General features: G+C 65.0%; 29 protein-coding genes, 2 tRNA genes and 1 pseudogene. 18 read left to right on the top strand and 14 right to left on the bottom strand.

The window, feature by feature from the left end:
* The 4 genes from QZW52_RS06235 to QZW52_RS06220 form a co-directional block, all read left to right on the top strand.
* Window positions 1-312: HAD family hydrolase (locus tag QZW52_RS06235; protein ID WP_293996406.1), on the top strand; the 312-nt coding region annotated here is incomplete at its 5' end.
* A gap of 39 nt (window positions 313-351) precedes the next feature.
* Complete coding sequence (gene pepN, locus QZW52_RS06230; RefSeq protein ID WP_293996404.1) at window positions 352-3,006, top strand: aminopeptidase N; 2,655 nt, start codon at window positions 352-354, stop codon at window positions 3,004-3,006.
* Window positions 3,007-3,073: 67 nt separating this feature from the next.
* Complete coding sequence (locus tag QZW52_RS06225; RefSeq protein WP_293996402.1) at window positions 3,074-4,105, top strand: class 1 fructose-bisphosphatase; 1,032 nt, start codon at window positions 3,074-3,076, stop codon at window positions 4,103-4,105.
* Between the two features lie 28 nt (window positions 4,106-4,133).
* Window positions 4,134-4,209 (top strand) — tRNA-Thr (locus QZW52_RS06220).
* Between the two features lie 174 nt (window positions 4,210-4,383).
* Here the strand turns inward: QZW52_RS06220 and QZW52_RS06215 are convergent.
* A complete protein-coding gene (locus QZW52_RS06215; RefSeq protein WP_363226234.1) occupies window positions 4,384-5,115 on the bottom strand; it encodes a type IIL restriction-modification enzyme MmeI in 732 nt (243 codons plus the stop codon).
* 97 nt (window positions 5,116-5,212) lie between these two features.
* Between QZW52_RS06215 and QZW52_RS06210 the strand changes: the two genes are divergently transcribed.
* On the top strand, window positions 5,213-6,505 hold the full coding sequence (locus QZW52_RS06210) for an efflux RND transporter periplasmic adaptor subunit (RefSeq protein ID WP_293996398.1): 1,293 nt from the start codon (window positions 5,213-5,215) through the stop codon (window positions 6,503-6,505).
* Window positions 6,502-9,594, top strand: a complete 3,093-nt coding sequence (locus tag QZW52_RS06205; protein WP_293996396.1) for an efflux RND transporter permease subunit — start codon at window positions 6,502-6,504, stop codon at window positions 9,592-9,594. Before QZW52_RS06210 ends, QZW52_RS06205 begins: the two co-directional genes overlap by 4 nt.
* A gap of 18 nt (window positions 9,595-9,612) precedes the next feature.
* On the opposite strand, the gene recD is transcribed toward QZW52_RS06205, so the two are convergent.
* The 5 genes and pseudogenes from recD to QZW52_RS06180 form a co-directional block, all read right to left on the bottom strand.
* The gene (gene recD / locus QZW52_RS06200) at window positions 9,613-11,691 is read right to left on the bottom strand and encodes an exodeoxyribonuclease V subunit alpha (protein WP_293996395.1); all 2,079 of its coding nucleotides are present in this window, start codon (window positions 11,689-11,691) and stop codon (window positions 9,613-9,615) included.
* Window positions 11,691-15,152 carry an exodeoxyribonuclease V subunit beta gene (gene recB / locus QZW52_RS06195; protein ID WP_434738282.1) on the bottom strand — a complete coding sequence of 1,154 codons (3,462 nt, stop codon included), beginning with the start codon at window positions 15,150-15,152 and terminating at the stop codon, window positions 11,691-11,693. The genes recD and recB overlap by 1 nt, the downstream gene beginning before the upstream one ends.
* Window positions 15,153-15,213: 61 nt before the next feature.
* Window positions 15,214-15,675: pseudogene (locus QZW52_RS06190) on the bottom strand (UvrD-helicase domain-containing protein); the annotation flags it as partial.
* The gene (recC, locus tag QZW52_RS06185) at window positions 15,668-19,294 is read right to left on the bottom strand and encodes an exodeoxyribonuclease V subunit gamma (RefSeq protein ID WP_293996393.1); all 3,627 of its coding nucleotides are present in this window, start codon (window positions 19,292-19,294) and stop codon (window positions 15,668-15,670) included. The gene recC and the pseudogene QZW52_RS06190, both read right to left, overlap by 8 nt.
* Before the next feature lie 41 nt (window positions 19,295-19,335).
* Entirely contained in the window at window positions 19,336-20,067 is a 732-nt protein-coding gene (locus QZW52_RS06180) for a helix-turn-helix transcriptional regulator (RefSeq protein WP_293996391.1), read from the bottom strand.
* Window positions 20,068-20,416: 349 nt separating this feature from the next.
* Here QZW52_RS06180 and QZW52_RS06175 point away from each other — a divergent pair, with 349 nt between their 5' ends.
* Window positions 20,417-22,411 carry a S8 family peptidase gene (locus tag QZW52_RS06175; RefSeq protein ID WP_293996389.1) on the top strand — a complete coding sequence of 665 codons (1,995 nt, stop codon included), beginning with the start codon at window positions 20,417-20,419 and terminating at the stop codon, window positions 22,409-22,411.
* On the opposite strand, the gene QZW52_RS06170 is transcribed toward QZW52_RS06175, so the two are convergent.
* The gene (locus QZW52_RS06170) at window positions 22,405-23,142 is read right to left on the bottom strand and encodes a SapC family protein (RefSeq protein WP_293996387.1); all 738 of its coding nucleotides are present in this window, start codon (window positions 23,140-23,142) and stop codon (window positions 22,405-22,407) included. The genes QZW52_RS06175 and QZW52_RS06170 overlap by 7 nt on opposite strands.
* On the bottom strand, window positions 23,139-24,443 hold the full coding sequence (locus QZW52_RS06165) for a hemolysin family protein (protein ID WP_293996385.1): 1,305 nt from the start codon (window positions 24,441-24,443) through the stop codon (window positions 23,139-23,141). Before QZW52_RS06165 ends, QZW52_RS06170 begins: the two co-directional genes overlap by 4 nt.
* Before the next feature lie 64 nt (window positions 24,444-24,507).
* Here QZW52_RS06165 and QZW52_RS06160 point away from each other — a divergent pair, with 64 nt between their 5' ends.
* From QZW52_RS06160 to QZW52_RS06110, 11 genes are all read left to right on the top strand, one after another.
* Window positions 24,508-25,329, top strand: a complete 822-nt coding sequence (locus QZW52_RS06160) for a symmetrical bis(5'-nucleosyl)-tetraphosphatase (RefSeq protein WP_293996383.1) — start codon at window positions 24,508-24,510, stop codon at window positions 25,327-25,329.
* A gap of 26 nt (window positions 25,330-25,355) precedes the next feature.
* A tRNA-Ser gene (locus tag QZW52_RS06155) sits at window positions 25,356-25,443 on the top strand.
* 574 nt (window positions 25,444-26,017) lie between these two features.
* Window positions 26,018-27,004, top strand: coding sequence for an EpsD family peptidyl-prolyl cis-trans isomerase (locus QZW52_RS06150; protein ID WP_293996381.1), 987 nt, complete (start codon window positions 26,018-26,020; stop codon window positions 27,002-27,004).
* 3 nt (window positions 27,005-27,007) lie between these two features.
* Window positions 27,008-27,853: a polysaccharide export protein EpsE gene (epsE, locus tag QZW52_RS06145; protein WP_293996379.1), complete on the top strand. Its 846-nt coding sequence runs from the start codon at window positions 27,008-27,010 to the stop codon at window positions 27,851-27,853.
* A 133-nt stretch (window positions 27,854-27,986) separates the two neighbouring features.
* On the top strand, window positions 27,987-29,390 hold the full coding sequence (epsF, locus tag QZW52_RS06140) for a chain length determinant protein EpsF (RefSeq protein WP_293996377.1): 1,404 nt from the start codon (window positions 27,987-27,989) through the stop codon (window positions 29,388-29,390).
* 39 nt (window positions 29,391-29,429) lie between these two features.
* The gene (locus tag QZW52_RS06135; protein WP_293996375.1) at window positions 29,430-30,641 is read left to right on the top strand and encodes an EpsG family protein; all 1,212 of its coding nucleotides are present in this window, start codon (window positions 29,430-29,432) and stop codon (window positions 30,639-30,641) included.
* A gap of 43 nt (window positions 30,642-30,684) precedes the next feature.
* Window positions 30,685-31,599 (top strand): polysaccharide biosynthesis tyrosine autokinase, encoded by a 915-nt coding sequence (locus QZW52_RS06130; protein WP_293996373.1) that lies wholly within the window; start codon window positions 30,685-30,687, stop codon window positions 31,597-31,599.
* A gap of 152 nt (window positions 31,600-31,751) precedes the next feature.
* Window positions 31,752-32,567 (top strand): exosortase B, encoded by an 816-nt coding sequence (gene xrtB / locus QZW52_RS06125; RefSeq protein WP_434738281.1) that lies wholly within the window; start codon window positions 31,752-31,754, stop codon window positions 32,565-32,567.
* Complete coding sequence (gene epsI, locus QZW52_RS06120) at window positions 32,564-33,247, top strand: exosortase-associated protein EpsI, B-type (protein WP_293996369.1); 684 nt, start codon at window positions 32,564-32,566, stop codon at window positions 33,245-33,247. Before xrtB ends, epsI begins: the two co-directional genes overlap by 4 nt.
* Window positions 33,248-33,255: 8 nt before the next feature.
* The gene (locus tag QZW52_RS06115) at window positions 33,256-34,527 is read left to right on the top strand and encodes a lipopolysaccharide biosynthesis protein (protein ID WP_293996367.1); all 1,272 of its coding nucleotides are present in this window, start codon (window positions 33,256-33,258) and stop codon (window positions 34,525-34,527) included.
* Between the two features lie 115 nt (window positions 34,528-34,642).
* Entirely contained in the window at window positions 34,643-35,572 is a 930-nt protein-coding gene (locus tag QZW52_RS06110) for a glycosyltransferase family 2 protein (RefSeq protein WP_293996365.1), read from the top strand.
* A 39-nt stretch (window positions 35,573-35,611) separates the two neighbouring features.
* On the opposite strand, the gene QZW52_RS06105 is transcribed toward QZW52_RS06110, so the two are convergent.
* From QZW52_RS06105 to fdhF, 6 genes are all read right to left on the bottom strand, one after another.
* Window positions 35,612-36,694: an NAD-dependent epimerase/dehydratase family protein gene (locus tag QZW52_RS06105; RefSeq protein WP_293996363.1), complete on the bottom strand. Its 1,083-nt coding sequence runs from the start codon at window positions 36,692-36,694 to the stop codon at window positions 35,612-35,614.
* 119 nt (window positions 36,695-36,813) lie between these two features.
* Complete coding sequence (locus QZW52_RS06100; protein ID WP_293996361.1) at window positions 36,814-37,926, bottom strand: DegT/DnrJ/EryC1/StrS family aminotransferase; 1,113 nt, start codon at window positions 37,924-37,926, stop codon at window positions 36,814-36,816.
* Window positions 37,927-37,989: 63 nt separating this feature from the next.
* A complete protein-coding gene (locus QZW52_RS06095) occupies window positions 37,990-38,781 on the bottom strand; it encodes a WecB/TagA/CpsF family glycosyltransferase (RefSeq protein ID WP_293996360.1) in 792 nt (263 codons plus the stop codon).
* Window positions 38,782-38,784: 3 nt separating this feature from the next.
* Window positions 38,785-39,639 (bottom strand): WecB/TagA/CpsF family glycosyltransferase, encoded by an 855-nt coding sequence (locus tag QZW52_RS06090; RefSeq protein ID WP_293996359.1) that lies wholly within the window; start codon window positions 39,637-39,639, stop codon window positions 38,785-38,787.
* Window positions 39,640-39,771: 132 nt separating this feature from the next.
* Window positions 39,772-40,029 (bottom strand): formate dehydrogenase subunit delta, encoded by a 258-nt coding sequence (locus tag QZW52_RS06085; RefSeq protein WP_293996357.1) that lies wholly within the window; start codon window positions 40,027-40,029, stop codon window positions 39,772-39,774.
* Window positions 40,026-42,899 (bottom strand): formate dehydrogenase subunit alpha, encoded by a 2,874-nt coding sequence (fdhF, locus tag QZW52_RS06080; protein ID WP_434738283.1) that lies wholly within the window; start codon window positions 42,897-42,899, stop codon window positions 40,026-40,028. Before fdhF ends, QZW52_RS06085 begins: the two co-directional genes overlap by 4 nt.
* Between the last annotated feature and the right edge of the window lie 46 nt (window positions 42,900-42,945).

The following is a 42,945-nucleotide window of genomic DNA, read 5'->3' as shown; positions in this document are numbered from 1 at the left end:
AACATCGCCATCGCTTTCGCCCGCTTCGGCCTGGGCACGCTGGTCGATGCCGTCACCAGCCCGGCGGACGGCCTGCGCGGCAAACCACACCCGGACATCTTCCTGGAAGCGGCACGCCGCATGGGCGTCGATCCCGCGCAGTGCCTCGTGTTCGAGGACGCGCCGCTGGGCATCGAGGCCGCCCGCAACGGTGGGATGGCCGCGGTCGTGCTGACCACCACGCTGCCAGCGGATGCCTTCTCGGGCTACGACAACGTGCGCCAGTCGATCGCCGATTTCACCGACTACACCCTGCCGCCCAGCCTGGGCTGAGCACCTCGCAACAACGCGACAAGAGACAAGAGACCAGCCATGCGCGAAGGTACCGCCACCCTGACCCGGCGCGAAGACTACGTGGCGCCCAGCCACTGGATTCGCACTGTCGATCTGACCTTCGAGCTGGAGCCGGCCAAGACGCTGGTGATCAGCCGGATGCAGGTCGAACCCAACCCCGAGCGCCCCGGTCAGCCGCTGCGCCTGGACGGCGAGGACATCACGCTGACCCGCGTGCTGGTCAACGGCGCGAGCGTGTCGTTCCACTTCAGCGACGGTCAGTTGGTGCTCGACAAGCTGCCGACCGAGCCGTTCGCGCTGGAGATCCGCAACACCTGTGCGCCGGAAAAGAACACCCAGCTCTCGGGTCTCTACACCTCGGGCGGCGGTTTCTTCACGCAGTGCGAGGCGCAGGGCTTCCGCCGCATCACCTACTTCACCGACCGGCCGGACGTGATGGCGGTGTTCCGCGTCACGCTGCGGGCGGATGCGAAGAAGTTCCCGATGCTGCTGTCCAACGGCAACCTCGTCGAGTCCGGCACGCTGCCCAAGGGACGCCACTTCGCCGTCTGGAGCGACCCGCACCCGAAACCAAGCTACCTGTTCGCGCTGGTGGCCGCCGACCTCGTGTGCCGCGAGCAGAAGATCCGCACCCGCTCGGGCCAGGACCACACGCTGCAGGTCTACGTCCGTGCCGGGGATCTCGACAAGACCGAACACGCGATGAATTCGCTGATCGCGTCGATCGCGTGGGACGAGGCGCGCTTCGGTCTGAAGCTGGACCTGGAACGCTTCATGATCGTGGCCGTCAGCGACTTCAACATGGGCGCGATGGAAAACAAGGGCCTGAACATCTTCAACACGAAGTTCGTCCTGGCCAGCCCCGCGACCGCCACCGACATCGACTTCGGCAACATCGAAAGCGTCGTCGGCCACGAGTATTTCCACAACTGGACCGGCAACCGCATCACCTGCCGCGACTGGTTCCAGTTGAGCCTGAAGGAAGGGCTGACCGTCTACCGCGACCAGGAGTTCAGCCAGGACATGGCGGGCGAGGCGTCGGCGCGCGCGGTCAAGCGCATCGAGGATGTGCGCCAGTTGCGCCAGAGCCAGTACCCGGAGGACGCCGGCCCGATGGCCCACCCGGTGCGGCCCGACCAGTACCAGGCGATCGACAACTTCTACACCGCCACCGTCTACGACAAGGGCGCGGAGGTCGTGCGCATGATGGCCACGCTGGTCGGCCGCGCCGGGTTCCGCCAGGGCATGGACCTGTACTTCGCGCGCCACGACGGCCAGGCCGTGACCTGCGACGACTTCGCGCAGGCGATTGCCGATGCCAACCCCGGCAGTGCGCTGGCGGAGCGGCTCGACACCTTCAAACGCTGGTACGCCCAGGCCGGTACACCGCGCCTGCAAGCCGCCGGCCAGTTCGACACCGACACCGGCCGCTACACGCTCACCCTGCGTCAGCACACGCCCGCCACGCCGGGGCAGCCGGTCAAGCAGCCGTTCGTGCTGCCGGTGGCGATGGGCTTGCTGGACACCGCTGGGCAGCCGATCACCGGCACCGACCGCGTGCTGGTGCTCGACAGCGCAGAACAGTCGTGGACCTTCGAGGGCCTGAGCGCCGCGCCGGTGCCATCGCTGCTGCGCGGGTTCTCCGCACCGGTGCTGCTCGACTGGGCGGCCAGCGAGACCGAGCTGTTCACGCTGCTCGGCCATGACACGGACGCCTTCAACCGCTGGGAAGCCGGTCAGCGGCTGGCAGTGCAGCGGCTGCTCGGCGCGGTACGCCAGGGCGGTGCGCTGGTGCTCGATGACGCCTACGTCTCGGCGATGCGGGCGGTGCTGAACGATCCGGCGCTGGACGCGGCGTTCAAGGAACTCGTGCTGACGCTGCCCAGCGAGGGCTATCTGGCCGAGCGCATGGCCGAAGCCGGCGAGCCGATCGACCCGCAGGCGATCCACACGGCCCGCGAATCGATGCGCCTGCAGCTCGCCCGTGCGCTGCACGGTGACTGGGGACATGCCTGGGAACAGCACAGCCAGACCGGTGGCTACCGGCCCGATCCGGTGTCGTGCGGCAAGCGGGCGCTGGCGAATCTGGCGCTGTCGATGCTCGTGCTGGATGCCGTCGCCCAGGGCGAGACGCTGTGGCAAGGCAAGGCGCTGCAACGCTTCAAGGACGCCGGCAACATGACCGACCGCCTCGGCGCACTCACCGCGCTGGTCCACGGCCGCTCGTCCCTGGCCGCCGCGGCGCTGGAAAAGTTTCACGCTGGTTTCAGCGGTGAGGCGCTGGTCATCGACAAGTGGTTCGCCCTGCAGGCCGCCGCACCCGAGCACGACGGCCAGGTCTTCGCACACCTCCAGACCCTGTCCCGCCACCCCGATTTCTCGCTGCGCAACCCCAACCGCGCCCGCAGCCTGCTGATGGCACTGACGCAGCTCAATCCGGGGGCATTCCACCGGGCGGATGGCGCTGGCTATGCGTTCTGGGCCGAAAAGGTGCAGGAAGTGGACGGTTTCAACCCGCAACTGGCCTCCCGGCTGGCACGGGCGCTGGACCGCTGGCGTGTACTGGCCGAGCCGTACCGGGCGGCGGCACGGGCAGCGATCGAGCGGGTGGCGCAACAGCCTGCACTCTCCGCCGACACCCGCGAAATCATCACGCGGGCCTTGGCGGAGTGAAATCTGGAGGCGGTAGGATCGGGGGAATCCCTTGAAACGCTTCTGTAACTCCTGATCCGCCGCTTCCATGACCAAACGCATCAGCCTCACCCAGTACCTCGTCGAGCAGCAACGCGAGCACGGCCACATCCCCGGCCAGCTCCGCCTGCTGATCGAAGTCGTCGCCCGCGCCTGCAAGCGCATCGCCATCGCCGTCAACAAGGGCGCGCTCGGGGAAGTCCTCGGCTCGGCCGGCAGCGAGAACGTCCAGGGCGAAGTCCAGAAAAAGCTCGACATCATCTCCAACGAGGTGCTGATCGAGGCCAACGAGTGGGGCGGCCACCTCGCAGCGATGGCGTCGGAGGAAATGGACGACATCCACGTCGTGCCGAACCGCTACCCGCAGGGCGAGTACATGCTGCTGTTCGACCCGCTCGACGGCTCCAGCAACATCGACGTGAACGTCTCGATCGGCACCATCTTCTCGGTGCTGCGCAAGGTCGGCCACAACCGCGGCGTCAGCGAAGAGGATTTCCTGCAGCCGGGCAAGTTCCAGGCCGCGGCCGGCTACTGCGTCTACGGCCCGCAGACCACGCTGGTGCTGACGGTCGGCGACGGGGTGGCGATGTTCACGCTCGACCGCGAGACCGGCTCGTGGGTGCTGACCAGCGAGAACGTGCAGATCCCGGCCGACACGAAGGAATTCGCGATCAACATGTCGAACATGCGCCACTGGGACACGCCGGTGAAACGCTACATCGACGAATGTCTGGAAGGCAAGGACGGCACGCGCGGCAAGGACTTCAACATGCGATGGATCGCATCGATGGTCGCGGACGTGCATCGCATCCTGACCCGTGGCGGCGTGTTCCTGTACCCCTGGGACAAGCGCGAACCGGCCAAGCCCGGCAAGCTGCGCCTGATGTACGAGGCCAACCCGATGGCGTTTCTGGTGGAGCAGGCCGGTGGTCTGGCCACCAACGGCCACCAGCGCATCATGGACCTGCAGCCCACCAAGCTGCACGAGCGGGTCAGCGTGATCCTCGGCTCGAAGAACGAAGTGCAGCGCGTCACCAGCTACCACCTCGAAAAAGGTGCCGAAACCCCTTCCCAAGACTAAAGGAATCCCACTACAATAGTGGTCTTTCGCCGGTGTAGCTCAGTTGGTAGAGCAGCTCATTCGTAATGAGAAGGTCGAGGGTTCGACTCCTTTCTCCGGCACCAATGAAATCAACGGGTTAGCACTCACAAGGTGCTGACCCGTTGTGCTTTGTGGCGGCGGCGCAGGCCCATGGTAGCCGTGGTGCAAGCACTTTTCGGCGAGGCAGGCGGTGGCACGACAACGGTTTCAGGTCGGCGCTTGTCATTTGTGTATCCCACACACAGGACAATGCTGGATCAAGCGCCACCCGGTTGGCCTATCACGCCTTCTTGCCACTCGCCTCGCTGTCCACCAGTTGCTGAACCCAGATCGCTGCCATCCTCGGCCGAGTTCAGCAGCAGGCGATGGACCTGGGTGTGTTCCCCGAAGATCCCGGTGTCATCGCCGAAGAAGCAGAAGATCAGCCGGGTGAGCAACACCTCCAGATCCCGCCCGCCGTAACCATCGGCCGTCAGTGCGCCGGGCAGATCGGCCACGGCACGGGCCGCCTTGATGTCAACGCCGGGTTGTTCGAGGAAGCCAACGCTGTCTTCCGCGGGCAGCAGGAACTTGAACAGCTCCGCCTTCTCGGGCAGTTCGTCGATGCCGCATTCATGCACCACCGTGCGCGCCAGATTGCTGAAGTCGTACAGCCGCAACCGCTGGAAATTGCACAGCACGGCGTAACGCGGCTGCTCGCTGGGCGGCAGCAGACCGTAGTAGCCCTGCAGTTGCTCGACGGCCGAACCCAGATCAATGTGGCTGCCCTTGTGCTCGACGATCAGCTTGCCGGGGATGAAGGCATCGACGTAGTTGTTCTTCTTGCCGAGCTTCAGCCGGTGCTCGAAGGCTTTCTTCAACACCGGCTCGCCAACGTCGAAGCAGCGCAGCAAGGCGTTCCAGTAAGGCTGGGCCTGGCCGCGCTCGTAGTTGGCATCGCGGTAGACGCCGACGAACCCCGCGTGTTCGCCCTGTACAGCAGGTGCCAGTCAGTAGAACCGTTGACACGACATTAACAAGCCAGTGATAGATTGCACGACGCCCCGCGCCCCTCCCCTGCGCGCCGCTCCCCTGGCTGGAAGAGACATGAAACCCCAAACGATCGCCACCCTCCTGTTTGTCGCTGGTGCAGCCGGCGGCACGTACTGGTGGATGCACAAACCCGTCGCCGCCACGTCGGCCGATGCCCCCATGGCCGCAGGATCCGCCGCCGCTGGTGCTTCCGCTCCCGCCTCTGCCGCAGGGGGACGTGGTGGTCCCCAGACCGTGGGGGTGGCACTGGCGCAACAGCGCGATGTGCCGGTCTCGATCGAGGCGGCCGGCAGCGTGGTGGCACTGGACAGCGTCGAGCTGCGCCCGCTGACCACCGGCGTCGTCACCGAGGTGTCCGTCACCGAGGGCCAACCGGTCAAGCGTGGCACGGTGCTGTTCAAGCTCGATGACCGGGCGGAGCGCGCCAACCTCGACAAGGCCAAGGCCCAGCTCGCCAAGGACAAGGCCACCCAGGCCGACCTCGAACGCCAGCTCGCCCGCGCCAAGGAGCTGTTCGAGCAGAACTTCATCGCCCGCAACGCCGTGGACACGCTGACGACCCAGCTCGACGCCCAGCTCGCCGCCGTGCGCGCCAGCCAGGCGGGCATCCAGTCCAGCGAGATCGCCTTGGGCAACAACGTGCTCAAGGCGCCGATGAGCGGCCGGGCCGGTGCGGTCAACGTCGTCAAGGGCAGCCTCGTGCAGCCGGGCGGGGCGGCGATGGTCACGCTGACGCAGATGGACCCGATCGGCGTGAGCTTCACCTTGCCCGAGAACCAGCTCGGCCCGCTGCGCAAGGCCGACAAGGAACTCGCCAAGGAAGGGGGTGTGCCGCTGACCGTGCAACTGCCGGGCGAGCGGCGTGGCCAGCCGGCGGTGGCGCTGCCAGGCAACGTGAGCTTCATCGACAGCGGCGTGGACGCCACCACGGGCACGATCCGCATCAAGGGCAAGCTGGTCAACGAGGGCCGCCAGCTCTGGCCGGGCCAGTACGTGACCACCAAGCTGACGCTGCGCACCATCAAGGACGCCGTCGTCATCCCGCAGGCCGCCGTGATCGTGCGGGGCAACGAGCGGTCGGTCTACGTGGTCGATGCCGAGGGCAAGGCGCAGATGAAGACCGTGCAGTTGCGCCAGCCGCTGGGCGAGCAGGTCGTGGTCGAAGGGGTTGCGGCGGGCGAGAAGATCGTCGTCGAGGGCAAGCAGAACCTGCGCCCCGGCACACCGGTCAAGGAAGCGGCGATGGGCGGTGGCAAGGGGGCCAGCGCGGCCGGGGCCGCTTCCGGTGCAGCGTCCGGTGCAGCGCCAGCCGCCGCGTCGGCCGCTGCCAGCGGAGCCTCGCAATGAAGCTGACCGAACAGTTCATCCGCCGTCCGGTGATGACGGTGCTGCTCAACCTCGCCATCGTGCTGGGTGGGCTGGTGGCGCTGGGCAAGATCCCGGTCGCCGCGCTGCCAAGCTACAACACGCCGGTGATCCAGGTCTCGGCGGACCTGCCCGGCGCCAGTCCGGACACGATGGCGAGTTCCGTCGCACTGCCGCTGGAAAAGCAGTTCTCGACCATCGCCGGACTCGCCACGATCAGCTCGACCAACACGCTCGGCCGCACCTCGATCACGCTGGAGTTCGAGACCAGCCGCAACATCGACGCGGCGGCGGTGGACGTGCAGGCCGCGCTGTTCCGTGCGCAGCGGACCTTGCCGGCCGACATGACCTCGCCGCCGTCGTACCGCAAGGTCAACCCGGCCGACGCCCCGGTGCTGCTGCTGGCCATGACCTCGCCGTCGATGTCGATGTCGGACCTCAACGAGTTCGCCGAGAACCTGATCGCGCCAAGCCTGTCCACCATCAACGGCGTGGCGCAGGTGTCGATCTTCGGCCAGAAGCGGTTTGCGGTGCGCATCCGCGTCAAGCCGGAGACGCTGACGCAACGTGGCCTGACGCTGGACGAGCTGCGCGCCGCACTCGCCGGTGCGAATGCCAACTCCCCCGTCGGCACGCTCGACGGCCCGCGCCAGACCCTCACCATCGTCGCCAACCGCCAGCTCGCCAGCGCCCGCGAGTTCGGCAACCTGATCGTCGCCACCCGCAACGGCGCGCCGATCCGGCTGCGCGAAGTGGCCGAGGTACAGGACAGCGTGGAGACGGCCAAGACCTTCGCCAGCTTCAACGGCGAGCCGTCGATCACGCTGGCCGTGCAGCGCCAGCCGGACGCGAACACCGTCGAGGTAGTGGATCGCGTGAAGGCGATGCTGCCGCGTTTCGAGACGCAGTTGCCGGCCTCGATCCGCCTGACACCTGCCAACGACCGCTCGGTCTCGATCCGCGAGGCGCTGCACGACGTGAACCTCACGCTCGCGCTGACGGTGGTGCTGGTGGTGCTGGTGATCTTCATGTTCCTGCGCCGCGTGGCCGCCACGGTGATCCCGGCGCTGTCCTTGCCAGTGTCGCTGATCGGTGCGCTGTCGCTGCTCTACGCGGGCGGCTACAGCCTGGACAACGTCTCGCTGCTGGGCATCACGCTGGCGGTCGGCCTGGTGGTGGACGACGCGATCGTGATGCTGGAGAACATCGTCCGCCACATCGAGGATGGCATGGCCCCCTTCGAGGCCGCCATCAAGGGCGCCCGCGAGATGGCCTTCACCATCGTGTCGATCTCGATCTCGCTGGTGGCGGTGCTGATCCCGATCTTCTTCATGCCGGGGGTGATCGGGCTGCTGTTCCACGAGTTCGCGGTCGTCGTCGGGCTGTCGATCCTGGTGTCGGCGGTCGTGTCGCTGACGCTGGTGCCGATGCTGGCCAGCCGCTTCCTGCGCCACCACGAACCCAAAGAGGAAAACTGGCTCGGCCGCACCTTCGAGCGCGGTTTCAGCGCCGTGCTGCGGGGCTATGGCCGCACGCTCGACTGGGCGCTGCGGTTCCGCTGGGTGGTGCTGCTGTTCGCGCTGGGCACTTTCGTGGCGACCGCGGTGCTGTTCATCCAGATCCCCAAGGGCTTCTTTCCCGAGGAAGACATCGGGCAGATGCAGGTGACGATCGAGGCGTCCGAGGACATCTCCTTCGACGCCCTGCTCAAGATCCAGACCCGTGTGGCGGACATCTTCCAGAAGGAGCCGGCCATCCGCGCCGTCAGCTCGTTCACGGGCGGTGGTGGCGGCTCAACGCAGAACACCGGCCGCCTGTTCGTGACGCTGCACCCGCGCGACCAGCGCCCGCCGATGGCCCAGGTGATCGACACCCTGCGCAAGAAGACCCGCGGCATCCCCGGCGTGCAGGTCTTCATGCGCCCGGTGCAGAACCTGCAGCTCGGTGGCCGCCAGAGCAAGAGCCGCTACCAGTACACCTTGCAGAGCGTGAGCGCCGACTCGCTCAACGAATGGGCCGGCAAGCTCCAGGCCAAGCTGCGCGACGACACCCTGTTCCGCGACATCACCAGCGATTCGCAGCAACGCGGTCTGCAAGCCAGCCTCCAGATCGACCGCGACAAGGCCGCCCTGCTCGGCGTGTCGATGGCCGACCTGCGCAGCGCCCTCTACAGCGCCTACGGCGAGCGGCAGGTCTCCACGATCTACGCCCCCAGCAACACCTACCAGGTGCTGATGGAAGCAGCGGAAAACGACAAGCAGTTCGAGGACGCCTTCAACAAGATCTCGCTGCGCAGCAAGTCCGGCGCGCTGGTGCCGCTGAGCGCGTTTGCCACCGTGCAGCGCACCATCGGCCCGACGGCGGTGAACCACCAGGGGCAGTTGCAGGCGGTGACGCTGAGCTTCAACCTCGCGCCCGATGTCCCGCTGGGCACCGCGACCGCGAAACTCGACGGCTACGTGCGCGAACTGCAGATGCCCGCCACGCTGATCGGCACCTACGGCGGCGACGCGGCGGTGTTCCAGGATTCGCAGTCCGGCCAGCTCGCGCTGCTGGGGCTGGCGATCCTGGTGATCTACCTGCTGCTGGGGGTGCTGTACGAGAGCTACATCCACCCGCTGACCATCCTGGCGGGATTGCCGTCGGCGGCGGTGGGGGCGCTGCTGACGCTGACGCTGTTCGGGATGGACCTGACGCTGATCGCCACGATCGGCCTGCTGATGCTGATCGGCATCGTCAAGAAGAACGCGATCATGATGATCGACTTCGCCCTGGAGGCGCAGCGCCACCAGGGCATGACCCCGACCGAGGCGATCCGCCAAGCCTGCCTGTTGCGGCTGCGGCCGATCGTGATGACGACGCTGGCGGCGCTGATGGGGGCGTTGCCGATCGCGCTCGGGCTGGGTGCGGGGGCCGAGCTGCGTCAGCCGCTCGGCTTGGCGGTGGTCGGCGGGCTGGTGGTGTCGCAGTTCGTGACGCTCTACATCACGCCGGTGATCTACGTGACGCTGGACCGCTGGAGCGGACGCGGCCCCATCGTCGATCCGGAAGTCGGCGACCAGCCCGTCTGACGCGCCACCCCGCCCAGCCTAGCGGCGCCCGGACAGCAACAGTCCGGGCAGCCCGCTCACCCGCCGCGTTCGCCGCTGCAGCGCCTGGCTCCACACCGCGGGATCCGGCGCCACCAGGGTGAACGCGGCTTTTGCGCGCGTGATGCCGGTGTAGACCAGCTCGCGGGTCAGCACCGGGGTCAGGTGCGGCGGCAGCACCAGCGCGACGTGCTCGAACTCCGAGCCTTGCGACTTGTGGACCGTCATCGCGAACGCGGTCTCGATCGCTGCCAGCCGGCTCGCCATCACCGAGCGCGGCGGCTGGCCCTCCCCGTCGAGCAGCCACACCCGCAGGCCCGTGCCGCCATCGATCCCCGGCAGTGCCACGCCCACGTCGCCGTTGTAGACACCGAGGGCGGCGTCGTTGCGCGTGACCATCACGGGCCGGCCGGCGTACCACTCGCCATGGCGCGCAATGGCACCGCGGCTGCGCAGGTGGGATTCGATGCGCGCATTCAGCCCGGTCACGCCCCATTCCCCTTCCCGCAGTGCGCACAGCAGCCGCACCCGCTCGAACGCCCGCACGACCCGCACGACCCAGGACTGGTGCGCAGCGGCGTCGCCCGCGGGCGGTCGTTGCTGGAGTTCGGCCAGGTAGAGGTCGTAGCCGATCGGCGCACCCGTGCGTCCCTGCAGCGCCAGCCCCAGCACCGCCGGCAACGCCTGTGCCTCGGTCAGCGTCAGCCGCTGCACGGCGACATCCGGCGCGCGGAGCACGGTATCCGCGCCACGCACATCCCCCGCATTGACCGCCTTGGCCAGCGCCCCGATGGCGCCCTGAAACCGCCGGCTCTCGCGCAGCATCACCGTCTGCTGCGCCAGCGCGGGCAGCGGCGTGCCGGGGCGGTGGCGCAGCGCGGGCGGCACCGCCCCGCCGGTGCAGGCCGCGACCCAGGCCACGCTGTCGGCGTCGTACTGCCCGCGTTCCGCCTGTCCGCACAGGTCGCCCAGCACCGCGCCCGCCTCCACCGACGCCAACTGGTCCTTGTCCCCCAGCAGCACCAGCCGCGCCCGCTCCGGCAGCGCGGCCAGCAGGGCGGCCATCATCTCCAGATGCACCATCGAGGCTTCGTCCACCACCAGCAGATCGACATCCAGCGGGTGGCGCGCGTCGTGGCGCAGCGCGCGGGTGTCGGGGCGGGCGCCGAGCAGACGGTGCAGCGTCAGCGCCTCCTTCAGGCGCTTGGCCAGCAGCGCCCAGTCCAGCGCGTCGGGCAGCGCGGCGCCGAGCTGGCCGAGGGCCTGGTCGATCGACTGCTTCAGCCGCGCCGCCGCCTTGCCAGTCGGGGCGGCGAGTGCGATGCGCAGCGTCTCGGGCGCGGGGTGCAGCGCGAACAGCAAGGCCAGCAGGCGGGCGACGGTGTAGGTCTTGCCCGTGCCGGGGCCACCCGTGATGAGCGCCAGCCGACCACGCAGGGCCATGGCGCAGGCGGTGCGCTGCCAGTCGGGGGCCACGGACGCTGGGTCGCTGGCGGGGCCGAACAAGCGGTCCAGCCAACCCCGCACGACGGCCGCATCGGGAACCACTTCGCCGGGATGCGGCCCCACGGCGCGCGACAACACCGCCCGTGCCACCGCCTGCTCGTCGCGCCAGTGGCGGCGCAGGTACAGGCGTGTGCCGTCGGGAGTGTGTTCCAGGACCAGGGGCGCCTGTCCGCTGGCGGCGTCGATGCCCTCGTCCACGGCGTCGCTGCCTTGCAGGCCGTTCAGCCAGTCGCCACGGTCAGGCGACAGGCGCTGCAGAGTGGCCGCCAGCGCAGCGCGCGCAGCACCTGGGCCGTCGAGCCAGGCGTCGTCGTCCGGGCGGACCACCGCGTCCGGGCGGCGCTGGGCCAGCAACTCGTCCAGCGCGATGCAGGTGTGGCCGCGGCTTTCGCGCTGCGCCAGCAAGGCGGCGGACAGAAGCAGCTCGGGTGCAGCGTCCGGCAACTCGGCGGCCAGCCAGCGCGCCAGCGCCACGTCCAGCCGGCGCAGCCAGCCGGCGTCGCACCAGCGGTCGAGTTCGGCAAGCAGCTCGGCGGCGGTCAGCGGCCCGGTGGGGTCCAGGGTCGGCAGCATCAGGCACTCACCATCGGGTCAAGGTCGGGTTCGGGTTGGGATTCGGGTCCAGGGGTCGGGTCGTTCAGACAGGCGTCCAGTGCATCCAGCAGCGCCAGCGGTGCCGGCACCACCACGCAACCCGCCTGCGGACCCTGCACACCACGCAGGAAGAGGTACACCGCGCCACCCAGATGCAAGTCGGGGTCGTAACCCTCGCCCAGCCGCTGGCGCAGCAGGCGGTGCAACGCCAGCAGGTAGAGCGCCGCTTGCAGGTCGTAGCGGTGCGCGAGCATGGCGGTGTCGAGGGCGGCGGCATGGTAGTCCGCATCGCCATCGCCGAGGTGGTTGGACTTGTAGTCCAGCACCCACCAGCGCCCGCCGTGTTCGAACACCAGATCGGCGAAGCCCATCAGCAGGCCCTGCAACACCCGCGGCACCAGCGCCGGCCGCGCCTGACCGGGCAACAGGCGCTCGCGGCAGACGCGGTCGAGGGCGGCACTGTGCAGCGCCACGCTCGGCATCCAGAACTCCATCTCCGGCAGCACCGCGCCGATCGCTGACAACGCCGCGCCCCCCAGCACCGGCAACGGCGTGGTCAGCACCGCGCCCATCCACGCCACCACCTCGTCGGCACGGTCGGTGTGGCCGCTGCGCTCGCAGCGGCGGCGGATGAACGCCTGCACCGCCGGGGTGTTCCAGCGGTCGAAGCCCTCTTCGGCCAGCCATTGCAGCAACTCGTGCAGAAAATTGCCGGCCAGAGCACCCTTGGGGAAGCGGTGCCAGGCGGCATCGGCCAGCACGGGCATGGGCATAGGCACCGGTGCGGGCACGTCCATGGCCAGTCCCGTGGTGTCCAGATCCGCCAGCCACTCCTCGCGCAACTGCTCGTTGCGCGCCGGATCGACCGCCCACGACGACGCGGGCACCAACCGGTCGCCCTCCACCTCGCGCCCGCTGCGCAGATCGCGCACCAGCGCGGAGAAGCTGCCCACGGTCCAGCGGCGGTCGAACGCCGCCTGGTAGCGCGGCGCCTCGGCCAGCGCGACCGGTGTCACCGCGCGCCGCAGCCGGGTGTAGCCGGGGCGCGCCGGCAGCGTCTCGACGGACACGCTGCCGGGCGTGGCCTCGCCATCGTGCGGCACCGCCCAGTCGTTCAGCCGCTCCAGCGCCAGCGCGGGCGACAGCTCGCCCTGCCCGCCCCCGAGCAGATAGCCCAGTGCGCTGCGGTCCAGCTTGTTGCCGCCCGACTTGCTGCCCTTGTTCTTGAGAAACCCGACGCCCAGCCACAGCGCATGCCGTGCCCGCGTCAGCGCGACGTAGAGCAGCCGCAAGTCCTCGCGCAGCCGCTCGCGATCGGCCGACGCCATGGCGTCGTCGCTGAGCGTGAAGTCGAGCACGCGTGTACCGTCGCCATCCACCCAAGGAATGAAGCGGCGCCCGCGCCGGTCCACCTCGCGGCAGGACGACGCAAACGGCATGAACACCACCGGGTACTCCAGCCCCTTGGACTTGTGGACCGTGACCACCTGCACCAGCTCCGCGTCGCTTTCCAGCCGCACCACCCGCTCGTCGCCTGCGCCACCGAAGCCGTGGATCTGCTCGGCCAGCCAGCGGATCTGTGCCTGTTCGCCGTCGAGCTGGGCCGCGGCGGCCTGCAGCAGCTCCCCCAGGTGCAGCAGATTGGTCAGCCGGCGCTCGCCGTCGGGAGGCGCATCGGCTGCACCGAGCCAGCGTGCTGGCAGGTCCAGCGCGTGCAGCGTCTGCCGCACCAGCGTCAGCACACCCTGGCGCTGCCACACCCCGCGCAGGCGCTGCAACTGCGCGAGCCGCACGTCCCAGGCCAGCTCGTCCGTCACCAGCCGCGCCAGCGCCTCCAGATCCAGCCCGACCGTCGCCGTGGCGTAGGCGGCACGGGCCAGCGGCGCGTTCAGCGGATCGGCCACCGCCTGCAGCCAGCGCAGCAGGTCCGCCGCTTCGGCAGAGGCGAACACCGAATCCTGGTCCGACAGGTAGACCGAACTGACCCCACGCCGCCGCAGCGCCAGCCGCACGGCGTCCGCCTCGCGCCGGCTGCGCACCAGCACGGCGACATGCCCCGGCGCCAGCCGCTGCCACGCACCATCCGGGGCGCGAAAACCCACCGTCGCGTCGTTCAGCCAGTCCACCAACTGCTCCGCGGCGTGCTGCGCGAGCGCGTCGGTGAGCGCGCGCTGGGGCATCGCGGCATCGAGCGCGCGGGCCGTCAACGCGGGCAGCAGCGCCTCTCCGCGGACCAGCACTTCGCTGCGGCCCCGCGCCTCGACCGGCTCGAATGGCAACGCCAGCGGCCCACCCTTCGCGAAGGCAAAGGCGCCGCCCGACCAGCGGCGCTCCGCCTGCGCGAACACCGTGTTGACAGCGCCGATCAGCGCGCGGGTCGAGCGGAAGTTGGTGCCGAGCACGTGGTGGCGGCCCTCGGTCGCCTGACGGACTTGCAGGTAGCTGTAGATGTCGGCGCCACGGAAGCCGTAGATCGACTGCTTCGGGTCGCCGATCAGCAGCAGCGCGGTGGCCGGGTCGTGGTCGGCGACGCGGTAGAGGCGGTCGAACAGGCGGTATTGCAGCGGCGAGGTGTCCTGGAACTCGTCGATCAGCGCGACCGGGTATTGCGCCAGGATGCTCTGGCGCAGGCGCTCGCCGGCCTCCCCCGCCTCGGGCGAGAGCGCCTGGTCCAGCCGCGCCTGCAGGTCGGCGAAACCGAAGCGGGCGCTGCGGCGCTTGAGCTGGTCGAGCCGGCGGGCCACGCGGTGCGTGAGGTGGCGCAGCAGGCGGGGCGCCAGCGGCTCCAGCATGTCGAGGGCCTGCTGCAGCGCCTCGAACTCGGCGAACTCGGGCAGCAGCGGTGGCGGTCGGTGGCCTTTCTTGTACGCCTTGACGATGCCGTCCGGCGTCAGGCGGGTCCGGCCAGTGTCGGGCGACAGCACCAGCAGGTCCGCATCCGGGTCGTCCGCCCAGGCGACGATCTGTTCGATCCAGGCATCGAGCGAACTGGCGCGCAGCAGGTTGCCGTTGAAGGGGTTCACACCGCCCTGCCCTTGCTGCTGCGCGTTGATCCAGCCGGCGATGCGCCGCGCCTTGTCCGCCCAGCCGGTCTTGAGCTGCGCCACCGCCATGTGGCGCTCGTCCACCCAGGCGGGCAGCCAGTCCGCCAGCGTGGCGCGGGGCTGGGTGTCGGCGCCCAGCAATTCGGTCTGGTGGAGCAGCGGCTGCACCTGCTGCTGCATCACCGCCACCGACGGCCACACCCCGAGCAATGCCGCCAGCGGCGCAGTCTCCAGCGGGTAGACCTCGCGCCGCCAGACATCGTGCATCGCCTGCGCCAGCAACTCGGCTTCGTCGGCGACCAGTTCCTCGTTGAAGAGGTTGCCGCTGTCGAAGGCGTGCTCGCGCAGCATGCGCTGGCACCAGGCGTCGATGGTGTGGACCGCCGCTTCGTCCATCGCTTCGGCGGCCAGCGCCAGTCGGTAGGCGGCCTGCGAGCGGATGTCGGTTGCCGCTGTCGAAGGCGTGCTCGCGCAGCATGCGCTGGCACCAGGCGTCGATGGTGTGGACCGCCGCTTCGTCCATCGCTTCGGCGGCCAGCGCCAGTCGGTAGGCGGCCTGCGAGCGGATGTCCTCTTCCGGGTCGTCCCCGTGGTCGGCGATCAGATCGTGCAGAAAAGTGTCGTGCGGCGCGGGCTGGGCGGCACCGCGGAAACACTGCGCCGCCTCGATCAGCCGGGCGCGGATGCGGTCGGACAGCTCGCGGGTGGCGGCGCGGGTGAAGGTCATCACCAGGATCTGCGACGGGCCGAGCGGGCGGGCCTCGCGTCCGGCGGCACACCCGTGGTCGCCGTGGCCCAGCACCAACCGCAGGTAGAGCGCGGCAATGGTCCAGGTCTTGCCGGTGCCGGCGCTGGCCTCGATCAGGCGGCTGCCGGACAGGGGCAGGGTCAGGGTCAGGGGGTCCAGCAGCTCAGTCATCGCGGGCGTCCTCGTCGTCCTCGTCGGCGCCGGGATGGGCATCGGGCAGGGGCAGCACGGCCACATGGGCGGGGTCGGCGGCCCATTGGCGCAGGGGTTCGTACAGCCGTTCGGCCCACTCCGCGAAGGCGGGATCGGCGCTCAGCGTGTCCCAGTCCGGGAACAGGCGGGCGAGCGCGGCGTCCTGCACTTCGCCGCGGCTGGTGTGGCTGCCTTCGTAGCAGGTGCGGGCGGCGTCGTCGGCCTTGTCGGGCTGGTCGGGGAACTTCTCGCGGGCGGCGAGCCAGACCAGCGCGGTGCGGCAGGCCACCGCCAGCGGGCGCACCATGCCTTGCTCCCAGACATCGAGCAGGTCGTCCAGCACCGCCTGCGCCACGACAGCGCGTGGCGGCGTGAGCACCAGCAGGGCATCCCGCGCCACGATGCGCGCCTCCAGGTCGATGCCACAGGCACCCGCCACCAGCATCCGCAGCCACGGCCGCACCAGCTTGTGCGCCACTGGCCGCAGCACCTGGGCTTTCTTGTCGAACACGCACAGCCGGCGCGCATCCAGCGTCAGCCAGATGGGCTGGTCGGTGCCGGGTACTTGGCGCAGCTCGTCGAGCCAATCGTCCAGCCCGATGCCGTCGAGATCGACCGTGATCTGCCGCGGCTTGGCCAGCGCGGAGAGTTCGCGGCGCCAGACGTTCCACTGCAGGGCCATCGGCGCACTCTGCTGCACGAACTGCCCGCGCCAACGCTGCCCCAGCCCGCCCACCGGCAGATCGCCGCGGCGCACCAGCCGCTCGGTGCGGACGTGCAGCGCCGCGTGGCAGGCGGCGAGTGCGGTGGGTGCCTCGGCGTCGGGCGACTCCAGCAGCTCGCGCAGCAGCAGGGTTTCGTCCAGCGCGTTCAGGTCGAAGGGCTCGTCGTCCGCCACGGCCAGATCCAGCGGCTGGAACACGACGCCGAGGCGCTCGCGGAAGTGGTCCTTGACGGGGTTGAGCAGGAAGTGGTCGAGGCGGCGCAGGGTCAGCGGGAGCATGGCGGTGCGCTCGGAAGCGGAAAGCTTGCCTTGCGCCCTGCCGGTGTTCGCCACAGCGGCCACGGGATCGCTCGCTTCATGCGCCTCGCGCCACTCGCGGGCGTAGGTGAACAGCGCAGAGTCGCCCTCACCCGCCGTGGTCGCCTCGAAATACCGCCGGCTGAAGGGCTGCAGCGGATGCTCGGTCGTCAGCCGTTCCACGACCGCCTTGCCCCAGCCGGCCGCGAGGTGGTCACGCAACTGCGACACCAGCACCGACGGCGGCTGCGCGGTGTTGTCGCGCACGCTGCGGCCTGCCCAACTGATGGACAGCACCCGGCGCGCCGCCAGCAGCGCCTCCAGCATCAGCATCCGGTCGTCGTCGCGGCGGGCGCGGTCGCCGGGGCGGTGCTGGCCGGGCAGCGCCATGAGGTCGAAGTCGCTGCGCGGCGCGCGGCGCGGGTAGTCGCCGTCGTTCATGCCCAGCAGGCAGACCACCTCGAACGGGATCGCCCGCATCGGCATCAGCGTGCAGAACACCACCCCGCCACCGAGGAAACGGCTGTTCAGGCTCGGTTCGTCCACGCCCGACAACCAGCCCTCGCGCAGCACGGGCAGCGTCACCGGCGCGTCGAAGCCAGCGTCCTCGCAGTCGTCGAGCCAGCGGCCGAGCGCGTCATCCAGCGCGGCGAGCATGAGGCGGTCGTCCTCGTCGGCCGGGTCGAGGAAGGTCGCCAGCAGGGCCTGGCCGCGGGCGTGCCACTGCGCGGGCGGCACCGGCTCGCTCGCCTGCAGCCACCAGCCGCGCAGCGCGTCGATCAATCCGGCCAGCGCGCCGGCGATCGCCGCATCCAGCCCGCCAATCTCGTCGTAGGGTTCGATCGCGCGCCACGGTGCATCGGCGCCCGCAGTGTCCGAGCGCCCGCAGGCATAGCCCAGCAGCATCCGCCGCAGCCCGAACAAGCCCGTGTTCTGCTCGCCGCACGCACCCAGCCCGAGACCGCCACGCTGTGCCGCGTCCAGCCCCCAGCGCACACCCGCGCCAGCCAGCCAGCGGGCGGCGGTCGCGCGGTCCTCGTCGTGCAGCCCGAAGCGCCGCGCCAGCGCCGGCACGTCGAGCAGGTCGCGCAGCTCGCTGGCCGTGCAGCGTTGTTCGGTCACGCGCAGCAGCCACTCCACCGCCATCAGCAGCGGCTGGCGCCCGCGCTGGCGCAGGTCGGCGATCTCATAGGGAATGTGGCGCGGATCGTGCTGGGCGTGCTGGCCAAAGACGGCGTGGAGGATCGGCGCATACGGCTCGATGTCCGGCACCATGACCACGATGTCGCGCGGCGCCAGCGGGGTGTCGCCGGGGTGGGCCAGCAGGTGCAGCAACTGGTCGTGCAGCACCTCGACCTCGCGCATCGCGCTGTGGGCGACGTGGAAGACGATGGAGCGGTCGGTGTCGGGCAGCGGCGCGGTGTCCTGGCCGGGGCGCACGCGCGCGACCAGCTCGTCCATCGGCAGCCCATCGCGGATGGCGCCCTGCACCTGGGCCAGCAGCGTGTCGCCGTCGCCGTCGTCGAACAGGTCGATGCGCGGGATCTGGAACCGCTGGCGGGAGGTTTCCGCGTCGTCAAAGGCGTCCAGCAGGCGGATGAAGTCGCGGCCCTGGCGACCCCAGGCGGCGAGCAGCGGGTGCGCCTGTCCATGGGCCTGGTCGAGCGGCAGCGCGCCCAGGTCGCGGCCCTGGCGGTGCCCGTGGCGCTGGCGGGGCGCACGCAGCAATTCACGGCCATCGATGATGTCGGCCCAGTGGAACTGACAGGGGTTCGGTACCGCCAGCAACACCTGCGCCCGCTGCGCCAATGCGGCCAGCGCCTGCAAGGTCTGCCACGGCAAATGGCTGTGCCCGAACAGCACGACGCGGCGCGGCAGCGGCTGGCGCGGCGCCTCGCCCGCGTCCACCGCCGCGACAAAGCGCCGGTGGACATCGCTGCGCACCGCCCGCTGGCCGGAGGCGTCCAGGCCCTCGACCAGCCGGCGCCACAGCCGCGCCTGCCAGCGTTGGTCGTCGGGCAGCGGCTCGGTGACACCGTTGGCGCGGATGAGCACCTCGCGGCCACGGGCCCAGGCGTCGAGCCAGTCGGCGCGGTAGAGCTGGTATTGGTCGAACAGGTCGGCCAGCCGCTCGGCGAGCTGCAGGCGGCGGCCGAGGTCGTGCGTGCCATCGGCCGCGGGCGAGGTACCCAGGAACTGCGCCAGCGGCTCGAAACCGGGTGTGTCGATCCACGCGGGCAGCGCCTGCATGAGCCGCCAGGTCAGCGGCGCCTTGTCGAGCGGCGAGCGGGCCGGGGCACCGTCGCGGCCCAGCATGGCGCGGTACAGGCGCCAGAGGAAACGTGCCGGCAGCTCCACGCGGGTCGCCGCGCAGATGCCGCTGCGCCGCGCCAGCGACATCTTCATCCACTCGGCGATGCCGTTGCTCTGCACGAGCAGCACGTCCTGCTCCAGCGGATCGAGCGGGTGGCGCTCCAGCCAGGCGAAGACCGCCTCCTGCAGCAGCTCCAGCCGGTTGCCGTGCAGCACCAGCAGGCCAGGCGTGATCGGGGAACGGTTTCTTTCAATCTCGGGCATGGACGCCAGTATCGCCCACGCCCGGCGCCCGCCAGGACGGCTCAGGCGCGCTGCAAGGCGGTATCGAGTTCGGCCTCGATCACGCGCATGGCGACTTCCTTGGCACGCGCCTCCAGCGTCTGCACCGACCGCACGCTGGGCAACGCGATGCGGCACAGCGCCTCGTGGTCATGGTCCCAACTGTCGAGGAACCAGACGCCCTCTTCGTGGACCAGCCGCATCGGCGAGACCACGCGGTCACGGTCACGGTCGCACCCGCCCGGCTCACCTTCGACCGTCAGCCGCAGACGCCGACGCTCCAGCACCGCGCTGGCCAGCCGCTCGAAATGCCGCCCGCGCACCGGTCGATGCACCGGCGCCACCACGCGCACGCGCCGGGTCAGCTCGCGCGCCTCGCTCTCGCTGGTGCCCAGCATGCCGGTGAGCTTGTCGAGCAGGGGTTGCAGGTGGCGCCCCATGCTGCCGTTGACGCCCAGGCCGTCGAGCAACTGGTGCATGGTCAGCAGCGCATGGATCTCCCGCTCGTTGAACCAGACGCCCGGTGACTCGGCGGTGAAACTGCGCCGGCCGTTGCGGTCCACCGTCTCGAAGCGGTAGCCGTTGCGGTCGCGGTCGTAGACGATCGCGGCATCCATGCGCGTGCGCAGGTGGTCCAGATCGCGCTTGAGCGTGGCACGCGAAACCGCCAGCTCGGTCATCAGATCGGCGAAGCTCACGCAGCCACGGCTGCGGATGAGCATCTCGATCTTGCAGAAACGTTCCGTGCGTTCCATGGTGTGAATATCCCCTTGTAAGCGGGTGGTGGCACCCGCCAAAACGCCAGATTCATGCGCAACACAAGGTGCTGGCTCACGAATCGAGCCTGATGGTAGCCACGGTGTCACGCGGTAGCTGGGCCACCGAACCCCGTGTTCAGGGGACAGACTCGCCTGCCGGCACGGCAGTTGCGCACTACGCACCCCCAGCGAGCAGGGGCTGGACGTGCCGCGGCCCGATTCAGAAGCGGGCAACACGGCCGATCACAGGGCAACCTACACTTGCGCGACGTTCACGAGCGCACCCCCTGCCATGCCACGTCAGCTTCACCCACTCTTGTCGATGCGTCGGCTGCCCCCAGTCCTGATGGCGCTGACTCTCCTGTGCGGCCCTGGCGCGTTCTCCGCCGCAGCAGGCGCGGACACACCCACGGCGACGAATACGGCTGCGGCTGCGGATGTGGACGGGGTCATCGTCAAGTTCAAGACCACGCGGCCAGCCAGCGCACTGTCGGTCAGCACCACCCGCACCGCCGCCACCGCCACCGCCGCGGACACCCGCCCCCAGCGCGCCCAGGCCCTGGGCGAGCGCACCGGCCTGCGCCTGAGCGACGGCGCGGTGGTCTCGTCCGACACCCAGGTCATCCACGGCCAGGGCCAGACCACCGCCGCACTGATGAAGACTCTGGCCGCGGACCCGCAGGTCGAGTACGTCGTCGAGAACCGCCGCCGCCACGCCCACGCCACCGTGAACGACCCGCTGTTCGTCGGCGGACCCGGCGTGAGTCCGGCGGCGGGTCAGTGGTACATGGGCGCCCCCAATGCCGCGCTCGTGTCCGCCATCAACGCGGAAGCCGCCTGGAGCACCACGACCGGGCGGGCGGACGTGGTCGTCGCCGTGCTGGACAGCGGCGTGCGCTTCAAGCACCCCGACCTCGATGGCAAGCTGCTGCCCGGCTACGACTTCGTCAGCACGGCCATCACCGCCAACGATGGCGACGGCCGCGATGCCAACCCGAGCGATCCCGGCGACTGGATCACCGCGGACGAGGTCGCCAACACTCGGACCTTTGCTCCCTGCTATGCCTCCGACAGCAGTTGGCACGGCACGCAGGTCTCCGCCTTGATCGGGGCCGCCACCAACAACGCCGCGGGCATGGCGGGGATGGGGCGGCATGTCCGCATCCTGCCGGTGCGCGTGCTGGGCAAGTGCGGGGGCCACGACGCCGACATCGTGGCGGGCATGCGGTGGGCGGGCGGGCTGCACGTCGAAGGGGTGCCCGACAACCCGACTCCAGCGCGCATCCTCAACCTGAGCCTGGGTTCCGTGGGCGACTGCACCACCGACGACGGCCGCATCTACCGCGATGCCATCGCCGAATTGCGCCAGGCCAACGTCACCATCGTGGTCTCCGCCGGCAACAACAACCGCAGCGTCCACCTGCCCGCCAACTGCGCGGGCGTCATCGCCGTCGCCGGCTTGCGGCACGCGGGCGACAAGGGCGGCGAGTCCAGCCTGGGCCAGCAGGTCGCGCTGTCCGCCCCCGAGGGGAACTGCGTCAACACGTTCGGGGAATGCGTCTACCCGATCCTGAGCGCCAGCAACACCGGCAAGACCGGGCCGCAGTGCCCCACCTACACCACGGGCAGCAACAGCGCGGCACGGGGCACCAGCTTTTCCGCACCCATGGTGGCCAGCACCATCGCGCTGATGCTGTCGGCCCAGCCCACGCTCACCCCCGACCAGATCACGGCACTGCTCCAATCCACCGCGCGGCCGTTTCCGCCCCCTGCCAGTGGCGACTCCACGCCGATGTGCAGCCCCATCACCACCAAAGAGCAGATCAACTGCCACTGCACCACCAGCACCTGTGGTGCCGGGATGCTCGACGCCGCCGCCGCCGTGCGGGCCGCAGTGGCGGCCGGGCCGACCGTCGTGGCGCGGCTGGTCGATGCGCAGTCGCGCGTGCCGCTGAACGGCAGCCTGGCCTTGAGCGCCGCTGGCTCCAGCACCACCGCCGGCCGCACGGTCACGGGCTACCAGTGGCGCCTCCTCGACGGCGGTGCCTTGGCCAGCTTCACGGGCAGCACCACCGCCAGCACCGCCACCCTGAGCGCCATCGGCAGCGGGCTGGTCACGGTCGAGCTGGCGGTCACGGACAACACGGGGGCAGTCGGCCGCAGCTCGGCGGTCTTGCGCATGGGCAGCGCGCCCGTGGCCGCGTGCGGGCCGGACGAGACGGATGCGGTGCCGTCGGAGGGCGGCGGCGGCGCCATGGGCCTGGGCTGGCTGGCGGGGCTGGCTGCCGTGGTGGCGCTGCTCGCCTGGAGCCGCCGCCGCGCGGGTTCAGCGGCTCACTGAACGCCGAGCCGGCGCGCCAGCGTCTGCACATGGCCCATCGACACCCGGTGGGCGTGGAGGAGTCCCAGCAATCCCAGGCGGTGCAACTCGATCACGGACTCGTCCGGCAGCGTCGCCAGCCGGGCCTCGTCGATCAGGTAGAAACCACCGGCGTTGAGCGGTTGACCATCGGGCAGCGCACCCTGGATCTCGCCGCCACGCAGCAGGTTCAGCGCCACCAGCCGGTCGCACAGCACGCGGGTCCGCACCGTCTCGCGCTCGAAGTTGTCCAGCAATTGCAGCACGGCCTCCAGCACCGGCGTCGGCTCGCCGGCCGCGTCCAGCACCTCGTCGCCCGCCTCGCCGCCGAAGCCCGGCCACGCGGCATCGACCACGAGGTTCAACTGCCCGTCCCCGTTGGCCGTGTAGGCGAAGGGGTAGCGGCGCAGGAAAGCCGGCAGGTAGGTCGCCGTCCAGGCACCTTCGGGACCGACAAAGAGGTTCTCGCCTTCGCGCAGGCCCAGCAGAATCACCGGTGACACCTGCACGCGGCCCTGCGCATCCTGCCCCGCCGGCACGAACGCGATCGGGAACTCGCGCGCCGCCTCGGTGAACTCGATGGCGGTCACGGGCACCGCGTTCAAGCCCCGGGCCACGCGCCAGTCGCGCACCGGGGCGACGCGCTGGCCCGCGTGCTGTTCGCGGGTGAGCAGGACGGGCTGGCGGTACAGCACGTTGGCGGGAGCGGTCATTCGGTCAGTCCTTCGTCGTCGGCGGTGCGGCTGGCCAGCACCTTGTCCACGCGCTTGCCGTCGAGATCGACCACCTCGAAGCGCCAGCCCGCCCACTCCACCGCGTCGGTGGTCTGCGGCAGGCGCCCGAGCAGCAGCATCACCATGCCGGCCAGCGTGTTGTAGCGCCCGCGGTCCTCGTCGGGCAGTTGTTTCAGGCCGAGGCGGTCCTTGAGTTCCGGCACGGGGATCATCCCGTCCACCAGCCACGAGCCATCCTCGCGCTGCACGGCCCAGGCGTCCTCGGCCAAATGGGGCGTGAACTCGCCGGTGATGGCTTCAAGCACGTCGCGCAGCGTGATCACGCCCTGCACCACACCGTACTCGTCCACCACGAACACCATCTGCACCGGCGAGCCACGGAAGTGCTCCAGCAGCTCCATCCCCGACAGCGTTTCCGGCACGAACACGGGCAACTGCATCGAGTCGGTGAGCGAGATTTCCCGGCTGGCGGCGAGCTGCATCAGCAACTGGTGCGCCGTGACGACACCGAGCACCTCGTCCAGCCCGCCGCGGCAGACCGGGTAGCGCGAGTGGCCGTGTTCGGTCAGCCCGGCCAGGATGTCCTCACGGCTGGCCGAGACCTCCAACCAGGCGATGTCGCCGCGCGGAATCATCATCGAGCCGATCTGGCGGTCATCCAGACGAAAGACGTTGCGCACCATCTGGTGTTCGTGCGCCTCGATGACACCGGCGTCCAGTCCTTCTTCGAGGCTGGCGGCGATTTCCTCTTCGGTCACGCCGCGGTTGGTGCTTTCGCGCACCCCCAGCAGGCTGAGCACCGCCTGCGTGGTGCCGGCCAGCAGCTTGACGAACGGGCCGGCCGCCACCGACAGGCCGCGCATCGGACGCGCCACCAGCGTGGCCACCGTCTCGGGGTACATCTGACCGACGCGCTTGGGCACGAGTTCGCCGAAGATGATCGTCATGAAGGTGATGAGCGCCACCACCAGGCCGGTGCCCATCACGTCGGCCACCGTGGCCTTGATGGGCAGATTCGCCAGCAGCCAGGCCGAGACCGGGCCGGAGAATGCCGCCTCGCCGACGATGCCATTCAGGACACCGATCGAGGTGATGCCGATCTGCACCGTGGAGAGGAACTGGGTGGGGCTGCTTTGCAAGGCGAGCGCGGCGTGGGCACCGGCGTCTCCCGTCTCGGCCATCACCTGCAAACGGGCCTTGCGGCTGGCGGTCAGGGACATTTCCGACATGGCGAAGATGCCATTGATGACGATCAGAACAAAGAGAAGGGCTAGGTCCATAGGGGGCACGAAACAAGGTTCGCGCCGGCAGTTGCGGCGCGAAGAGCGTAGCAGAATCCACGCCATGAACTACCTGATCGGCGATCTGCAAGGCTGCTGTGACGCTTTTGAGCGACTGCTGGCCACCCTCGATTTCTCGCCCTCGCGCGACCGGATCTACCTGCTGGGCGATCTGGTCAACCGGGGGCCGTGTTCGCTGCAGGTGCTGGAGCGGCTGGCCGGCTTCGGCGACGCGGCAACCTGCCTGCTGGGCAACCACGATCTGCATCTGCTCGCGGTCGCCCACGGCGTGCGGCGTGCCCACCGCAGCGACACGCTGGGCGAGATACTGGCCAGCCCGCGGCGCGACCACTGGCTGGACTGGCTGCGCCACCAGCGGCTGGCCGTGCAGGAACAGGGCTGGCTGATGGTGCATGCCGGCGTGGCGCCGCAGTGGAGTGCCTCGCAGACCCTGGCGCTGGCGGCGGAGGTCGAGTCCCTGCTGCGCGGTGTCGATCTGCAGGCGTTCTTGCAGGTCATGTTCGGAAACGAGCCAGCGCGCTGGGACGAGACGCTGCGGGGGCCGGATCGCTGGCGCTTCGCCATCAACGTGCTGACGCGCCTCCGCTTCTGCACGGCCGACGGCACGCTGGATTTCAAGCGCAAGGAAAGCGCCGACGACGCCCCGCTCCACCTGATGCCGTGGTTCGACGTGCCTGGCCGCTGCACCGCCGATACGCCGATCGCCTTCGGCCACTGGTCCACGCTGGGCACGCTGGACCGGCCGGATCTGCTCGCGCTCGACACCGGCTGCGTCTGGGGCGGGCGCCTCACGGCGGCATGGGTGGACGGTGGGCGGCGTGAACTGGTCAGCGTCGGCTGCCCGCAGGCCATGGCGCCGCGTTGAAGTTCTGCCACAATGGCGCCCCGACGGGAAGCTTGGCAGAGTGGTCGATTGCACCGGTCTTGAAAACCGGCAACCCGCAAGGGTTCCAGGGTTCGAATCCCTGAGCTTCCGCCAGACCTTGGGCAGAAAACCAGGCCAGTGCGGCCCGTGCCTGTCCTTGGGGGATTATCTCGACAATCCCCTGGAAACCATGGCCCGAAGCCCGCCACAACGGGTAGCCAAAATACAGCGGGCAGGTTTCTGCAGCGGCGAGTCCAGCCCCCGCCATCCGGCCGCGCCCCCCAGCAGCACCCAGGGCTTCGCACACAGCGCACAGCCCCGCAGGCCCTGCCCGCGCACCCGCCAAAAGACTGGGATGGCGGGGACACACGCACGCTTTCATAATTTTCATTTCGAGTCGGTGCCAATATCTTCGGCCGATGTGAAATTCGTGGCACTTTTTGCCGGGCAGCAGTTATCGGCCGATGGCTCACGGACTGAAACTCAGTCGTGAAGGCTTGCCGTGCAGACTTAACGTGCGGGCAGGGAATGCACCACGCCCCTGCAATCCGGGGAAGCAAACCACCACGCCCAGCCGCTAAACTGCCACTGGTTTTACCCGTTTATCACCTCTTTCATTGCGAGCGCCACCGGTACGCGGTACGCAAAACGGATTCGGCAATCCGCTCGCCCTCGGAGTATGCAAGTCATGACCTTGTCCCTGTTCAGTTCCTCTGCCCCTCTGCGCACCACGCTCGTGCTGGGCGCGATCGCCACGGCCTCCCTGCTCGCTGCGTGCGGCGGAGGGGAAGGCGACAAGAAGGGTGCCTCCCAGGTAGCCGCCAAGGTCAACTCCAGCGAGATCTCGGTCCACCAGGTGAACTACGTGCTCCAACGCCAGCAGGGTCTCAAGCCCGAACAGGCGCAGGCCGTGGGTCGCCGCGTGCTGGACGGACTCGTGGACCAGGAGCTGGCCGTCCAGCAAGCCGTCGAGCAAAAGCTGGACCGTGACCCGCGCATCGTCTCCGCCATTGACGCCTCCCGCCGCGACATCCTGGCCCGCGCCTACGCCGACCGCATCGCCGAAGCCGCTGCTGCACCGACCCCGGAAGACATCAAGGCCTACTACGACAGCAAGCCGGCCCTGTTCTCCAAGCGCCGCATCTACGGTCTGCAGGAATTCAACATCGAGGCCAGCGCCGACCAGAAGACCGCACTGCAAGCCAAGATCCCGGCCCTGCGCAGCGCCGATGAACTGGCTGGCGCACTGAAGGCGGCCAACATCCGCTTCGCCGCCCGCAACGTGTCCCAGGCGCCGGAAAACATTCCCATGGGCTTCCTCGACCAGCTTGCCAAGGTCAACGAGGGCCAGTGGATCGTGGTCGCCACGCCAACCGGCCTGAACGCCGCGCTGGTGGCCTCGGCCAAACCGTCGCCCGTGACCGAAGAGTCCGCGAAAAAGGCGATCGAGCAGTTCCTTCTGAGCGACCGCAAGCGCAAACTCGTCACCGATGGCATCAAGGCGCTGCGTGGATCTGCCAAGATCGAGTACGTCGGCCAGTTTGCAGGTGCCGCCTCCGCACCTGCCGACGGCGGTGCGGCCGAGGCCCCCGCCGTGGCGCCGACGCCTCCGGCCGGCGCTTCCGATGCGCTGGACGCCTCCGCCCTCCAAAAAGGTCTTTCGGGTCTGAAGTAACACATGATGCTCACGCTAAACACCACCTCGTCCCTCTCCGCGCGCCTGCTACGGTGCGTGCTGCTTGCCTTCCTGTCCCTGGTGGCCCCTGCGCTGTCCTGGGCACAGGTGTCCGATGCCCAGCGTGACTACGTGCTGGGTGCGGGCGACGTGATCCGCGTGAGCGTCTACCAGAACGCGGACCTGACACTGGAAACCCGCGTGGCCGAAAGCGGCACCATCAGCTTTCCCCTGCTCGGCCAGATCAGGCTCGGCGGCCTGTCGATCCCCAAGGCGGAGAAGGTCATCGCCGACGGTCTGCGCAACGGCAACTTCGTGCGCCAGCCGCAGGTGAGCATCCTGGTCACGCAGATCCGGGGCAACCAGGCTTCCGTGCTGGGCATGGTCAACCGTCCGGGTCGCTATCCGATCGAGTTGACGGGCATGCGCCTGAGCGAGCTGCTTGCCACCGCTGGCGGCATCGCTGCAGGCGGCAGCGATCTGGTCACGCTGAGCGGCGTGCGCGACAGCCGGGCGTTCCGTGTCGTCATCGACTTGCCCAACCTGTTCTCGGCTTCGACCAAGGCCAACGACCCTGTGATCGTCAACGGCGACACGGTGTACGTGGACCGGATGCCGATGGTCTACATCTACGGTGAAGTGCAGCGTCCGGGTGCCATGCGGCTCGAACGCGACATGACGGTCATCCAGGCACTGGCCACCGGCGGCGGCCTGACCCAGCGCGGCACGGAAAAAGGACTGCGCGTCCATCGCCGCAATGCAGAGGGCAAGGTCGAGATCCTGCAACCCGGCATGAATGACGCGATGAAAGACGGCGACGTGATCTACGTGCGCGAAAGTCTGTTCTGACCGCATGACCCATATCCCAAGAGCTTGCCCTCGGTGCAACATCTCTTGGGATTCCTGCACCCATGCATTGCTTTTACAGCAAGACACCGTGCATATCTGAAATGCACCATTCCTCCATCAGGTGTGATCACTCATGACCATTGCGCAACTACTGTCAATATTGAAAGCGCGCTGGGTTTCAGCGGTTGTCGTATTGATACTGACCGTCAGCACCACGATCGGCATCAGTCTGTTACTGCCAAAAAGTTACACGGCGATCACAACGGTGGTTCTGGACGGTCGTGCAGTGGACCCGGTCGCAGGGACGCCAAACCTGACATCGCCTTCGTTCATGGCGACACAGGTAGACATCATCAACAGTGACAGAGTCGCGCAACAGGTGGTAACCAGGCTTCGGCTGACAGAAAATCCAGCACTGCGTCAGCGGTGGGCTGAGGAAACTGATCGCAAAGGCAACTTCAATACATGGGTAGTCGAACTATTCAAAAAACGACTGATTGTGAAGCCGGCACGCGAGAGCAGTGTCCTCACCATTGGCTACTCCAGCCCGGAACCCAGGTTTGCAAGCACGATTGCAAACGCCTTTGCACAGTCTTATATCGACGTGAGCATCGGGCTTCGATCGTCTCCTGCAAAACAATACAGCGAATTTTTCGATGCTCGAGGAAAAGACTTGCGTGCATCGGTTGAGCGCGCGCAAGCCAAACTTTCAGAGTTCCAGAAAGTCAATGGACTCCTGAATGCCGATGAACGGTTTGACATCGAAACTCAGCGACTCAACGAACTGAACTCGCAACTGGTCATCCTGCAAGCAGTGGCCATTGAGTCGTCCAGCAGGAAGAATGAGGCAAAGACTTCTGCGGATCAGATACCTGACGTGATCAACAATGGTCTGGTGTCATCGCTGCGAACAGATCTGGTTCGCCAAGAAAGTCGCTTGACCGAAATTCGATCAAAGTTCGGGGACGAGCACCCGCAAGTCAAGGAGTTGCGCGCCAGCATTTCAGAACTGCAGCGTCGCCTGGAAACGGAAACCAGTCGCATCACGGGAAGTGTCGGCGTATCCAACAACATCAACAAGCAAAGAGAACTTGAGATCCGTGCATCGCTTGATGCGCAGCGCGCCAAAGTACTGAAACTCAGAGCGCAGCGTGACGAAGCCATGGTGCTGCAACGTGAAGCAGAGACGGCACAGCGCGCTTACGAACAAGTCACCATGCGCCTCAATCAGTCCAATCTCGAGAGTCAACTGACTCAGACCAATATTTCAGTACTCTCGCCTGCAACAGACCCTAATGAACCGTCATCGCCCAACATAGCGATCAACTCAATGATCGGACTGGTCGCAGGAATCATTCTTGGGATAACAACATCGATCACAAGAGAGTCCCTGAACAAGAAGATAAGAACCCTCGACGATCTTCATCAGAAAATTGACGTCCCCATCATTGGATACCTTCCAAAACCGACAAAACAAAATCGCACAGCACTCAGCAGAAAATATACGCCAATCACACTCGAAGCACATCAAAAATAGATGACATCACCATCAATAAAATTTGAATCACTGCTGTCGTTGCTGCTGCCGATTTTTCGCTACCCCAGGAAAACATTAAAATACATCGCGACAGCAACATTGGCAATAATATTTTTTCTGCTGTACTTTAGATTTCCATTTTTAATTATTGCAGCAGCACTCATAACATTAATACTAATAACAAACAACAGCTTCTCAGTAAAGATATCAACAGTAATAACAATAACCGCATTACTTTGCTGGATAAACTCCGGAAAATATCTATCTGGCGACCTAACTTGGTATTATGATCATTTTTTACTATTAAAAAAATTACCGCTAACAAGTTATCTCGGCAGCCGCGTAAATCAGTTCACAATAAAAATAAATGAGCCATTCTACTACACTATTTCTTTTATATTATCTAGAATATCAGACGGAAATACCATGGTCCTCAATATATTCATCACTGGATGGATATATTTGCTGACCGGGGCAGCTTTTTCAAAGATGCTTAATTCGTCAGGATTATCCCCAGCAAAAACAATGGCTGCTTTGACCGCGGCAATGTTTACGGGCGTAACATTTTCACTTACAACACATCTGGTTCGTCAAGAATTTGCATCCGCTGCATTTCTTCTCTGTGCCACGTCACTTATCCTCAAAGAAACAAAGCTGGCAATACTTTTCGGCATAATATCAATTACAAGCCACGAATCAACCTATATACCTTTCTCTTGCTTATTAATTGGATATTTTTATCAGAAAATTGAAATTCCATCCGGAAAAACAGACAAAATCGTAAAAATATTTCTTTTACTTATATTTTCCGGAATTGGCATTTATTACTCAACCCATATTGCAATAGACAACATATTTCAGAGGATTCGCAGCGATGGCGACATTAACCCAATAACCATGTCATTGGATGCGCTACTCTATATAGCCGTATTTTTTCATGCAAAAAAATCAAATAATGAATTAATTCTAAAATTGTTATTCATTGCAGCACTTTATTTTTCATTCCTGATTGGCGTCTCCGCAACTCCATTAGCATTCCTGCGGATGTATTTTTATGTCGATCTATTCCGTGGTTGTGAAGTAATTTATCTATCAGTAGCCCTACTCAGGTCGAATTATGGTGAATTAATGATATTCCCAATAATAATAATTTCAACCATGTACATAGAATTAAGAATTCTGGTATCAAACTTCGCATATTACGGCGGCGGAATAATTGGTCACTTGCTTTTCCCAATATTTTTTATATAAGCCATTATAACCCACCCAAAGCCCAATCAACCTACGGATCAAAATGTCTCAGCATACAAACAGCGAAATAAAAAATAAGCAAAACTCAGGCGCCTATGATTCCTACGTTGAGGTACAGGAAGGAAAAAATATAGCTATAGGCCAGCTTATCAAAAACAACAATAACCTCACTCCAGATCAGTTAAAAGAAATACTTGATTTTCAAAAACAAAATAATATAAAGTTTGGCGAATCAGCAGTAAAACTTGGCTACGCAAGCGACTCCGATGTTGTGTTTGCCCTAAGCCAGCAATTCAATTATCCATATACACCAGAAAATACTGCGACCATCCATTCAGAGTTAATTTCTGCATCGCAACCATTTGGGAAGCAAGCAGAAGCGTTCAGGGCAATCAGAAGTCAGCTCATGATGCGGGTATTCAGCCCACAAGAGCCGAAGAGAGCGCTGGCGATCACGAGTCCCGGCCATGGAGAGGGCCGTACTTTTCTAACCGCAAATCTAGGGATTGTTTTAGCCCAACTGGGCGGTAGAACTCTGATTGTTGACGGGAACTTGCGAAATCCACGCCTGCATGAATTATTCTCCATTCCCAATACCTCTGGACTCACCGGTGTACTCAGTGGCAGGCAAGAGGAGAATGTCATTTATCAGGCAGCAGACATTCCCAGCTTGTTCGTCATGCCTGTTGGCATCACACCCCCAAATCCACTGGAGCTGCTAGAACGTCCGGCATTTCGCTTGCTCATCAGCGAGCTGTTGCGCAAATTTGACCATGTTCTCATTGACACCCCAGCGGGTAGCGTTGGCAGTGACGCTTTCGTGATCGCGGCCCGCAGTGGCGCTGCCCTGACACTGGCCAGAAGACACCGAACGGGAACAGAAGATCTGGCCAACTTCACATCACAATTGAAAGAAACCTCTGCAAAACTAACTGGCGTTATTGTGAATGAATTTTGATTCATATCAAAACAGCATCATTTAATTTGCCCATAAATTCTGCGGAAACCAGTATGCCCCACCAAACAATAAATCCTATCGACAGCGCCACTGTCGATTCAACAAAAAACGTGCTCACACCGTGGATCATCTCCTTAGCTGGAGTGATTAGCATGTACAGCCTGACTTTTTGGGATTTATTTCACGGACTTTGGGCTGGAGATCAACAGGGGCATGGGCCTATCGTCCTTGCAATTTCTATTTGGCTACTTTGGCAAAACAGGCTGGAACTACTTTCCTTACTCATTAAACCAAAATTCATCGCCGGATGGACAGCACTCTTGTTCGGATTACTAATTTATCTAGTTGGGCGATCGCAAAATATTTTAATATTCGAAGTAGGATCAATAGTACTGATTGTTACTGGCTTACTGCTACTATTGAGTGGTTACTCTGCCGTAAAATTAATGTGGTTTCCAATATTTTTCATGGTCTTCATGGTGCCGCTACCTGGAGTCTTTGTAGATGCCCTGACGCAACCCATGAAAGTCGCCGTATCCTATGTTGCGGAATTCGTTCTCTACCATTTTGGCTACCCCATCAGTCGCAGTGGCGTGATCCTACAAATTGGTCAATACCAGCTCTTGGTGGCCGATGCATGTGCAGGCCTTAATACACTATTTACCCTTGAAGCACTGGGCCTGCTCTACCTCAATCTGGTTCGCCATCAATCGGCCACCCGAAATATTTTGCTGGCCATTTTCATCGTACCGATCAGCTTCACAGCTAACGTGATTCGTGTAATGGTTCTTACCCTGATCACTTACCATTTTGGTGATGCAGCGGGACAAGGGTTCTTGCACGGATTCGCCGGCATGGTGCTTTTCCTTGCAGCACTGGCGCTGATCATCGCATTGGATAGCTTGTTGCGCATGCTTTCACCGAATAAACCACCAGATCAACCAATCGCTGTACGGACTGCCCCATGAACAAACAATCCATCACAGCCCTTATTGCTGCTGTATTCATGTCGCTTACCGCAGCATCGGCCAATCATTTACGTCCAACCCATTATTTTTCAGATACCCGCGGGACACGTACACTAGAGAAAATCGTACCGGCTAGATTTGGTACTTGGCAGCAGCAAGATCTCGCAGGAAACATTGTCAACCCGCAGCAGCAGCAACTGCTCGGCGAGCTATACTCTGAGCAAATCAACCGCGCCTATGTCTCCGCTCAAGGTTACCGGATCATGCTGTCGATTGCTTACGGCAAAAATCAGAATGATTCTTTCCAAGTTCATTTGCCCGAAATATGCTACCCAGCACAAGGTTTTCAGGTACTTTCCAATTACAGGGTAAACCTTGATACTGATTTTGGAAAGATACCTGCAAAACAACTCAAGACGACTTATCAGTCACAGCGCATAGAGCCAGTCACCTACTGGACAACGATTGGGAATTACGCTGTCAAATCTGGCACGGACAAGAAATTGAAGGAAATAGAGTACGCCATGAAGGGAGAGATTGCTGACGGTTTGCTTTTTCGCATCTCCAGCCTTGACCCAGATCTTCCTCGCGCTTTTTCGGCGCACCAGCAATTTGTCTCGTCCATGATGGCATCCATTTCAGCAGAAGACAGGCTGCGTTTGTCTGGCCTCACTCGGTAGCTCACTGCATGGCAATCAATTGGCGCAAAGCTGCCAAGGTTGGCACCTCGATTTTTGACCAAGCTTGGCTGAGTGGCATCAGTCTGCTCATATCGCTCGTTTTTGTCCGTGAACTAGAAAAGGAAGAATTCGGGCTTTACGTTCTTCTTTTTAATACGGCACTGTTTTTTCAAGGAATCAGTGGTGCGCTGCTATCAGCGCCATACACCACAATTTATCCTCGTCAGCCAGAATCCAGCCGGAACACCGTGGTGGCCATTTATACACACGGCACGGTCATTTTTTCCATTTTTGCGGCTTTATTTTCACTAGTTGGATATTTTGCCTATAGTGCTTTTTTCCATGATTCTCTGATGACGCTCGCGACCGGCTTAGGCTTCTGCGCTTGCATTTTTGGCTCCATATTAAAAGACAATATTCGAGTATTTCATTACTCCCAGAATAATCCTTCATCTGCACTGAAAAGCAATGTTTTCTATGGGATACTATTGGTCATCAGTATTTTCCTAATGATACATTTTCGTGCTGTATCAGCGGCTTCAGTATTGGCATTAATTGGAATTGCGAGCGCAGTCGTCAGTCTGCCGCAACTAATGCAGTCAACCATTTTTGATGGTATCAAGCATGGCCGATCGCGCCAATCGGAAATTGAAAAACTGCTGATTCATGAATTCTGGGCATGTGGGCGCTGGGCGGTACTTGGATCGTTCGTCACGCTCTTGACAAGTAACACTTACCCCTATTTGGCAGCAATTAGCTTCAGCAAATCAGAAGTGGCTGACATTTCAGTCGCCAGACTGCTATCGACGCCAATTGCCTTGGTTGGCGCGGCCTGGTTCAATCTAATGCGACCACGCCTTTCGCAATGGGCATCTGCACGGCAGTACGAACAGCTTGATAGCACTGTTAAAAAATCCGTCGCAGCCGCCACACTGCTCTCTATCAGCATGGGCGCAACAGTATATTTTTTTGATGACTTTATCCGCATGCTGTTCGGCACGAAATACTCCAATCTCAGCACGCTGACACTGCTGTGGACGGCCCAAGCGGGGCTGGCATTCATCAAGGGCATCTACGCAGCCACCCTCATGACAGGCGATGCAGGCTTCAAGGATCTCAGCAGAATTGGTGTCATCACGCTCGCTGCCACTGTCGTCGTCATGCTCATCGCCAGTGCCATGCCTCATTCAGGCTCAATCGTGCTGGCATTGGCTCTGCTGGAAATCATCCAGATTGTCCTGATTCGTCGCAAGCGGTATCGCATGCAATTGCAGAGATGACCAGACCCAGACGCCCTCGCGTCTTTGATACGTTACTCTGCCCACTATTTTTTATTCTGCTCTCGTGGCATCGCGCCTACGCAGAAATGGTTGTAGCACTCGGTAGTTGAAATTCATGCATACGCCCAGCCGGCTGATTTCCGTTTGCATCTGCACCTACCAACGCCCCGATGGTTTGCGCAAAGCCTTGCAGTCTCTGCTCGACATGCAAACCCCCTCAGGGTGTCGCGTGGAGATTATCGTGGTGGACAACGCCCCCGCAGGCTGCGCGGCCGCAGTAGTTGATTCATTTCTTAGCGCCGATCCGTTGCTGCATCTGAAGTACCTCCAGGAGCCATCACCTGGAGTCAGCCATGCCCGCAACCGCTGCCTCGACAGCGCCACAGGCGAAGTCATGGCGTTCATCGACGACGACGAGTTTGTCGAGCCGCAGTGGCTGGTCGAGCTAATACGCTGCCTCGACAGTACGGGAGCGGATGCAGTATTCGGGCCTGTCGTGCCGTTCTTCGAAGTTTCTCCGACAGCGTGGCTTGTGGCGTCCAGGGTGAATGACCGCATGCGGTTTGCGACCGGCACGGCACTTCCCTGGCGAGATGCCCGCACGGGCAATGTCATGCTGAGTCGCCGCATGATCGAAGGGGGGCACCGGTTCTCCACCGAATTCGCACGTACCGGCGGTGAGGACAGTCTGTTCTTTGCCACCACCATTCAGCGTGGGTGCAAGCTGGTGTGGTGCGACGAGGCGGTGGTCCAGGAATCGGTTCCAGCCGAGCGCATGGCGCGGGCGTGGGTGCTGCACAGGGCCTTCATGGGTGGACGCACTTATGTGCGGCTGGAGGCGCGGCTGGGGCAACACCGCTGGCCTTATGCCTATTTCGCGCTGCGGGGGCTGCTGTCAGCCTTGGTGTCGATGGTGGTTATCGCGGCGCTTTATGTGCGTGGAGATGACCAGCATGTGCGCCAGTTGTGCCGACTATATGGACACTTGGGCAAGATAGCCGCACGTTTTTATTCGGATGGTCCATACGCAGGGGGCCAGCAGTGACCCGATCGGTCGGGCAGGCACACCGCTGTGGTGATGGACTCACTGGAGCGTGAGACTGCCCACTGCCCGCGGAACGACAGCGGGAATGCGACCAAACACCGCGGTGTGCTCGATCGCTGCCTTGGCCTCCCGACCTTGTGCCAACACTTCGTGTATCCAGCGCAAGGCACGGGCTTCCGGTGGCTCCGCACACGCACTGGAACCCAGCACCTCAATCAGCCCGCGTACACCGGCACACAAGTCCACCTCGGGCCGGTAGCCCAGCAGCTCCTGCGCCTTGGCGTGGCTGGGGCGGTGGTGGTGGAGATCTGGCGCACCGCCCAGGGGATTGACAACGACCGTGCTACCCAGCTCGGTACGGATCGCATCCGCCACCGCTGCACCGCTCAGGTTGTGGTGGCTGATGTTGAAGATTTGTCGGCTGACCACTGCGGCAGGTGCCTTGAGCGCCGCCAGGATACCGGCCACCGCGTCGCTCAGATGCACATGGCCCCGGCACTGCACGCCGTGGCTGTCCAGCGTGATCCGCCGCAGGCGCAGCGCACTGAGGACCATGGCGTGGACCATGAGGTCCAGACGCATCCGGACACCTTGTCCGTGGACCAGGCCCATCCTCAGGACCGCAGGGGCGAACCCCAGTCCAGCCAGCGGCAAGATGGCGGCCTCGGCCATCAGAAAATGCTGTGCCTGGTGCGTGAGCGGCCGCACGGGCGATGTTTCGGTGCAGTCCTGGGTGCCGGCATGGCCGTAGACCGTGCAACTGCTGATCAACAGGTAGCGCGGCACACCGCAACTGCGTGCCAGTTGGGCCAGGCGGACTTGCGCGCGGTGGTTGACGGCGTCGGCACCTGCCGGGTCCGATTCGGCGGCCAATTCGCTGGACATGCCCGCCAGATCGACCACCGCGTGCATCCCGGTGAGGTGTCCGCGGTGCAGCGCACGCGTGTCCATGCGGTGGATGTGCAAGCGGCTGTGCTGGCGCAGATCGGCCAGCCCCTGGTCGCCGAAGATCATGCTGTCCACGGCCGTGACGACATGTCCGCGCTCCAACAACGCACGCACCAGCGCCGAACCGATGTAGCCGGCGGCACCAGTGACCAGTATTTGCTGAGGGCGTTCCATGGCGGAGGGGCTGGGAGAGCGGCGAGAACCGGGAGAAGAGACTGTGCCGTGTTGGCCGGCCTGTGCAGTCCCCTCGAACACGGGTTGTTTCCAAATACCCGTGCAAGGCGAGAACTAAGTCAGCCTCCGCTGGGTTTGCGGGACAAGGTGTTGCGAATGACCTCGACCACATGGTGTACGTCGCTGTCCTGAATGCCCTGGTGGATCGGCAAGCACAGTCCCTCGCCGTACAGGGTGTCACAGATCGGCAGATCCACCGGATCCACCAGCCCCTTCAGGCACGGCTGCCGGTGCAGCGGGTAGAACATCGACCGCGTCTGCACCCCGGCCAACTCCAGCGCATCGCGCAACTCCGGCATCCGCGGACACAGGATGGGAAACCGGAAGGGAATGAACTCGGAGTTCGGATCGACCCGCATGAAGCGCACCTGCGACAGGCCCGTCAGTCCCTCCTGGAACAAGGCGTAGCGGCGCAGGCGGTCGATCTTGACCTGCGGCAGGCGCGCCATCTGCGCCTGTCCGACCGCGCACTGCATGTCCGTGACACGGAAGTTCATGCCCAGCGATTCGTGGATGAACGACCCGCTCGACTCGCGCCCCTGGTTGCGCAGCAGGCTGATGCGCCGGGCCAGGTGCTGCTCGCGGGACAGCACCGCCGCACCCTCGCCCATGGTGATGGTCTTGTCGGCGAAGAAGGACACCACGCCGACATCTCCGAACGTGCCCGCGTGCTGCCCGCGGTAGCGCACGCCACAGGCTTGCGCGGCATCCTCGATGACCGCCAGTCCATGGCGCTTGCCGACGGCTGCGATCTCGGCGGCATAGGCGGCCTGACCGTAGATGTGGACCGGCATCAGCGCCGAGGTGCGCGGAGTGATGGCACGCTCGAATGCCTCCGGGCGGGCAGTGAAGGTGTTCGGATCGACATCGATCAGCACGGGCTTGAGCCCCGCGAACACCGCCGCACTGGCAGAGGCCATGAAGGTGAATCCGGGAATGATGATCTCGCTGCCACGGGGCAGGTCGAGTGCCAGCAATGCCAGGAACAGCCCCAGTGTGCCGTTGGGCGCCAGCGCGATGTGGTTGGCGCCAGTGAGCTGGCTCAGGCTTTGCCGGAAGGCCGAGGCAGCGGGCCCTTCGGTCAGCCAGTTCCGCTCGATGCAGCCGTTGAGCGCCTCCAACTCCGAACGTCCAAGCCAGGGTTCGACTTGCTGGATACGGTGGAACTGCATGTGTTTTATCCCCTTTTGCCGACGGTTGATGTCTGCTGCAAGCTTAATCGCGGAGAACACAGTTCAGCGCAGATGTACCAGCACGTGCCGTGCAAACTGCCTCAAGGCACCCACCACGAACAGGGTGTTGTTGACCAGGTAGCGTTTCCAGAGCCGGTGCGGCTCCTGCGTCAGCCGAAAGAGCCATTCCAGACCATGCTCGCGCATCCAGGTTGGCGCACGCGCGACCGTGCCCGCGTGGAAGTCGATGCCCGCTCCGATGCCCAGCATCACCGCCTGTACGCGACCCCGGTGCTCGAACATCCAGCGGTCTTCCTTGGGGCATCCCAGTCCGGTCATCACCAGGTGTGCGCCGGAGGCATTGATGCGTGCGACATCGGCCCTGTCCTCCTCGTCCGACAGGGCGCGGAACGGCGGTGAATGCATTCCGACGATGTTCAGCGCCGGGTAGGCCGCCTGCAGTGCGTCTTGCAGGGCGGCCAGCGTGGCGTCCGTGGTCCCGTAGACATACACCCCAAGCCCGCGCTGCTCGGCCTCGACCAGCAGCAGCTCCATCAGGTCCGGGCCATTGATGCGCTGCTGCCGAGGGTGCCCGAGGTGGCGGAGCATCCAGGCAACCGGCCAGCCGTCGGGCGTGACCATGTCGGCTTCGGCGATGTGGTGGCCGTGGCGAGATTCGTGGCTGGCCCGCACGATCGAGTGGGCATCGCAGATCGACACATACCGCGACTCGCGGGCCTTGGCCCACCCACAGATCCGCTCGACGGCCGTCGGCCAATCCAGCACATCGACCGGCACGCCGAGCACGGGTGACCTGACACGACCTATCCCTGCATCGGCAGTCGTGGCATCCATGGCTCAGCGGGTCAGCAATTGTTTCACGACCTGGACCATGAACCGGGTGTTGGTCACGATGTACCGCCGTCCCAGGCGACGCGGCTCCGACCAGAAGCGGTGCAGCCATTCGAGGCCCAGACGCTGCATCCAGCCGGGTGCACGCTGCAAGGTGCCCGCGTGGTAATCAAACGCTGCGCCAACACCCACCATCACGGCCTGGATGCGCCCGCGGTGGGCCGCCATCCAGCGTTCCTGCTTCGGACAGCCGAGACTGACCCAGACGGTGCCGGCTCCTGAAGCATTGATGCGCTGCACCACTTCGGCGTCCTCCTCGGGCGTGAGCGCGCGGAACGGCGGCGAGTAGCTCCCCGAGATCTGCAGCGTCGGAAACGTCTTGTGCAGGCTTTTCTGGAGCGTTTCCAGCGTCCCGGGCGTGTTGCCGTACAGGAAAATGCGCTCGTCGCGTTGAGCAGCCTGGGCACAGTAGCGGAACATCAGGTCGGGTCCGTTGATCCGCATCTGGTTGCGGTAACCCAGCCGCCGCATCATCCAGGCCACCGGCGCTCCATCCGGTGTGGCCATGTCGGCCTCCTGGATCACATCGTGGAAGTCCGGATCCTGTTGCGCGGTGATCACGGAGTGAACGTTGCAGATGCAGACATAGCGGCTCTCTCGCCGCTGCGCCCAGCCGGTGATCACTGCGCAGGTCTCGTCCCACGAAATGGCATCGATCGGAGCGCCAACCACGCTGACCAGCGTGCGCTCACCACCCGAAATCAGCAAATTCGATGGTGGGAGGGAGCTGGAGAAATCGTGCCGAGGGAGCATGGTCGCGAAAAAGTGGGGGCTTGAATAGTAAGCGGCGCCGTCGGCCACCACGCCCAAAACTTGAGCGCACCAGCGTGCGCCGCACGATATGTACGCGCACGAATTCACACATGCCCGCCCCACTGCATCCAGACGAAAGCATGGGGATTCACTTTCTTTTGCAGCGATCGCCCCGCCCGGTCATCGCTCTCCGGGGTCCAGCACGGCGCGACGCGACAGCGCGGCCTGCAGCACCAGTGCGCTCAGCCCCGCACCAGCCGCCGATCCGTCCAGATGGGCATAAAGCTGGCGCCGCATCCGCGGCTCCCAGAACTTGCGCAGGTGGTTGGCGACACCGTCCACCGCCTCGTCCCGGTCGGGGAAGGCATCGAAGAACTCCCCGATGCGGTTGGCCAGGCGCACGAGGGTCTGTGCGGGGTCGTGGGCGTGCTCGCTCATCGTGCGGACTCCAGCAGGACTTGCTGTTCGTGGCTGAACGTGGCGAAATCGCGCTGCCACTCGCTCATCGGACTCGCCTGCGTGACCTTGCTGACCTGCACCGCCGTCACCTTGTACTCGGGGCAGTTGGTCGCCCAGTCGCTGGAATCGGTGGTGATGACATTGGCGCCGGACTCGGGGAAGTGGAAGGTGGTGTAGACCACGCCCGGCTGCACCCGCTCGGTGACATCGGCCCGCAACACCGTCTCGCCCGCCCGGCTGGCGATGCCGACCCAGTCGCCGTCCTTCACGCCGCGCTCTTCAGCGTCGTGCGGGTGGATCTCCAGCCGGTCCTCTTCGTGCCAGCGGCTGTTCTCGGTGCGGCGGGTCTGGGCGCCGACGTTGTACTGGCTGAGCACGCGGCCAGTCGTCAGGATCAGCGGGAAGCGGCGCGTCACCTTCTCGTCGCTCGCCACGTACTGCGTCGGCAGGAAACGCCCCTTGCCGCGCACGAAGCGGTCGATGTGCATGATCGCCGTTCCCGCCTCGTCGGTCGTCTCGTTGCACGGCCACTGCACGCTGCCGAGCCGCTCGATCTTCTCGAAGCTCACGCCTGCGAAGCTCGGGGTCAGCGAAGCGATCTCGTCCATGATCTGCGACGGGTGCGTGTAGTGCATCGGGTAGCCGAGCGCGTTGGCGAACGCCTGCGTCACCTCCCAGTCCGCCTTGCCCGCCAGCGGCGGCATCACCTGGCGCACGCGGCTGATGCGGCGCTCGGCGTTGGTGAAGGTGCCGTCCTTTTCGAGGAAGGACGCGCCCGGCAGGAAGACGTGGGCGTACTTGGCCGTCTCGTTGAGGAAGAGATCCTGCACGACGACACACTCCATCGCCGACAGCGCCGCCGCGACGTGCTGCGTGTCCGGGTCGGATTGCGCGGGGTCTTCGCCCTGTACGTACAGCGCCTTGAAGCTGCCGTCGAGCGCCGCGTCGAGCATGTTCGGGATGCGCAGCCCCGGCTCCGGGTTCAGCGTCACGCCCCAGGCGGCGTCGAACTGGGCGCGCACGGTCGTGTCGCTGATGTGGCGGTAGCCGGGGAGTTCGTGCGGGAAGCTGCCCATGTCGCAGGAGCCTTGCACGTTGTTCTGGCCCCGCAGCGGGTTCACGCCGACGCCTTCCCGGCCGACCATCCCGCAGGCCATCGCGAGGTTGGCGATGCCGATCACCATCGTCGAGCCTTGCGCGTGTTCAGTGACACCGAGGCCGTAGAAGATCGCGCTGTTGCCGCCCCGACCGCCACCCGCGTAAAGCCGCGCCGCGCCGCGCACGACCTCGGCCGGCACGCCGCTGACCTCGGCCATCGCTTCGGGCGAGTTCTCGGGCTTCGACACGAACTCGCGCCACTGCTGAAAGCTCTTCGGGTCACAGCGTTCGGCGACATACGCCTCGTTCACCAAGCCTTCGGTGACGACGACGTGGGCCAGCGCCGTGATGACCGCGACGTTGGTGCCGGGCTTGAGCTGCAGGTGGTGGTCGGCCTTGACGTGCGGGGCGTCCACGAGGTCGATGCGGCGCGGATCGACGACGATCAGCCGTGCGCCTTGCCGCAGCCGCTTCTTCAGACGCGAGGCGAACACCGGGTGGCCCTCGCTCGGGTTGGCGCCGATGACCATCACCACGTCGGTGTGCTCGACCGACTTGAAGGTCTGCGTGCCGGCCGAGGTGCCGAAGGTCTGGCCGAGTCCGTAGCCGGTCGGGCTGTGGCAGACACGGGCGCAGGTGTCCACGTTGTTGGTGCCGAACGCGGCGCGGATCAGCTTCTGCACGAGGTAGGTTTCCTCGTTGGTGCAGCGGCTCGACGTGATGCCGCCGACCGAATCGCGGCCGTAGGTGCCCTGGATGCGGCGGAATTCACCGGCGGCATGGCTCAACGCCTCGTCCCAGCTCACCTCGCGCCACGGATCGGTGATCTTCTCGCGCACCATCGGCTTGGTCAGGCGGTCCTTGTGCGTCGCGTAGCCCCAGGCGAAGCGGCCCTTGATGCAGCTATGGCCCTCGTTGGCCTTGCCGTCCTTCCACGGCGTCATGCGCACGACCTGCGTGCCCTTCATCTCGGCCTTGAAACTGCAACCCACGCCGCAGTAGGCGCAGGTGGTGACGACGCTATGCTCGGGCTGGCCGAGTTCGATCACCGTCTTCTCGGTCAGCGTCGCCGTCGGGCAGGCTTGCACGCAGGCGCCGCAGGAGACGCACTCGCTCTGCATGAACGGCTCGTCCATCCCGGGTGAGACACGCGATTCGAAGCCGCGGCCCGAGATGGTCAGCGCGAACGTCCCTTGCACCTCTTCGCACGCACGCACGCAGCGGTTGCAGACGATGCACTTGCTCGGGTCGTAGGTGAAGTACGGGTTCGATTCGTCCTTGGCGTGGGCGAGGTGGTGGCGTCCGGTGACACTGGCCACGGACGTTTCGCCGACGCCGTAGCGCACGTTGCGCAGGCCGACCACGCCCGCCATGTCCTGCAGCTCGCAGTCGCCGTTGGCCGCGCAGGTCAGGCAGTCGAGCGGGTGGTCGCTGATGTACAGCTCCATCACGCCCTTGCGCAGCTTCTGCAGCGTCGGGCTTTGCGTGCGCACGTTCATGCCGGCTTCGGCGGGCGTGGTGCAGGACGCCGGGGTGCCGCGCCGGCCGTCGATCTCGACCAAGCACAGGCGGCACGAACCGAACGGCTCCAGCGAATCGGTGGCGCAGAGTTTCGGCACCTGGATGCCCGCGTCCACGGCAGCGCGCATCAGCGACGTGCCCTTCGGCACTGTGACGGCGAAGCCGTCGATGGTCAGCGTGACCGGCTCGGCATCCAAGCCCAGGCGGCTCACGGGGGTGCCGTGGTCGATTTCCTGGACCTTGAACGAGGCAAGCGCCTGGATCGGGATGATCGGG

The sequence above is a fragment of the Sphaerotilus sp. genome (assembly GCF_013299175.1).
Classification (GTDB): Bacteria; Pseudomonadota; Gammaproteobacteria; order Burkholderiales; family Burkholderiaceae_C; genus Sphaerotilus.
The sequence above is the reverse complement of the archived record's forward strand: the minus strand, read 5'-3'. Positions and strand labels throughout refer to the sequence as shown.

Coding starts and splice junctions, on each gene's coding strand:
- QZW52_RS06085 (WP_293996357.1), bottom strand. CDS start 40,029: ATGAGCGAGCACGCCCACGACCCCGCACAGACCCTCGTGCGCCTGGCC.
- recD (WP_293996395.1), bottom strand. CDS start 11,691: ATGCTGCCGACCCTGGACCCCACCGGGCCGCTGACCGCCGCCGAGCTG.
- QZW52_RS06160 (WP_293996383.1), top strand. CDS start 24,508: ATGAACTACCTGATCGGCGATCTGCAAGGCTGCTGTGACGCTTTTGAG.
- QZW52_RS06110 (WP_293996365.1), top strand. CDS start 34,643: ATGCATACGCCCAGCCGGCTGATTTCCGTTTGCATCTGCACCTACCAA.
- QZW52_RS06150 (WP_293996381.1), top strand. CDS start 26,018: ATGACCTTGTCCCTGTTCAGTTCCTCTGCCCCTCTGCGCACCACGCTC.
- pepN (WP_293996404.1), top strand. CDS start 352: ATGCGCGAAGGTACCGCCACCCTGACCCGGCGCGAAGACTACGTGGCG.
- QZW52_RS06095 (WP_293996360.1), bottom strand. CDS start 38,781: ATGGATGCCACGACTGCCGATGCAGGGATAGGTCGTGTCAGGTCACCC.
- recC (WP_293996393.1), bottom strand. CDS start 19,294: ATGCCCGAGATTGAAAGAAACCGTTCCCCGATCACGCCTGGCCTGCTG.
- QZW52_RS06210 (WP_293996398.1), top strand. CDS start 5,213: ATGAAACCCCAAACGATCGCCACCCTCCTGTTTGTCGCTGGTGCAGCC.
- QZW52_RS06105 (WP_293996363.1), bottom strand. CDS start 36,694: ATGGAACGCCCTCAGCAAATACTGGTCACTGGTGCCGCCGGCTACATC.
- QZW52_RS06180 (WP_293996391.1), bottom strand. CDS start 20,067: ATGGAACGCACGGAACGTTTCTGCAAGATCGAGATGCTCATCCGCAGC.
- QZW52_RS06130 (WP_293996373.1), top strand. CDS start 30,685: ATGTCTCAGCATACAAACAGCGAAATAAAAAATAAGCAAAACTCAGGC.
- xrtB (WP_434738281.1), top strand. CDS start 31,752: ATGTACAGCCTGACTTTTTGGGATTTATTTCACGGACTTTGGGCTGGA.
- QZW52_RS06115 (WP_293996367.1), top strand. CDS start 33,256: ATGGCAATCAATTGGCGCAAAGCTGCCAAGGTTGGCACCTCGATTTTT.
- recB (WP_434738282.1), bottom strand. CDS start 15,152: ATGGACGAAGCGGCGGTCCACACCATCGACGCCTGGTGCCAGCGCATG.
- QZW52_RS06205 (WP_293996396.1), top strand. CDS start 6,502: ATGAAGCTGACCGAACAGTTCATCCGCCGTCCGGTGATGACGGTGCTG.
- epsF (WP_293996377.1), top strand. CDS start 27,987: ATGACCATTGCGCAACTACTGTCAATATTGAAAGCGCGCTGGGTTTCA.
- QZW52_RS06225 (WP_293996402.1), top strand. CDS start 3,074: ATGACCAAACGCATCAGCCTCACCCAGTACCTCGTCGAGCAGCAACGC.
- epsE (WP_293996379.1), top strand. CDS start 27,008: ATGATGCTCACGCTAAACACCACCTCGTCCCTCTCCGCGCGCCTGCTA.
- QZW52_RS06175 (WP_293996389.1), top strand. CDS start 20,417: ATGGCGCTGACTCTCCTGTGCGGCCCTGGCGCGTTCTCCGCCGCAGCA.
- QZW52_RS06165 (WP_293996385.1), bottom strand. CDS start 24,443: ATGGACCTAGCCCTTCTCTTTGTTCTGATCGTCATCAATGGCATCTTC.
- QZW52_RS06100 (WP_293996361.1), bottom strand. CDS start 37,926: ATGCAGTTCCACCGTATCCAGCAAGTCGAACCCTGGCTTGGACGTTCG.
- epsI (WP_293996369.1), top strand. CDS start 32,564: ATGAACAAACAATCCATCACAGCCCTTATTGCTGCTGTATTCATGTCG.
- QZW52_RS06170 (WP_293996387.1), bottom strand. CDS start 23,142: ATGACCGCTCCCGCCAACGTGCTGTACCGCCAGCCCGTCCTGCTCACC.